Genomic DNA, 52,187 nt, shown 5'->3' on the forward strand with positions numbered 1-52,187 from the left:
CCGCTACCAGCGCGGCGACCTGGACCGCGAGGAGGAGCACCGGCGGCTGGAGGACCTGGAGGTGGCCCTGGACCAGTGCTGGGACCTGCTGCGGCGGCGCCGCGCCCGGATCGACGCGGGCGCGGACCCCGGCGACGCGGACGCCCATGTCCGCCCGCCGGACGAGGTCGAAGGCTACCTGCAGTGACGCTGCCTCTGACCCCGCCCACCGGGCGGCGGCCCCGCGGACCCGGGGGCCCGCCCGCCGAGGCCGCACGGTCCCGGCGGCCGCTGCGGTTCGGCCTCGCGCTGGCGCCCGACGCGTCCGCACCGCTGGTCCGCACCGCGCAGGACGCGGACCGGTACGGCCTCGACCTGCTCGGCGTCCGCGACCGCCCGTACCTGCGCGACACCGCCGACGCGCTCACGCTGATGGCGACCGCGCTGGCCGTCACGTCCCGGATCCGGGTCCTGCCCGCCGTGGCGTGCCTGCCGCTGCGGCCGCCCGCCCTGCTGGCCAAGGCGCTCGCCACGATGGACGCCCTGAGCGGCGGCCGCGTCGAGCTCGGCCTCGGCGCGGGCACGTCCTGGGACGGCGTCGAGGCCTACGGCGGCGCACGGCTCGGCACCGCCGCCGCGCGCCGCGCCCTGGAAGAGGCGGTGCAGATCATCCGGCTGCACTGGAGCGACCAGAACGGGCTGCGCTTCCAGGGCGAGCACCACCGGTTCGCCGCCGCGCAGGCGGGCCCGGCGCCCGCCCACCAGATCGGGGTCTGGCTCGGCGTGACCGGGCCGCGCGCCCTCGACCTCGCGGGACGCGTCGCCGACGGCTGGATCGCGCCGTCCTCGCTCGTCCCGCCCAAGCGGCTCGCCGACGGGCAGCGCCGCCTGGACGACGCCGCCGCCCGGGCCGGCCGCGCCCCATCCGAGCTGCGCCGCGTCTACCTGCTCGAAGGGTCCGTCGACGGGCGCGACTCGCGCGGCTTCCTGCACGGCCCGCCGCAGCAGTGGGTCTACGAGCTGACCGAGCTGGCCGTGGGCCACGGCGTCGACACGTTCCTGTTCGCCGGCGACCCGGAGCAGCTCCCGGTCTTCGCGCTGGAGGTCGTCCCCGCCGTCCGCGAGCAGGTGGCCCGCGAACGCAAGAACCTGACCCCGCCCTTCCGAGCCCCGACCCCAACAGCCTGAGCCGAGCCCACTCCCGTGGTCTGAACCTCAGCCCCAGGTCGCGGGCCTGCCAGCCTGTCGGTCGTGACGGGGGTTCCAGGGGGTCGCCCCCTGGGCTGACACCTCTACATGCGTTCCGGAGTCGGGACGCCGAGGAGGGCGAGGCCGGTGGTCAGCGTGCGGAGGGTGACGGCGCAGAGCGCGAGCCGCGACGCCTTCGTGGCCTCGTCCGGGGCCTTCAGGACCGGGCAGTTCTCGTGGAAGGTCGTGTAGGCGTCGGCGACCGAGTAGACGTAGCCGGCCAGCTTGTGCGGCTCGGCGGTCTCGCCGGCCTGCTCGATGGCGGCGCCGAACCCGAGCAGCTGCAGCGCCAGCGCGCGCTCGGCCGGGTCGGTGAGCGTGATCGGGCCGGTCGCCTCGTCCGGGGTGAGGCCGCCCTTGCGGAAGATCGACCGGATCCGGGCCGCCGCGTACTGCAGGTACGGGCCGGTCTTGCCGTTGAAGGAGATCATCCGGTCGAAGTCGAAGACGTACTCGCTGTCGCGCGCCACCGACAGGTCGGCGTACTTGATCGCGCCGATGCCGACGTCCTGGACGATCGCGGCGCGGGTGGCCTCGTCGAACGAGTCGTCGTGCTGGACCTCGTCGTAGACGGCGCCGGCCCGCTCGACGGCCTCGTCGACCAGTTCGGCCAGCTTGACGGTGCTGCCCGCGCGGGTCCGCAGGATCTTGCCGTCGGTGCCGAGGACGTTGCCGATCTGCGCGTGCTCGGCCTGGACGCCCTCGGTCAGCCAGCCGGCCGTCCGGGCGACGGCGAACACCATCTGGAAGTGCAGCGACTGCGGCGCGCCCACCACGTAGATCATCCGGTCGACGTGCTCGGTGTCCATCCGGTACCGGATGGTCGCGAGGTCGGTGGTGGAGTAGTTGTAGCCGCCGTCGCTCTTGCGGATGATCACCGGGAGCGGCTCGCCCTCGCGGCCGGTGAAGCCGGGCGGGAACGCGCACAGCGCCCCGTCGCTGATCACCGCGATGCCCTTGTCCTCCAGCTCCTGGACGGTCGGGGCGAGCAGGTCGTTGTAGAAGCTCTCGCCCTTGATGTCGTCGTCGGTGAGGGTGACGCCGAGCCGCTGGTAGACGGTGTTGAAGTAGTTCTTGGACACGTCCACGAGGACGTTCCAGAGCCGCAGCGTCTCCGGGTCGCCCGCCTGGAGCGCGACGACCCGGCTGCGGGACCGGTCGGCGAACTCCTCGTCGCCGTCGAACTTCGCCCGGGCCGCCTGGTAGAAGGCGGTGAGGTCGCGGACGGACGAGTCGCCCCGCGCGGCGGCGTCCTCGCCGAGGTCGAGCAGGTGCTCGATGAGCATGCCGAACGGGGTGCCCCAGTCGCCGACGTGGTTGTCGCGGACGACGCGGTGGCCGAGGAAGTCCAGGATGCGGGCGATCGCGTCGCCGACGATCGTGGTCCGCAGGTGCCCGACGTGCATCTCCTTCGCCACGTTCGGCGAGGAGTACTCGACCACGACCTTCTGCGGGTGCTCCGTGGCGGGGACGCCGAGCCGGTCGTCCTGCAGGGCCCGCTGCGCCTCGCCGGCGATCCACGTGTCGCTGAGCGTCAGGTTGATGAAGCCCGGCCCGCTGACCTGCACGTCCGCCACGACGCCGGCGGTGTCGAGGTTCTTGACGATCTCGTCTGCCACGTCTCGCGGCTTGCGGCCCAGCTTCTTGGCCAGCGGCAGCGCCACGTTGGCCTGAAGGTCGGCGAACTGCGACGGCCGGATGACCGGGTCGGCGTCCGCGTACGACGGTCCGAAGGCGGCGCTCAGCGCGTCCTGGACCCGGGCGGCGAGTACGAGTTGCGGATCGGGCATGTTCCAAGGTTATCGGCGCGGACGCACCGCCCGGCACCGCTTTTCGCCGCGCCGGGCTAGCCGGCGGCGGGCGGTTCGGTCCGGTCCGGCGGGGCGTGTTCGGCGGCGGGCGCCGGGATCTCGCGCGGCGGTTCCGGCGACTTCGGCGCCTCGCCCGGCCGCTCGGCGGGCCTGGAGTTCCTGTCCTTGTCCTGCGCGTCGCGTTCGCCGTGCGTCCAGCGGCCGAACCGGGACGTCCGCGTCGCCGCGACCTGCTCGCGGATCCGCTCCACGATCCGCCCGGACGCCAGCCGGTGCGCCAGCTCGCACGCCGAGGCGATCGCGCGGGCGTGCGAGGCGCCGTGCGCGATGACGACCGTCCCGTTCAGGCCGAGCAGGACGCCGCCGCCGTAGGTGTCGGGGTCGAGGCGGTCGCGCAGCTCCTGGAGCCTTCGGCGCTGGAGGAGCGCGCCGAACCGGGCGGGGGTGCTGGCGGTCATCGCGGTCCGGATCTCCGCGAACGCGGTCCGGACCGTGCCCTCCATCGTCTTGAGCGCGACGTTGCCGGTGAACCCGTCGGTCACCACCACGTTCACCACACCTCGCAGCAGGTCGTGGCCCTCGACGTTCCCGGCGAACTCGATGCCGTGGCTGCCGCCGGACAGCAGCTCGTGCGCCCGCTTGGTGACCTTGTTGCCCTTGCCGGGCTCGGACCCGATCGTCAGCAGCCCCACGGTCGGCCGCTCCACGCCCAGCAGGATCTGCGCGTACGCGGTGCCGAGCGCGGCGAACTGGACGAGCCCCTCCGGCTTGACGTCCACGCTGGCGCCCGCGTCCAGCAGGATCGTCGGGCGCGGCGTGGTCGGCAGCGCCACCGCGATCGCGGGTCGCATCACGCCCTGCTGGCCCTTCAGCCGCAGCCGGGACGTCGCGACGACCCCGGCGGTGCTGCCCGCCGACACCAGCGCCGACGCCCGGCCCTGCTTGATCAGGTGGCAGGCGATCGCGATCGACGACTTCGGCTTGCGCCAGCTCGCGAGCGCGCCCTCGCCCATGTCGAGGGCCTCCTCGGCGTGCACGATCGGGATCTTGCCGGCGAACCCGTGCCGGTCCAGCTCGCGCTGGATCCGCGGCGCCTGCCCGACCAGCACCACCCGGACGCCGTGCTCGCGGACCGCGTCCACCGCGCCCTCGATGATCTCGCCGGGCGCGTGGTCGCCGCCCATCGTGTCGACCGCGATCGGCAGCGGCCGCACCACCGCCGGCCGGCGGGCCGCCGGGCGCGACGGCTCGCCTTGACCGGTCATGGGGTCGCTCCAGGAGGGTGAGGGAGACGCGGCACGTCGGGAGATGCGCAGCTCATCGCATGGTAAGTCCTCGGTTCGGCTGCCTTGGCGGTGCCGGCCGGGAGGTGGCGAGCCTCACGTGCCCGCCGGCCGGGCGCGGCGGGGGCCGGACGCCCCGCGCGGCCGGGCAACGGATGCGCATGATCAGGGAAAAGTCCGACACTCCGTGCATGTGATCCCGTACGCACGGTGATGTATCAGCCGTGGAAATGGTGATGAATCGCAAGAAGGCCCTGATCCTGGGATCCGCCGTGCTCCTCGTCCTGCTGGTCGCGGGCGGCGCCGCGTGGCTGATGGTGACGTCCGGCGGCGAGCTGCAGTACAAGACGCAGGCCGCCCTGCGCAAGGCGCTGCCGACGAAGGCCGCCGACGAGCTGACCACGCGCGGGCTGAAGCTGCAGTCGCCGCTGAAGTGCGCGAACCTGCCCGGCTGGACCAAGAGGAGCATGCGCGTGTCCTGCACCGGCGCCACCGCCGACAACAAGCAGGTCAAGGTGCTCGGCAGCGGCGAGCAGGCGTCCAAGAGGAACTACTTCACGATCCTCGTGGACGGGCGCCCGGTCGTGGAGAACGCGCAGTGCCTCGGCGCCGCCTGCCACAAGGGCAACGGCTAGGCCGGGACGAAGGACAACGGCCAGACCGGGACGCCCGGTCGTCAGGAGCAGCCGAGGCCGAGGCAGCCCTGGTCCAGGACCTGCCGCCCGGCCACGGTGACGGTGTACTCCTCGATCGGGTGGGCGCTGTCGGCGTCGCGGGCGACGCCGGTCACCACGACCGGCTGCCCCGCCTTCGTCCGCGCCGTGCACGAGACCCGCACGGTGTCGCCCGTCTTCGGCGTCTTGCAGGACGGACGCGCCTTCAGCGGGATGTCGCGCTTCTTCAGCTCGGCGACGACCCCGTCGGTGACGGCGTTGCGGTAGGAGCCCTCGGAGATCCGCTGCATCACCTTGCAGCCGGACAACGTCGCGGCCAGCACCGCCGCGAGAAGGACCGCCTGGACGCGCCTCACACCGTCTCCTCGGCCCGCAGCACTTCGGCGACCGCGTCGGCGACGGCGTCCGGACGGTCGAGCTGGACCATGTGCAGGCAGTCCGGCAGATCGACCTGGCTCCCGTACGGCGTCATGCTCGCCAGCCGCGCGTGCCCCTGCGACCATTCCCGCTTCTTGGTGTCGCCCTTGACGTCCCCGAGCGCCGTCAGCACGACCAGCGGGACGGCCGGGAACGGGCGGCGCTCGCGCAGCCGCGCCAGGTCGACGGCCTGCTCCCGGTAGGCCAGGTCCTCCGCCACGACGGTGCCGAGGACCGTCCCGCGCCCGTACACCGAGCGGACGACCGCGTCCGGCACGGGCTCGTCGCGCCGGCTGGTGCACTTCAGGACCGTCCGCCGCCCGAACGGTCCGACGATCTTCGCGAGCCGCGTCGCGCCGAGCACCGCGCCGGCCGCCGTCGCCAGCGGTATCGCCACCGCCGCGAACCGGACGAACGCGTGCGGATCGGGTTCGTAGCTGGGGTCCACGAGGACCAGGCCGCGCACGAGCTCGGGACGGAGGCGGGCGAGCGCCTCGGCGTGGAACCCGGCCATCGAGTGCGCGACCACGATCACCGGCCGTCCGGCCCGCTCCGCGAGCGCCGCGAGAATGTCGGCCTCGCGGCGCAGCGTCGGGGCCGCGACCGCGGCCGGGCTGAGGCCCAGCCCGGGACGGTCGAAGGCGATCAGCCGGTTCCGGTCGCGCAGCAGGTCGGAACTCGGCCGCCAGTCGAACCAGGCGCCGCCGAGGCCGGAGCTGAGCAGCAGCGGCGGCCCGTCCGCCGGCCCCTCCTCGACCACGTGGACCTGTTCCCGCCCGACGTTGACGATCTCGTTCACGGCGCCGGCGGTGCCGTCCACCCGGTCGGTGTTCTCGGTCATAGGGCTGTCTTCTCCCGTAGCGGCGGCGGGGCGGCGTGGGCGCGCCGGGCGTTCCGGTAGTCGGCGTACAGCGCCCAGGCGATCAGCAGCAGCCCGGCGCACAGCACGGTGATCTGCACGCGCTGGATGATGCCGAGCCAGCGGCCCAGGTACATCGCCAGCAGCGTGCTCAGCGCGAACACGGTCTCGGCCGCCGCGACCACCCAGCCCCAGCGGGCCAGCACGGGCCACCACCCGTACCGGCGGGCGGCCATCGACAGCAGGAACAGCGCGATCACCCCGCAGGTGATCACGACGGTGCTGGTGACGGAGTGGAACTCGTGCGAGAACGACACGTGCTCCGAGCGCTCCCGCAGCGCGCACCACGTCTCCAGGTTGGGGGCGCAGTCCAGCGGGAACGAGGCGTCCCCGATCGCCCAGATCCCGAACAGGCCGAGGAACGCCCAGCCGGCGGTGGCCAGCGGGCGCCGCCGCAGCCGGCGCAGCGTGCCGATCGCCACGAGGATCGACAGGACGCCGGTGACGAAGTCGCCGCCGCTGTAGACCAGGTGGAACGGCTGGTCGAGGGCCGACAGCTCGCTGACGTAGCCGTTGACGACGTCGAGGGCGGGGCTCAGCACGTTCTCCAGGAAGAAGGACGCGTAGCAGATCGCCGCGAGGAAGGCCAGGACGATCACGTACCGCGGGGCCACGCCGGGGCCGTCCGCGCTGTGGTCCGGCTCGGTGTCGGGGTGCTCCGGCTCGGTGTCGGGGTCCGGCCCGGCGGTGCCGGGGGCGTCGGCCGGCCCGGCCGCGCCGTCTGCGTCGTGGGAGTGCACACCAGCCCCTTCGCCCGTCCTCGGTGCCGCCCACGCCAGTATTTCCGAACATCCTGTCAGCGTGTGACCTGGGGCGCGGTTTCCGGAGTATCCGCTGGCCGAAGCGTGGCCGCCGGCTGACGGAGAGGTTGACGTCCCGTAGTCGTTGAACAAGGGGCGGAGCGTCCACGATGATGCAGGGGCGATTTGTCGGGATCGGCGTTGACCAGCTTTTTCCCTACCCTGTAGGGGGTATCAATTCGGTATGAACCGGTCCCAAACGGTTGAATGGGGGTGTCCAGCGCCCTTCTGATCACCGTCCGTGACGACGTGCCCGGGGTGCGCTTCCCCGCTGACATCAAGGAGTACCAACACGTGACACTGGTGAACGACGCGGCTCCCGCAGTGCGATCCACCGGTCGCAAGTTCCGCGCCTTCACGGCGAAGCACCTGGACGAGCTCACCGCTCGCGCCGGTCTGTCGCCCGAGCAGCGGCTCGCGACCCGGGCGGTCGCGACGGTCCTGCCCTTCCGGACCAACGCCTACGTCATTGAGGAGCTCATCGACTGGTCGGCCGCTCCGGACGACCCGATCTACCGGCTGGTGTTCCCGCAGCCCGACATGCTCCCCGCCGGCGACGTCGCGCACCTGTCGGACCTGCTGCGCCGCGAGGCCCCCAAGGCCGAGGTCGAGGCCGCCGCGCACGCGGTGCGGATGAGCCTGAACCCGCACCCCGCCGGGCAGATGGAGCTCAACATCCCGAGCTTCGGGGACGGCAAGATCCCCGGGATGCAGCACAAGTACGACGAGACGGTGCTGTACTTCCCCAAGCAGGGACAGACCTGCCACGCGTACTGCACCTACTGCTTCCGCTGGGCCCAGTTCATCGGCGAGCCCGATCTGAAGATGGCCGGCGACGAGCCCGCCGCCCTGCGCGACTACCTGATCGCCCACCCCGAGGTGACCAGCGTGCTGTTCACCGGCGGCGACGCCATGATCATGGGCGAGCCGGTGCTGCGCCGCTACGTGGAGCCGCTGCTGGAGCTGGAGCAGCTGGAGTCCATCCGGATCGGCACCAAGTCGCTGGCCTACTGGCCGCAGAAGTTCGTCACCGACCCCGACGCCGACGCCATGCTCCGGCTGTTCGAGCAGGTCGTGGAATCCGGCAAGAACCTCGCCTTCATGGCGCACTTCTCGCACCCGCGCGAGCTCGAACCGCTCATGGTCACCGAGGCGTGCCGCCGCATCCGCGACACCGGTGCGATCATCCGCACCCAGGCGCCCCTCATCCGGACGATCAACGACGACGCCGCCACCTGGGAGACCATGTGGCGCGTCCAGACGCGGATGGGGCTCGTCCCGTACTACATGTTCGTCGAGCGCGACACCGGCCCCCAGGACTACTTCGCCGTCCCGCTGGCCCGCGCCTACGAGATCTTCCGGGACGCCTACAAGAACGTCTCCGGGCTCTCCCGCACCGTCCGGGGCCCGTCCATGTCCGCCACCCCCGGCAAGGTCTGCGTGGACGGCGTCCTCGACCTGTTCGGCGAGAAGGTGTTCGCCCTGCACTTCATCCAGTGCCGCGACGCGGACCTGGTGGGCAAGCCCTTCTTCGCCCACTACGACCCCGACGCCGCCTGGCTGGACGACCTCAAGCCCGCCTTCGCGGACCGCTTCCCCTGGGAGAAGTAAGCACATTCCAGGCGCCGCCTGAGTGCCGATGCTCAGGCGGCGCCACAGAACCGCCGCAAGGCTGACGGCATGTCCGGCGGGCGTTGGCGTCCTCCAAACCTGCCTCCTATGGCCCGGCCCCCGCCCCCGCCCCCGCACCCCCTCCCCGTAGACGCCGAACCAGCACCAAACAGGCCAGCAGCGACGCCGCGCCGCACAACGCAATGACGTACGCCGGCGCGAGCAACCCGCCGAGTGCGCCCGCGCCGGCCATGGCGGCGGCCTGCCCCGTCACGACCCCCATGGTGGCCAAGCCGACCGCCTGCCCCTGGACACGCCCCGGCACCACATCCGCCACACGGGCCTGGATGCTCAGGTCGTAGCCCATCCCGAACGCCCCCGCCGCCATCAGCGCGCATGCCGCCGCGAGGCCCGGCTCGAACGCGAAGGCCAGCAGTGGCGCACCGGTCAGCAGGGCCAGCGGGAACGTCAGCCGCTCTCGGACGGCCGGCCGGACCCATCGTCCGAGCACGAGGTTCCCGGAGAACATCCCGGTCGCGCTCGAGGCCAGCAGCAGCCCTGCCGCGCCGGGCAGGCCGAGCCCGCTCCCGTAGGGGACCGCCATGGCCTCGCTGCCGACCGCCAGTGACACGGGCAGCCACCACGCCATCAGCAGCCCGCGCACCCTCCGGTCCGTGAGCAGCCTGCGGTTGACCCGCCACGTCTCCCGCAGCGTGCCCGAGGCCCGCGACGAGCCCCCGTCCGCGTGCGGTTTCGGTGCAGGGAGGCCGCGCCAGGCGAGCGCGGCCGCCGTTCCGCCGCTCACCGCCGCGAGCAGCAGCGTCCCGGACGGTGCCAGCGCCGCCAGCAGCAGCCCGCCCACCGCCTGCCCGGCGACCTGCGCGACCGCCATCGTCATCGTGAACACCGACCGGCCCAGCACGTACCGGTCTCCGGACAGCAGCGCCGGCAGCCGTCCTCCCAGGCTGGCGCCGCCGACCGGCGCGAACACCCCGATCCCGGCGACCAGCGCCAGCATTCCCGGCACCGGCAGGCCGCCCAGGGCCAGGACGCCGTCGACCGCGCAGCGCGCAAGGAAGTAGCCGGTGAGGAGGCGGCGCGGCGGCACCCGGTCGGCGAGCGACAGCAGGAACATGCCCCCCACCACGTAGGGCAGCATGCCCGCGGAGAAGGCCAGGGCCGCGAACAGGGTGGAGCCCGTCCGCTCGAACACCAGCACCGACAGCGCGATCATCCGGATCGACTCCCCGGTCACCAGCAGCGTCTGCACGCAGAAAAGAGTCCGGAACTCGGAGACGCCGAAGACGTCGCGGTAGCGCGCTGGCGGCGCTGCGAGGGCGGCCGAAGGGGTCATGGCGCCACTTTCGGGCGGCGCGGGGCGGGCGGATAATGTTTCGGGGAGGGGCGAAACTTGCATCGGATCGTGGTGGGGCCCGGGGACCTGGCGGCCAGCCGGTTCGGGATCGCGCCGCTGTACGAGACGCTCCACGTGATCGGGCTCGCCTCCGGGCGGCTGCCCGCCGGTCCGGTGAGTCCGTGGCTGGAGCGCGTCCGGCCCGCCTACCGGGAGATCGCGGGCGACCCGGCGGTGCGGACGCTGGCGTTCCTCGTGGGGCACACCAGTTACGTCGCGGACTTCATCTCGCCGCCGCCCGCCCGTCCGAACCTGACGGTCGCCGAGCAGTTGGCCGTCGCCCGTGCGACGCCGCTGGAGCAGGCCCGGGAGGAGATCGCCCGCAACGTCGAGGGCCTCCCGGAGCCCGAGCCGGACGTCCGCGACGTCCTGGAGAGCACCGAGGTCGTGCGGCGGCTCACCGATGGTGTGGAGGCGGCGTGGACGGCCCTCATCGAACCCGACTGGCCCATCGTGCGCTCGATCCTCGAACAGGACATCGTGCACCGCGCAGGACGGCTCGCCGCCTACGGCTGGGCGCAGGCGCTGGACGGCCTGTCGCGCAAGGTCCGCTGGCGCGACGGCGTCATCGAGCTCGACATGCGGAGCAAGGGAACCAGCCGCCTCGACGGCAGCGGGCTGATGTTCGTCCCGACCGCGTTCTCCGACGTCGGTGTCGCGCTCGAACGGAACTGGCCGTACACGCTGATGTACCGGGCCAGGGGAGTGGCGGCGCTGTGGGAGGGGCGGGAGCCGCGGGAGGGTGACGCGCTGGCGCGGTTGGTGGGGCGCACTCGCGCCGATCTGCTGCGTGCGCTGGCCGAGCCCGCGACGACGACGTGGCTCAGCGCCCGGTTGCGGGTGAGTCTCGGCGGGGTGAGCGATCACCTGGCGGTGTTGCGCGCGTCCGGTCTGGTCACCCGCGAGCGCAGCGGCCGTTCGGTCCTGTACCGGCGGACGGCCGTGGGGGACGTGCTGGTCGGCGCCTCGTGAGGCCGTCCCGGCGCATGGCCTCAGCGTAGGTGGCGTACCAGCACCAGGCATGACAGCAGTGATGCGGCGCCGCAGAGGGCGATGGCCTGCGGCGGCACCAGCAGGTCGCCGAGTGCGCCCGCCGCGGCCATTCCGGCGGCCTGGCCGGTCATCATCCCGGTGTTGGCGACGCCCAGGGCCTGGCCGTGGATCCGCTCCGGCGTCGCGTCCACGAGCCGGCGCAGGAGCGGCAGGTCGTAGCCGAGGCCGAGCGTGCCCGTCAGCATCAGCGCGCAGGCGACCGGCAGCGGCGGGTGGAACGCGAACAGCAGGAGCGGCGCGCCGGTCAGCATCGCCAGCAGCAGCGTCAGCCGGTCGCGCAGGTCGGGGCGGATCAAGCGGCCGATCAGCAGGTTGCCCGCGAACATCCCCGCCGCGCCCGATGACAGCAGCAGGCCCGCCTCGCCCGCCCGGCCGAGCCCGCTCGCGTAGGGGACCATCAGGCCCTCCGCGCCGACCGACAGTGACAGCGGCACCCAGAAGGCCAGCAGCAGGCCCCGCGTCTTGCGGTCGCCGAACAGCAGCCGGTTGACCCGCCACGTCTCCCGCGCCACGCCGGACGATCCGCTGCCCGGCGCCGGCACGTCCGGCAGGCCGAACCGGGCGAGCGCGGCGGCCACAGCGGCGCTCCCGGCGGCCAGCCAGAGCGTTCCGGACGGGGTCAGCGCCGCCAACAGCAATCCGCCGACCGCCTGCCCGGCGATCTGCGCGCCGGCGGACGTCATCGTGAACAGCGACCGGCCGAGCACGAACCCGTCGCCGGGGAGCAGCGCGGGCAACCGGCCCTGCACGGTCGCGCCGTTGACGGGCCCGAACAGCCCGAGCACCAGGATCAGCGCGATCATCCCCGGGAGCGGGACGACGTCGAACGCGAGGACGACCGTGACCACCAGGGACAGCAGATGGAATCCGGTGAGCAGCCGCCGCATCGGGACCCGGTCGGCCAGCGAGAGCAGGAACGCGCCGCCCACCACGTAGGGGAGCATCTCCGCGCAGAACACCAGGGCCGCGGTGAGCGAGGACCCGGTCCGCTCGAACGTCTGCACCGACAGCGCGATCATCCGGATCGAGTCGCCGGCCACCCGCAGCGTCTGAAGGACGAAGAGGGTGCGGAACTCGGGGACGCCGAAGACGTCGCGGTAGCGCGCGGACGCCGCCGGCGCGGTGGTCGTGGTCATGGCGACCACCCTCGGGGGCCGCGCCGCGCGAGGATAATGTTTCGGGGAGGAGCGAAACATGTACCGGATCAAGGTGGGGCCCGGCGACCTCGCGGCGAGCCGGTTCGGCATCGCGCCGCTGTTCGAGACGGTCATCGCGGTCGGGATCGTCACGGAGCGGATCCCCGTCGGCCCGGTGCGGCCGTGGCTGGAGCGGGTCCGGCCCGCCTTCCGGACGATCGCCGATGACCCGGCCGTGCGCGCGCTGGCCTTCCTGATGCACGAGCGCGGCTACGTCGCCGACTTCTTCTCGCCGCCGCCCACCCGCCCGAACCAGACGGTCGCCGAGCAGTTCGCCGTCACCCGCGCCACGCCGCTGGAGCAGGCGCGCGCCGAGATCGCCCGCACCCTCGAGACCCTTCCGGAACCCGAACCGGACGTCCGGGACGTGCTGGAGAGCCCCGACATGGTGCGGCGGTTCGCCGACTGCATGGAGCGCGCGTGGGCGGTGCTGATCGAACCGGAGTGGCCGGTGCTGCGCTCGATCCTCGAACAGGACATCCTGTACCGCGCGGGACGGCTCGCCGCCTACGGCTGGGCGCAGGCGCTGGACGGCCTGTCGCGCAAGGTCCGCTGGCGCGACGGCGTGATCGAGGCCGACCTGCGGGACGACGCGGTGGTGGAGCTCGACGGCGCCGGGCTGATGTTCGTCCCGACGATCTTCTCCGAGATCACCGTCACCCTGGAGCGGAACTGGCCGTACACGCTGATGTACCCGGCCAGGGGAGTGGCGGCGCTGTGGGAGGGGCGCGAGCCGCGGGAGGGCGACGCGCTCGCCCGGCTGCTCGGCCGCACCCGCGCCGACCTGCTGCGCGCGCTCGCCGAGCCCGCCACGACGACCTGGCTCGGCGCCCGGCTGCGGGTGAGCCTCGGCGGCGTCGGCGACCACCTCGCGGTACTGCGCGCGTCCGGCCTCGTCACCCGTGAGCGCAGCGGCCGTTCGGTCCTGTACCGGCGGACGGCCGTGGGGGATGTGCTGGTCGGCGCCTCGTGAGGCCGTCCCGGGGATGGGACGGCCTCAGCGAGGTGTCAGACGCCGTACTCGGGGATGATCGTGGCGCGGGCCAGGGTGTGGGCGGTGATGTTGAAGCCCACGACGGCCGGTGAGGTGTCGGAGTCCAGGCCGAGCGACTCGACGTCCAGGGCGTGCACGGTGAACACGTAGCGGTGCGGGTCGCCGGGAGGCGGGGCCGCGCCGCCGAACTCCTTGGTGCCGTAGTCGTTGCGGGCGTGGACGCCGATCTTGGAGTCGGCGGTGCCCGCGCCGGTGGGCAGCTCGGTGACGTCCGCGGGGATGTCGAACAGCGACCAGTGCCAGAAGCCGCTGCCGGTCGGGGCGTCCGGGTCGTAGCAGGTCACGGCGAAGCTCTTCGTCTCCGCCGGGAATCCGGACCAGCGCAGGTGGGGCGACTTGTTGCCGCCGCTGAACCCCCAGTCGTCGAAGACGTGCGCGTCGTCGAGCCGCTCGCCTTCGGTGACGTCGTCGCTGGTCACGGTGAACGACCCGACCTGCGGCAGGTGCTCGTGCGGAAGCGGTGGCCGGCCGGCCATGGCGACCTCCTCGTCAAGGGATCGGTTGTCACCCCCATCTCTATCAGTGCGGGATCAGGTTTTGACGGCGCCCATCGTGAACCCGGTGACGAACCTGTCCAGGAACAGGTTGAACAGGAACGCGATCGGGACGGCGGTGACCACCGTGGCGGCCTGCAGCGACTGCCAGAAGAACACGTCCCCGCGCACGAGCTGGGTCGGCACGCCGGTGCTGACCACCATCTGCGGGCTCGCCGACACGAACGCCAGCGCGTACACGAACTCGCTGGCGGTGAGCGTGAAGCTGAACACCACCACCGCGACGATCCCGGGGAACACCAGCGGCAGGACGGCCCGGGCGAACGCGCCGAGCCGGCTGTAGCCGTCCACCATCGCCTGCTCCTCGACGTCCTTCGGGACGGCCCGCAGGAACCCGATCAGCAGCCACACCGACACCGGGACGGTGATCGTCGGATAGACGACGATCATCGACCAGAGGGTGTCCTCCAGGTGCAGCCTGACCACGACGCGGGTCAGCGACAGGAACAGCAGCGACGGCGGCACCAGGTACACCATGAAGATCGCGATGCCCATCGGGGTGCCCCACGGGCGGTCCAGCCGCGCCAGCGAGTACGCGGCGGGCAGCGCGAGCAGCAGCGTGATCGCCACGACCGCGGCGCCGACGATCAGGGTGTTCGCCACGAACGTCAGGAAGGGCGTGTCGTCGAACAGGAACGTCACGTGGTCGGGCGTCGCGGGCTTGTTGAAGAAGAACGGGTTGCTCTCGGGGTTGTACAGGTCCTGGTTCTGCTTGAACGCGCTGACCAGGCTCCACAGGAACGGCAGCGCGCACACCAGCGCCGCCAGGACGGCCGATCCGTACACGCCGCCCCGCGCCGCGACGTGCCGGAGCGCGTACCGCCGCCGCAGCCTCTCGTCCTCCTCGGCCTGGCCGGTCATCCCGCCTCCAACCGGCGGACGGCGCGCAGGATCGCGATCGCGCCGGCGAGCAGCAGCGGGAACAGGAACAGCGCGATCGCCGCGCCCTGCCCGACGTCGCCGCCCTCGATCCCCCGGAAGTACGCCCACGACGCCAGCACGTCCGTGGCGTGCGTCGGGCCGCCGCGCGTCAGCACGTACGGGACGGTCATGTCGGTGAACGTCATGATCGCCCCGAACAGCCCGGCGACCGCGATGACCGGCAGCGTCAGCGGGATCGTCACCTCGAACATGCGCCGCCAGAACCCGGCGCCGTCGACCCGGGCCGCCTCGTCGATGTCGCGCGGGATCGCCACCAGCCCCGCCATCATGATCACCGCGGCCAGCGGGGTCAGCCGCCACGTCTGCACCGCGATCACCGAGCCCATCGCCGTCCACGGGCGGCCGAGCCACACCACGTTCCCGCTGATCAGCCCCACATGCCGGAGCACCCAGTCGACCGGCGAGTAGATCGAGTCGAGGAACCACAGCCACGAGATCGTGGACAGCGCGACCGGCGTCGTCCACGGCAGCAGCACCAGCAGCCGGACGAACCACTTGCCGTGGAAGTCGGCGACCAGGATGTTCGCCAGGATCTTCCCGAAGACCACGATCAGCGCCATGCTGATCCCGGTGAACACCAGCGTGTTCACCAGCGCCCGCCAGAACACCCCGTCGTGGAAGACCTCGGTGAAGTTGCGGAACCCGACGAAGTCGAAGGACGGGTCGCCGGTCGTCACGTCGGAGAACGCGAACGCGATGGCCAGCACGAACGGCAGGCCGACCAGCGCGATGATGTAGATCACCGAGGGCAGCAGCATCGCCCACGCCAGGAAGCCCTCCCGGTCGGCGAGGCCCGCCTTTCGCCGCGCCCGCACGGCGGACGCGGCGGTCACCGCGCGCCTCCGATCGTCATCGGCTCCGCCCGCGCGCCCTCCGCCGCGTCGAAGAACCGCAACCGCTCCGGCTCCACCGCGAAGTCGTGCGTCTCGCCCGCCGCGATCGGCGTCATCACCGTGGCGGGCAGCCGGGCGATCACCCGGGTGTCCTCGCCGATGCCCGTCACCGTCCCGTACACGTGCCGGTCGCCGGACAGGTACTCCATCCGCTCGACCTGCAGCGGCATCGGCACCCGCCGGTCCGCCGGGACGACCTCCGCCGGCAGCAGGTGCTCCGGCCGGAACCCCACCAGCCGGTCGCCGCGCTTCACCAGGTTCATCGGCGGCGACCCGATGAACGTCGCCACGAACGTGTCGGACGGGTCGTCGTACACCTCCTGCGGCGTCCCGACCTGCCGCACCCGGCCGTGCTCCAGCACCGCGATCCGGTCCCCGAGCCCCATCGCCTCGGCCTGGTCGTGCGTCACGTAGATCGTCGTCGTGCCGACCCGCTGCTGGAACCGCTTCAGCTCGTCGCGCGCCGTCGCCCGCATCTTCGCGTCCAGGTTCGACAGCGGCTCGTCCAGCAGGAACACCGCCGGGTCCCGGACCAGCGCGCGCGCCAGCGCCACCCGCTGCCGCTCACCGCCCGACAGCTGCCGCGGCTTGCGGCGCAGCAGCGGCTCGATCTCCAGCAGCTCCGCCGCCCACAGGGCCTTCTTCTCCCGCTCCGCCTTGCCCATCCGCTCCGCCCGCAACGGGAAGACGATGTTGTCCCGGACCGTCTTGTGCGGATACAGGGCGTACGACTGGAACACCATCGCGATCTGCCGGACCCGCGGCGGCAGCCCGTTCACCGGGTGCCCGCCGATCAGCACCTCGCCCTCCGTCGGCTGCTCCAGCCCGGCGATGGTGCGCAGCAGCGTCGTCTTCCCGCACCCCGACGGCCCGAGCAGCACCAGGTACTCGCCCGGCTCCGCGGCCAGGTCCACCCCGTCCAGCGCGCGCACCACGTCCCCGCGCCCGCGCCGCCGCGCCCGCACCCGCCCGTCGAACGTCTTGACGAGCCCCTTGACCTCGACCGTGTTCATAGGCCGTCAGCCGCCCACGAGGCCGCGGGCGCGCCAGTTCTTGAAGATCGCGTTGATCTGGCGTTCGGCGTCCGCGACGGCCTGGCGCGCGGACGTCTGGCCGCGGGCGGCGCGGCCGAACATCGTCGGCAGCAGGTTGGTGTTGAAGATCTCGCCGATCGCCGGGTTCGACGGGCCGGGGTACCCGATGTTCGCGCTCCACGACGTGGCGTTCTTCAGCAGGCTCAGCTTGTTCGCCGGCTTCGCGCCGTACGGGTCGTTGTCGAGCCAGCCGTGCAGCTGCGGGACCAGCGACGGCCAGCCCGGCAGGTCGTACAGCTCCGACTGGTACGTCACCGACGGGAAGTTCGCCGTGTAGTGCAGCAGGAACTCCTTGGCCGCCGCCGCGTTCGGCGAGTACTTCGGGACGATCCACTGCTGGATGACGTGCTGCGCCGCCAGCGCCGCCTTCGGGCCGCGCAGCGCCGGGGTGAAGAAGATGTCGTCGCCGATCGTCCGGTTGGTGCCCATCGCGGTGCGCCACGCGGAGATCGAGTTCAGGATGTAGGACGACCTGCCGGCGATCAGCGCCTGGTTGTTGGACGCGGGCACCCACGAGAACACCTCGCTGGTCTCCGCCTCCTTGAACAGCCGGGTCATGTACTCGACGGCCGCCACCGTGGCGTCGGAGTTGATCGCCACCCGCTCGTTCTCGTCCTGGACGGACCCGCCGAACGACCACAGCAGCGCCCGCGCCGCCATGTTCGAGTCGGTCTCGGGGGACAGCCCCAGCCCGCACGGCACCCCGGTCGTCTTCTTGATCTCGGCGGCGCCGCGGAGCAGGTCGTCCCAGCTCGTCGGGCCGTTCGGGAGGCCGGCCTTCTGCCACATCGACTTGCGGTAGTCGCCGGGGTCGGGCGACCAGCCCGGGCAGTAGGCGTAGAAGTGCCGGGTGTTGGGGTTGTAGCTGGACTTGCGGCACAGCTCCAGCTGCTGGCCCCAGCGCCGGTTGGCCTCCTGCACCACGTCCGCCATGTCCAGCACGGACGGCTCGTACTGCGAGAACGGCGCGATGTGCTGGATCAGGTCGTGGCCCTTGCCCGCCTGGATCTCCGACGCGGCGCGGCGCGGCACGTCCACGGTGTTGATGTGGTCGACGCGGACGTCGACGCCGACCTTCTTGCCCCAGTCCGCGAGGAACTTGCCGAACCACTTGTCGTGGCGCGGGATGAAGTGGCTCCACATCAGGATGCTGAGGGAGCCGCTCAGCTTGGACGCGGGGGAGGTGAACACCTCCTTCGGCGCCTTGCCCGGGGTCTTCGCCTCCGGCCCGCTGCTCTCGCTGGCGCACGCCGCGAGGACGCCGTAGGCGCCCGCCGCGAGGGCCGTGGAGGACAGGAAGCCGCGTCTGCTGAGCCCGTGCCCGTTGAGTCCGGGCCCGCTGAGTTCCTGTCCGTCGAGTCCGTGTCGGCTGGGTTCGGGGGTGTCGCGCCGGTCGGCCATCGGGGGTCTCCCTCGCCGCTGGAGGTCTCCCCTTGACGGTAGATCGGCGAGGCCGTCTCATCCAGAGACGATCCGGTAACTCCCTGTAACTCTGACCGCGCCCGTCACAACCGCCCCCGCTGTGACGGGCATCACTTCCCGGCGGCCTCGGAGTAGGCGTCGATGACCTCTTCGGGGTCGCCGTCCATCCGCATCCGGCCCTCGTCGATCCAGATGACGCGGTCGCACATCTCCTTGACCGTGTCCAGCTGGTGCGCCACGAGGAAGACCGCGCCGGCCTCCTTGCGGAGCTCCTCGATGCGCTTCTTGCTCTTGCGCTTGAACTTGGCGTCGCCGGTGGCGAGCGCCTCGTCGATCAGCAGCACGTCGTGGGTCTTCGCCGCGGCGATCGCGAACCGGAGCCGAGCCCCCATGCCGGACGAGTACGTCCGCATCGGGTACTGGATGAAGCCCTCCTTGAGCCCCGCGAAGTCGACGATCTTCTGGTACTGGGCCTTCGTCTCCGCCGGGGTCATGCCCATCGCCAGGCAGCCGAGGACGATGTTGCGCTCGCCGGTCAGGTCCTTCATCAGCGCCGCGTTCACGCCGAGCAGGGACGGCTGGCCGTCGGTGTAGACCGCGCCGCTGTGCGGCGGCAGCAGCCCCGCGATCGCCTTCAGCAGCGTCGACTTGCCGGAGCCGTTGGTGCCGATGATCCCGACGGCCTCGCCGCGGTAGGCGACGAACGACAGCCCCTTGATCGCGTGCACCTCCTTCATCGAAGGACGGGCCTCGCGGCGCAGGACCCGGGCGAACGCGCTGGCGGCGTTGCCCTTGCCGCCCGCGCCGTACACCCGGTAGATGATGTGCAGGTCGTCCACGACGACGATCGGCTCGCGCGTGGGGTCGACGTCGATGGCCGTCCCGCCGCGCACCTCGGTGTCAACCACGGCCGTACCGCTCCTCGGCGCTGAAGAAGAACAGGAACCCGCCGACCAGTGCGACGGCGGACCAGCACAGTGCGTAGATCCACAATTGGGCGGTGGAGTGCAGGTGCAGGGTGTTGTGCACATAGCCGCGGTACTCGCCGAGCATGGTGTGCCGGCTCAGCTCCACGTAGACGTAGCCCGGGTTCGCCTTCAGCACCTCGCCGATCCACGGGGCGCTCTTGATGCTCGCGCTGCGGTGCACCAGCTGCGGCATGCTGAAGATGACGCCGGACAGGTAGAGCCAGGTCCGCATGATGAACGGCAGCAGCTGGGTGATGTCCCGGTTGAACGCGCCCAGCCGGGCCATGATCAGGCTCATCCCGATGTTGAACATCAGCTGCAGCAGCAGCACGGGGACGAACAGGAGCATGTGGACGCTGATCGGCTCGCCGAAGCCGAACACGATGGCGATCAGCACCACCAGCGACAGCAGCAGCTGCTGCAGCTCGACGACCGCGATGGCCAGCGGCAGCGTCGCGCGCGGGAAGTGCAGTGCCCTGATCAGCGACAGGTTGTCACCGACCGACTTCGATCCCGACGTGATCGAGCGCTGGGTGAACCCGAACATGAACACGCCCGTCACAAGGAAGGGAATGAAGTCGGGAACGCCGCGCTTGGTGCCGAGGAGGACGCCGAAGATCAGGTAGTAGACCGAGACGTTCAGGATCGGAGTCAGCAGCTGCCAGACCTGACCCAGCCGAGACTCGGTGTACATCGAGATGTTCTTGGCCGAGGCGAATGCCCAGATGAAGTTGCGCCTGGACCACACACTCTGGATGTACTTGCGCAGCGGGGGGCGCGCCGCGCTCTGCCTCAGTCCGTACCGTGCGGCGTAGGCGGCCAGCGTCTCGTTCACGTGAGGAGACTCCGCGATCGTGCCGACCGACTCGCCACCCGGAGAACCGAGCCGTTGCGGGTGACTCATGCCGGGAAGCCTATTGCAGTCGATGATGTGTAGGTGACGTTCGCCCGCATGTGACCCCCGAACTGAGATCATTACGGAATCTTGTCGACGCCCCTGGGGATACCCGGGGCATGCGGTCCAACCATTCTCGGTCATCGGCGATGCTGCGCTCGCCCCGGTCCCCGCGTCCCGCCGCCCCCCTCCGGGGCCCGCACCGGCGCCTGCTGAACCGGCTCGGCCGGGCCGACCGGTGGGCGTTCGACCGGGTCGCGGCGGCCCGGCTGCCCGGCCTGGAGTACGTCCTGCCCCGGCTGTCGCGGTCGGCCGACCACGGCGTCCTGTGGTTCGGCACGGCGGCGGCGCTCGGCCTCACCCGGCGGCCCCGGCTGCGGCGCGCCGCGCTGCGCGGCTCGATCGCGATCGCGGTGGCGAGCCCGGTCGTCAACATCCTCGGCAAGCAGGCGTTCCGCCGGGCGCGTCCCGTCGTGGACCTGGTGCCGCCGATCCGGATCCGGTGGAAGCTGCCGACCTCGCACGCCTTCCCGTCCGGGCACTCCGCGTCGGCCGGCGCGTTCGCGGCCGGCGTGGCGCTGGAGGCCCCCGCAGCGGTGGCGGCGCCGGTCGTCGCGACCGCCACCGCCGTCGCGTTCGCCCGCGTCTACACGGGTGCCCACTATCCCGGGGACGTGCTCGCCGGCCTCGGCATCGGCGCGCTGGCCGGGCTCGGCACGCGGCTGGTGTGGCCCGCGCGCCCTCCGGTGGCCCGCGTGACCCGGGCCGAGGGCGAGGACGTCCAGGTCACCGATGACGGGCGCGGTGTCGTCGCGGTCGTCAACCCCGGCTCGGGCGGTGGCGGCGAGGCCACCCGCGGCATCATGCCGAGCGGCGCCGAGACGGCGGCCGGGCTGCTGCGGCGCGAGCTTCCGGCGGCGGAGGTCATCGTGCTGGAGGAGGGCCAGGACCTGGAGAAGGTGCTCGCGGAGGCCGCCGCGCGGGCGGACGCGCTGGCCGTCGTCGGCGGCGACGGCACCGTCAACGCCGCCGCGCGCGCCGCGCTGGACCACGACGTGCCGCTGCTGGTCGTGCCCGGAGGCACGTTCGACCACTTCGCCCGCGCGCTCGGCATCGAGTCGCCCGCTCAGGCGATCACCGCCTACCGGGCCGGACGGCTCGGCCGCGTGGACGTCGCCTACGCCGTGCCCGCGTCGGCCGGCACGGGCTCGCGCGACGAGCGGCTGTTCCTGAACACCGCGAGCTTCGGCGCCTACACCGAGCTGGTCGACCGGCGCGTGCGGCTGGAGAAGCGGCTCGGCAAGTGGCCCGCGCTCGCGGTCGCGGCCGTCCGCACGCTGCGGCACTCCGAGCCCGTCGAGGCCGTGGTGGACGGGCATCGGCGGCACGTGTGGCTGGCGTTCGTCGGCAACGGCGTGTTCGGCTCGCACGGCGCCGCGCCCACCTGGCGGGAGCGCCTCGACGACGGGCGCCTCGACGTCCGCATGATCGCCACCGGACGGCGCATTCCCCGGATCCGCGCGGTCGCCGCCGTCCTGGTCGGGCACCTGCACATCACGCCCGGCTACCGGGCCTGGCGCGCCGGCGGGCTGGAGGTGCTGGCCTACTGCGGCGAGCTGCGGCTCGCGCGCGACGGCGACGTGACGGGGGTGCCGCCGTCCCTCCGGTTCGGCAAGCACGCCAAGGCCCTCGCCGTCTTCCGCCCGGAGACGTGACCGGCGTCGGGTGTTCGGTGAAGATTCAGGACGCCGTAACCTGCGCCGGGCGCCGCCGGCCGGGTTCGGTGCCCGGTTCGTGCCGGTTTCAGGCGAAGGCGAGCCCGAGGCTGCGGAGCCCGACGACCACGGGTGAGCCGTTGTAGACCGGCTCGTCCGCGACCGTGATGGCCGCGTACCGGGCGCGGAGCTCTTCCAGGACGAGCCGCATCTCCATCCGCGCGAGGGCGGCGCCGAGGCAGAAGTGCGGGCCGTACCCGAACGCCAGTCCGGGTACGGCGGGCCGTCTCATGATGTCGAAACGGTCGGCATCGGGGCCGAATGCCTCCGGATCGCGGTTCGCGGCGCCGTACAGGAGCATGATGTGGTCACCGGCCGCCACCTCTCGGCCCGCCAGGACGGCCGGGCGTGTCGCGGTCCGCAGGAAGTAGACGACCGGGGTCGTCCAGCGGAGGATCTCCTCGATCGCCGCGGGCATCGGCTCCGGCCGCTTCATCGCCTCCCACTGGTCCGGGTTCTCCGCGAACGCCAGCAGCCCGCCCGAGATCGCGTGCCGCGTCGTCTCGTTGCCCGCGACGAGCAGCTGGATCAGGAACATCACCATCTCGATGTCGGTGAGCCGGTCGCCGTCGACCTCGGCCTGCGCGAGCTGCGAGATCACGTCGTCGCGCGGCGCGGCCCGCCGCTCGTTGGAGACCTCGACCAGGTAGGTGCCGGCCTCCATCCGCAGCGCCGTCCGCTCCTCGTCGGACAGCTCCGGCGCCGCGCCCGGGATGATCGACTCCGACCAGCGGAAGAACCGCGGCCAGTCGTCCTCCGGGATGCCGAGGAGCAGGCAGATCACCTGCAGCGGCAGCGGGACGGCCAGCTCGGCGACCGCGTCGAACGGGCGGCCCGCCTCGACCGGCTCCAGCAGCGCCCGGATCCGCTCCCGGACCGCGCCCTCCAGCCGCCGCATCGCCGACGGCCGGAACGCGGGCGCGACCAGCCCCCGGTACCGGCCGTGGTCGGGCGGGTCGGTGTGCATGATCGTCGGCGGGGTGTCGAAGGGCACGCCGATCTCGTCGATCAGGATGCCGTCGCCCGACCGGTACGCCGCCGGGTCGCTCGCGACCGCGTGCACCGCCGCGTGCGACCCGGCGACCCACAGCGGCAGCGCCGGATGCCGGACGAGCCCGCCCTCCGCCCGGACCGCGTCGTACAGCCCGTACGGATGGCCTTGCGCGTAGAACCCGTCCGGGAAGCCAGCCGGGATCACGAGAGGATGCCCTGCGGTCTCGCTATCCCCGCGTCGTCGCACATCGCGTAGTAGGCGTTGAGCGTGGACTCCCCGTCGGTGACCCCGGTGATGTTGCCCTCGGCGTCGTACTCGATGAAGGCGCCTTCGAGGATGAACAGGATGTCGCTGTCCTCCTCGATGGTGAGCGTGTGGATGGAGCCGGGCGGCTCGTGGATGAACGTCCCGGCGTGGTAGTCGATGCCGTACTCCTTGTACCGCCACCGTCCGGAGAAGGTGTAGGCGTGCACGCCGCCGGTGTGCTTGTGCGTGGGCAGCTGGAAGCCCGCCTCGAAGCGGTTGCGCACCACCCACGTGTCCGGGGAGACCCTCAGGACCTGGAGGCCCACGGGGCCGATGGTGACCCAGGGGATGTCGTCGGAATGGACGTGACCGACCAGGGGACCGTTCGACTCAGCCATGAAGCAAACGCTAGGTAGGTAACCCGGGGCGCGCAAGGCCCGGATTCGCCGCCCGGTGACCGGGTAGGGGACCGGACGCCCGCGAACCACTGGAGGAGGTACCGCATGGCGATGGGAGTCAGCCCCGCCGAGCTCACCGACGACGACCTGCTCCGTGAGCTGGGGCACCTGTACGAGACCCGGATGGAGGCGCTCCGGCACGCCCCCGACCAGGCCTACGCCGAGCACACCCAGCGGATGGCCCAGATGGAGGCCGAGTACCTGCGAAGGCGCCCGGCCCGCGAGATCGACCCGCTGCGCCTGCGCGAGGGTGCCCGCGCCCGTTCGTAAAGGGAAGCCGCCCCGTCAGGGGCGCCGTCGCCCGGCCGTTCCGCGCCATCGGCCGGGCGTCCGGCATGCCCGCCGCCGGGCTCAGCGTCGTCCTTCGGGCTCGTGTTCGTGTTCTTCCGGCAAAGGCGGGGGTGTCGCCCGTGAGAGGGGAGGAGGGTGCGGTGCCAGGATCCTGACGGGCGAGGAAGCCCGGGATCCTCGGGGGGTGTGATCTGTGGGGCGGACTCGGCGTGGGCGGTGGTACGGACGGGCCCGCGCGGCCGAGCCGGGGCTGGGGGAGTGCGTCCGGCGCTGGTGGCCGTTCGCGGTCGGCGCGCTGGCCGCGACAGGGCTGCTCCTCGGCGCGTACCTGTGGGCTCCCCGCAAGTCGGGCGCATCGGTCGCCGCCCCTGGGGCGGTTCCCCGCGATGCCGCGCGGCCGGACGCCGGCGTCCCGTTCGCACGTCCGATGGCGTCCTACACGACCCGGTTCCAGCCGGGGCAGCCGCGCGTCCGCAACATCGAGCTGGCCGCGCAGGCCCTCGACGGGCAGGTGGTGCGGCCGGGCGCGACGTTCTCCTTCAACAAGGTCGTCGGGCCGCGGACGCGGCGCCTCGGCTACGTCCCGGCGCCCGCGATCATGGGGTCGCGGCTGGTGAAGGACGTGGGCGGCGGCATCTGCCAGGTCTCCACGACCCTGTTCAACGCGGTGTTCCGCGCGGGGCTCGATATCCGGAAGTCGCGCGCGCACACCATGTGGATGCCGGAGTACCCGGAAGGGCGCGAGGCGGCGGTGGCGTATCCGAACCTCGACTTCACCTGGAAGAACGACACGCGGGCACCGGTGCGCATCCAGGTCGGCTACACGGGGGACTCGCTGACGGTGAGCCTGTGGGGGCACCGCAGGTACGAGGTCCGGTCGCGGACGTCGAAGCGGTACGGGTTCTCGTCGTACGAGACGGGCGTGGGGCGCGGGCACCGGTGCGTCCCGATGGCGGGCCGGAAGGGCTTCAAGATCGACGTGTGGCGGACGCTGCTCGCCGCCGGCCGCCAGGTGCGCCAGGAGAAGTTCCACACCGAGTACCGCCCGCAGCCCGAGGTGACCTGCCTGTAGCCCCTCGGCGGGTTCGGACGGCGCCCACGTGGCAGTGTGAAGGTATGACCGTTCGAGAGGGAACCTACGAACTGGGCCCCGGTGACGGGCGGCTGCTGCTCCGGACGAGCCGCAGCGGCCTCGGCCGGCGCGCCGGCCACGACCTGACCATCGAGGCGACCCGCTGGACGGCGGAGGCGACGGTCCGCGAGCCGCTGGAGGAGTCGTCCGCCAAGGTGGTCGTCGTGGTCGACGGCCTGGAGGTGCGGGAGGGCACCGGCGGCGTGAAGCCGCTGTCGGACCGGGACCGCCAGGACATCGCGGAGAACCTCTGCAAGGTCCTGGACGCCCGCCGCCATCCGGAGATCACCTTCACCTCGACCGGGATCTCCGCGTCCGCCGGGGAGGTCGAGGGCGACCTGACCATCATGGGCACGACGAAGCCGATCCGGGTCCGCGCCGAGCTCGAGGACGACCGGGTGCGCGGCGGCGCCACCGTGCAGCAGACCCGATGGGGGGTCAAACCGTACACGGCGTTCTTCGGCGCGCTCCGCCTCGCCGACGAGGTCGAGATCGAGTTCGACCTCCGCCTGCGCGACGCCGGCTGAAGCTCCGGTCAGCGCGCCCGGGCGGGGGCCCGGGCGCGGGTGGCGCGGGTGTACTGGTCGTCAAGGGTGCGAGGGAACGGCAGGATCCGGTGCCGGTCCTGCCAGGGCGCGAACTGCCGGACGGCGTTGAACCCGCCGGCGGTGACGACCCGCTCGACGCCCGGCCCGGGCGGGCAGGCGGGGTAGGCGTCCAGGTGGGCGACGCCGGGCGGCAGGCCGTCCGGGCGGCGGGGCGAGATGAGCGTCAGCGGAGGGCTCGCGCCCTCCATGGCCGCCATGTCCCGCGCGTAGGCGAGGAGTTCGAGCGTCTCGGCGTCCGGGCCGCTGTGGACGATCACCCAGCCGTGGACGTCCAGCGGCTCGCACGGCGGGTCGGCCAGCGTCAGGGTCGCGACCTCGTCGGAGACGGCGCGGAGGTGGGCCTCGTGGGCGGGGTCGAGGGGTTCGAGGAGGAACGTCCGGTCGAAGCGGGGCGCGTCGCCGGGGAGGAGCAGCCGGTAGGCGTCCCAGCGCAGCAGCCGTGCCAGATGCGTGACGCGGATACCGGACGGTATTCGGGTGAGCTCGCCCTTGAGGCCGGCGGGGAAGGCGTCCACGACCAGCTCGTCCGGCGCGAGCGCGGCCAGGTCGGCGGACGCGGGCCGCACCGTCCAGCCGGACGAGACGCGCGGGTCGGCGGCGAACGGCGAGTCCGACAGGACGACGACCTCGTCGTCCACCGCCAGGGTGTGCAGGAACGAGCGGAGCCGGGTCAGGTGCCCGAGCCCGCCGCCGCGCGCGTAGCAGGCGATCAACGCACCTCGCCGAGGACGGCGAGGTACCCGGCGGTCTCGGCGGCCGGGGTGAAGTCGCGGGCGATCCGCTCGGCGCCCGCCGCGCCCAGCGCCGCCAGCTCCTTGTCGCCCGCCCGCGCCGCCCGGTCGATCGCGGTGCGGCACGCGTGCGCGTCGCCGGCCGGGAAGGCGAAGCCGATCGCGTCGTCCGCGACGTCCGCGAGGCCGCCCGCGTCCGAGCAGATCAGCGGGACGCCGAGCGCCGCCGCCTCCAGCGCCACGTTCGGCATCCCGTCGTAGAACGACGGCAGCGCGGCCAGGTCGCAGCTCGCGTACACGGCGGGCAGGTCGTAGCGCTCCAGGAACGGCAGGAACGAGTGGGGAACGGAGTCCTTGCGCTCGGCGAGCCAGGCCGTCACGGTCTCCTCGACCTCGCCGACGAGCACCAGGTGGAACCGGTCGGCATGCCCGGAGGCGACGAGCGCGTCCAGGAAGAACCCGACGCCCTTCTTGTTCTTCAGCTGGCCGATGATCCCGATCGTCCGGCGTCCCGGCTCCACGTTCCCCGCCCGCCAGGCGCGCCCGCGCTCGCGTTCGGACGGCAGGATCCGCCACTGCGCGGTGTCGACGCTGTTCGCCACGAACGTCACCGCGGCGTCCGGGGCCAGCGCCCGCACCAGCGGCGTGTGGTTGCGCGCGACCACGCAGACCCGCGCCGACGCGCGCAGCGCGTCCGCCAGGACGCCGCGCCGCCGCATCGAGAAGACGCCGACGTCGATGTCGTTGCCGCGCAGCAGCGTGATCAGCGGCGCGTCCACCAGCCGGGCGAGGACGGGCGCGGCGAGCATCGAGTACGTGCCGCCGAACGCGACGACGTGCGTGTACGCGCCGGTGAGGTCCTCGGCGGTCAGCGTCGTCCACAGCCGGCGCAGCGCGTGCTCGGGGTCGTCGCCGAGCGGCGCGGTCAGCAGCCGCCCGCCGTGCTCGCGCGTCACCGCCCAGGGCCGCTCGCGCCGGGTCAGGTGCGCGACGTCCACCTCGGCCCCGGCGCCGCGCAGCCCCCGGACGATCCGGTCGCACGAGTTGGCCATCCCGCCCTGGCTCGGCGGATAGTGCTCCGTCACCCACAGGACACGCGCCATCAGCTGTCCACGAACCCGGTGTCGCCGTCCGGCCCGAAGTCGCCTTCCCCGTACGAGTAGTCGTCGCCGGGGTTGAAGGCGCCGCGGTCGTAGGAGTCGAACGACGAGTACCACTGGTTGTCGTAGTACGTCTGCGAGCTGCTCTCGTAGTACCTGCGCCGGTAGCCGCTCGCGAAGGACGGGTCGTACGGGTCGGGCGGCCCGCCGGCCTGCGCGACGCAGCTCGGGCAGTACCCGCCCTGCACCGCGTGCTCGGCGCAGACGGGACGCCCGCATCCCGGGCACGCCGCCACGGCGGCCCGCCCGCAGCGGCCGAGCAGGAAGAACCCGGTGGTCACGGTGCAGCGCGTCACTGCGCCCTCCTCACAGGCGTTCCGGGCGGGGTCCAGCGGAACGGCTCCGTCGACACGTGCAGGATCCGCTCGCGCAGCTCGTCGTCCTGCAGCGGCCCGCGCAGCTTGGCGTTCGCGCGGATGGTGACCCGGTTCCCCTGCTTCACCTGCACCCGGACCCACCGCGGCGGCGGGGTGCCGGGCCGCTGCGGGACCGCCTGCTTGCCGAGCCGCCGCGTCACGCTGACCAGCTGCACCGTCTTCGTCTTGTGCTTGTGCTTGATCTTGCCGCGCGGGTTGCGCTTGCGGAACTTGCGGTGTCGTATCCGGTCGGTCACCGACAGCTCCACGACGCTGCCGTCCCGCAGCTCGGCGCGCATCCGCAGCCAGGGATCGAAGACGAACCACTCCGTCATCGACAGGATCGGCCGCCTCACCTGCACCTGCCGCGGCGTCCCCATCTTCTCCGGGGTCTCGCCCCGCATGTCCAGCGCGACCGACAGCAGGCCCTCCGGCGGCATGTCCGCCGCTAGGACGCGTAGCATCGGCACCAGGACCTGCGACGTGCGCGGGGTGAGCCGCCACCTGCGCCGCTTCACCACGTCCGCGTGCCGCGCGAGGCTCTGGATGACCGGCTCCCACTGGTCGCGCGGCAGCGAAACCGAGAAGCCATGCTCCAGGACCAGCGCCCTGTGCAGCGGGTGGAACCCCTCGATGGCCGCGCGTTGCTTGCGCCAGAACATGACGACACCCCACCTATCGGTCTGACGGCGCGATCGTACGGTAGACCTCGGCCAGCCGGGCGCGTGACCGCGTCCAGGTGAGGGCCTCCGCCACCCTGGCCCGGGCCCGCGCGCCCATCGCGGCCGCCTCGCCCGGGTACTCCAGCATGATCCGGACGGCCCGCGCCAGCTCCGCCGGACGGTCCGCCGGGACCAGCCGCCCGTGCTCCCCGTCCGCCATCAGCTCGCGGACCGCAGGCAGGTCCGAGGCGACGACCGGCACCCCGGCCGCCATCGACTCGATCACCTTCAGCGGCGCGCACCCCTGGTCGAGGTTGCGGGCGCAGCCGGTCAGCGGCGCCACCGACACCTCGGCGTGCGCCAGCCACGCGGCGACCTCGGGGTGCGGCAGCGCGAACCGCCAGTCGAGCCGGTCCGCCACACCGAGGCGTTCCGCCAGCCGCCGCACCGGCTTCGCCCGCCGCTCCGGGACGGACGAGCAGATCACCAGCCGCAGGTCATCGAGGTCGCCGAGCCGCGCGAACGCGCGGAGCAGCACGTCGAGGCCCTGCCACGGCTGGAGCGCCCCGACGTAGACGATGTACCGGGCGGGTGCGCCGGCCGGCCGCGCCGTCTCGCCCGGAAGGTCGGCGCCGTTCGGAACCAGGTGCACCTTCCCCTCCGGCGCCCCGAGCCTCCGGACGGCCTCGCCGATCACGCGCGACGGCACCACGACCGCCTCGCTGCGCTCCAGGCAGAAGCGCTCCAGTTCGCGGATCTTGCCGAGCGTCGCCGGCGACGCCCACGGCCAGGTATGGCTCATCTCGATGGACGGCAGCCCGTTCACCTCGAAGACCACCGGGTATCTCCGGCCGTCCAGGGTGAGCGCGGGCAGCGCGCTCCACGGATCGCGGACGTGCACGATCTCCAGGCCGTCCGCGTGCTCCTTCAGGACCGCCGCCGCCCACGCCGAGAACGCCTCGGCGCGGTCGATGAGGTTCGGGATCTGCTCCCCGAACCTGACGATCTCGCGGTTCCCCTCCTGCTGGCGACCGGGCAGGTCGCCGCCGCCGATGGCGCCGAGCAGGCCGCCGCCGAACCGCTCGAAGAGCTCGTCCGCCATCTGCGCGATGTGCACCGCCGACCCCTTGCCGGACGGGAAGCGGTCGAACGCGAAATAGGCCGCGCGGTGCCTCATCCGACGGCCACCTCCGCCGTCCGGACGCGCTGCGCCCGGTGCCAGGCGATCTGGTCGGCGAGGCCGTCCGCCAGCCCCGTCCGGGCCGTCCAGCCGAGCAGCCGTCCCGCGCGCTCGCAGTCCGCCCAGGTCAGCGCCGCGTCGCCCGCCACCGGCGCCTCCCGCCGGATCTCCGGGCGGACGTCCAGCACGTCCGCCAGCACCCCGATCGCCGCCCGCACCGCCACCGGTTCGCGATGGCCGACATTGATGGCGACGCCCGGCGGCAGATCCTCGACGGCCGCCGCCAGCGTCGCCGCCACCACGTCCCGCACGTGCGTGAACGACCGCGATGCACGGCCGTCCCCGAAGACCGGCAGCGGACGCCCGTCCAGCGCCGCCTCCACGAAACGGTGGAACGCCATGTCGGGCCGCTGCCGGGGGCCGTAGACCGAGAAGTATCTGAGTACCACCGTGCGGAGGCCGTTCTCCGCCGCAAGGCCCGCGAGCCGCTCGACCTCCACCTTGCTGGCCGCGTAGGGGCTCGCCGGGGCGAGCGGATCGTCCTCCCGGTTCGGCCGGTGCCCCGCCGACCCGTACACCGACGAGCTCGACGCGACCACCACCCGCGGGCGCAGCCGCGCCGGGCGCCGCGCGCACGCCTCCAGCAGCCGCGCCGTCGCCAGCACGTTGTCGCGCTCCGCCGCCGCGCGCCCGCCGCCCCACGAACTGCGCACGCCCGGCCGCCCCGCGAGATGGACGACGACGTCGGCCGCGGCGACCGCGTCGAGATCGTCCACCGCCAGGTCCCTTTCCAGCGCCGTGACGCCCGGCCGCGCCGCCACCTCGTCCCACGCGCGCCGCGTCGGCTCCGGTGTCGGCGACCTCCCGGGCGCGTCGACGGCGAGGACCTCGTGCCCGGCGCCCGACAGCGCGTCGGCCACATGGCTCCCGATGAATCCCGCCGCCCCCGTCACCACCACCCGCACGCGGGCACCCTATCCATCCCGCCGCGTTCTTGGACAGATCCCCAGGAGTGCACTGACCAGCCAAGATCGATCAAGGTGTAGGCGAAGCGGCCCTGCCGGACATCTCTGAGCGACACCGACCCGAGAGAAGGGAGCCGGCGTGCCGGATCCAGACGGGGGATTCACCCGGTTGTGGGACTCGCACTACGACGATGTGCTCAGGTACGCGGCGCGTCGGATCGACCACGAGACGGCCCGGGACATCGCCGCCGAAACGTTCTTGGTCGCCTGGCGGCGGCGCGGCGACATCCCGCCCGACCGCCCGTTCCCATGGCTGCTGAACGTCGCCCGCAACGTGCTCGCCAACGAGATGCGGAGCCGCCGCCGGCGCACCCGGCTGTGGGACCGGCTGCGCGGCGACGGCCCGCGCGCCCCCGCCCCCGACGCAGCGTCCGGCCTCGCCGAAGGCGGCCGCATAGCCGCCGCGCTGCGCCGCCTGTCCGAACGCGACCGCGAGGTCCTCCGGCTCGTCGGCTGGGACGGCCTCGACGCCCGGGACGCGGCGACCGCGGCGGGCTGCTCGGTCAAGACGTTCTCCGTGCGCCTGCACCGCGCCCGGCGCCGCCTGACCGCCGCCCTCGCCGAGATCGACGCCCGCACCGAGATCGACGCCGACCGCCCCGCGCCCGCCGCCCCGCTGCAAAGGAGCCCCCAGGTATGAACGACGTCCAGGAAGTCCGCCGCATCATGTCCCCGGCCGACCCGTGCCCGCCCGGCGCCTTCGACGGCGCCGCTCACGACCCGGCCGGACGCGCCGGCTACGAGCGGATCACGGCGTCCGCGGCCCGCCGTCCGGGGCCGTCCCGCCGGACGGCCTTCCGCCTCGTCGCCGCCGGCGGCGTCGCCGGGACGCTCGCCCTGGGCGCGGTCGTCGCCACCGGCGGCGGAGACGGGCACCGTCCGGCGCCGTCCGCCGCCCCGATGACCGAGACGCAGCGGGTGCTCAACGTCGCCGCGACGTCCGCGCTGAAGCAGCCGTTCACCGCGCCGCGCCCCGGCCAGTGGGTCTACACCGAGACCCGTTACTGGCGCAGTGACGTCTTCGGGAAGGGGACGGTCGTCAAGGCGGGTTCGCCGCTCAAGAAGACGGTCGACCGCGACTGGACCCGCGCGGACGGCAGACTCGGGGCGGAGTACCGGAACGGCCGGCTGATCACGGTGCCCACGGGCGGGGCGCTGCCGCCGACCGACTACGCCACCGTCTCCAAGCTGCCCGCCGACCCGGACGCCCTGCTGGCCTGGGCCCGCAGGAGCACCCGGCCCGGCGCCCGCGAGGGCGGTGTCTTCGACCTCCTCGGGTCGCTGCTGCTGGGCAACGGCGCCATCCCGCCCGCGCAGACCGCCGCGGCCTACCGCGCCATGGCGAAGATCCCCGGAGTCACGGTGGACAGGTCCGCCAAGGACGGCCTGGGCCACCGGGCGCTGTCGGTCGCGCTGGTCGAGGAGGGCTGGATCAGGAAGGAGGTCCTCCTCGACCCGGTCGGTTACGCCTACCGGGGCCACCGGGCGATCGTCGTGAAGGACAAGACGATGCCGGACGGCGGGCGCTTCCTGAAGGGCGCCGTCGAGAGCTACTCCGTCCGGATGGCCGCAGGCGTCGTGGACCGTCCCGGTCAGCGTCCCTGACCCTCCGCCAATGGGGCCGAGGTCGCCCGGTCAGCGCGGCCGGGCGACCCTCGCCTCGTTCCAGACCGGCTCCGGGGCCTCGTAGACCGAACCGTCCGCGCCGAACACCAGGAAGCGGTCGAAGGAACGGGCGAACCAGCGGTCGTGGGTCACCGCGAGGACGGTCCCCTCGTACGACTCCAGGCCCTCCTGCAACGCCTCCGCGCTGGCCAGGTCGAGGTTGTCGGTCGGCTCGTCCAGCAGCAGGAGCGTCGCGCCGCCGAGCTCCAGCAGCAGGATCTGCAACCGCGCCTGCTGCCCGCCCGACAGTGTCCCGAACGGCTGCTCGGCGCAGAACTGGAGCTCGTACCGCGCGAGCGCGTTCATCGCGTCGTTGCGCAGCCGCGCGTGCTCGGTCATGACGATCTCGCACGGCGTGCGCCCCGCCAGGTCGGGACGCGCGTGCGTCTGCGCGAACAGCCCCGGCACCACTCGCGCGCCGAGCCGGGCGACCCCGGTGTGCTCCACCGGACGCGCCGGGGTCGCGCCCCGCGGCAGCACCTCCGCCACCGCGGCGAGCAGCCGCAGGAAGTGCGACTTCCCCGAGCCGTTCGAGCCGAGCACCGCGACGCGCTCGCCGAACCAGACCTCCGCGTCGAACGGCCGCATCAACCCGGTCAGCTCCAGGCCTTCACAGATCACCGACCGCTTCCCGGTGCGGCCGCCGCGCAGGCGCATCTTCAGGCTCTGGTCGCGGGGCGGCGCCTCCGGCGGCCCCGCCTCCTCGAACTTGCGCAGCCGGGTCTGCGCCGCCCGGTACCGCGACGCGAAACCGTCGTTGACCGTGGCCTTCACCTTCAGGGTGTTGACGAGCTCCTTGAGCTTCGCGTGCTCCTCGTCCCAGCGCCGCCGCAGCTCCTCCAGCCGCTCGTTGCGGTCCCGGCGGGCCGCCGCGTACGTCGAGAACCGGCCGCCGTGGATCCACACCCGGCCCGCCTCGACGGTCACGATCCGGTCGGCGCAGCGGTCGAGCAGCTCGCGGTCGTGCGAGACCACCAGCACGGTCTTGGCCGTCTCCCGCAGCCGCTCCTCGAGCCACTGCTTGCCCGGCACGTCCAGGTAGTTGTCCGGCTCGTCCAGCAGCAGGACCTCGTCGGGGCCGCGCAGCAGCGCTTCGAGGGCGAGGCGTTTCTGCTCGCCGCCCGACAGCGTCCGCGTCTCCCGCCACCGGCACCCGTCGTAGGGGATGCCGAGGGCCGCAACGCAGCAGGCGTCCCAGAGCACCTCGATCTCGTAGCCGCCCGCGTCGCCCCAGCCCGCGAGAGCGGTCGCGTATCTCAGCTGGGTCGGCTCGTCGTCGCGCTCCATCATGGCCAGCTCGGCGGCCTCCACCGCCGCGGCCGCCTCCCGCACCCGCGGCGGCGCCACCGACAGCAGCAGGTCGTGCACGGACGACTCGTCCCGCACGTTGCCGATGAACTGCCGCATCACGCCGAGCCCGCCGCTGTGCGCGACCGTCCCGTCCTGCGGCGTCAGGTCCCCGGCGACCAGCCGGAGCAGTGTCGTCTTCCCGGCCCCGTTCGGCCCGACGAGCGCCGCCGTGACCCCGTCGCCGACCCGGAACGACACGTCGTCCAGCAGCACCCGCCCGTCGGGCAGCGCATGGCTGACATGCCCGACCTCCACGTGACCCACAGTGACCCCTCGCCCTTGAGAACCCCCGCCGAGTCTCCGGAAGGCGCGGCGCCCCCGTCAAACCGATTTCCGGGCCGCTCGGCCCTAGCGGAGCTCTTCGGCCAGGGCGATGATGACGCCCTCGGGGCCGCGGACGTAGCAGAGCCGGTAGGCGTCCTCGTACTGCACCACCTCGTGCACGAGTTCGGCGCCGTGGCCGCGCAGCCGGGCGATGACGTCGTCGATGTCCTCGACGGCGAACATGATGCTGCGGAATCCCAGCGTGTTCGGCGGCGGGACCGCCGGCTCGGCGCTCAACGCGGCCGGCGCGTGGAACTTCGTCAGCTCGATCTTGCCGTGCCCGTCCGGGGTCCGCATCATGGCGATCCGGGTGCGGACGCCGTCGATCCCGTTGAGCCGGTCGACCGCGGGCCCCTCGAGCGGCGCCTCGCCCTCCAGCTCCATGCCGAGCTCGACGAAGAACGCCTTCGCGGCCTCGATGTCGTCGACGACGAGGCTCACGTGGTCCATCCGCTTGATCGTCATGCCCCGAGCATAGGGAGCGGACGCCCGGCCGCACCGGAGAACCGCGACGTCAGGCGGTGCCCAGGAGCGTCCGGACGTGCGCGGCGGCCGCGTCCAGCGGGACCTTCTCAGTGTCGCCGGTGGCCCGGACGGTCACCTCCGCCACGCCCTCGGCGAGCCCGCGGCGGCCGACCGTGACGCGGTACGGGATGCCGGTCAGCTCCACGTCGCGGAACTTCACCCCGGCGCGCTCGGCCCGGTCGTCGATCACGGCGTCCACGCCGGAGTCCCGGAGGGCGGTGTAGATCGCCTCGGCCGCCGCCGCCACGTCCGCGTCGTCGGACTGGGCGATCACCACGGCGACCTGGAACGGCGCCACGGCGACCGGCCAGACGATCCCGCGCTCGTCGTGGTGGGTCTCCACGATCGCGGCCATGGCCCGCTCGATGCCGATGCCGTAGCTGCCCATCACGACCGGCACCCGCTTGCCGCCGGGGTCGAGGACCTCGGCGCCGAGGGCGCGGGCGTAGCGGTCGCCGAGCTTGAAGATGTGCCCGATCTCGATCGCCCGGACGATCTCCAGCGGCTCGCCGCAGCGCGGGCACGGCTCGCCGGCGGCGACCTCGCGCAGGTCCGCCCAGGTGCCGACGGTGATGTCGCGGGCGACGTCGACACCGCGCAGGTGCATGTCGTCGATGTTCGCGCCGGTGAACATGTCCCGGCGGCCGCGCAGCGCCTCGTCCGCGATCACCGGGAGCGCCACGCCGACCGCGCCGAGGCTGCCGGGCAGGGCGCCGAGGGCCGCCTGGATCTCCGCCGGCTCGGCGGCGCGGATCTCGGCGGCGCCGGTCGCGTCCACGAGCTTCTGCTCGTTGAGCGCATGGTCGCCGCGCAGCAGCACGAGCGTGAGCGTGCCGTCCAGGATGTAGACGAGCGTCTTGATCTGCCGGTCGCCGGGCGCGTCGTAGGCGCGGAGGTCGTCGATGGTGCGGACGCCGGGCGTGGCGAAGCGCTCGGGCGCGGGCAGGCCGGGGCCGTCGGACGCGGGCGGCAGCGCGGACGTGGCGCGCTCGATGTTCGCCGCGTACCCGCAGGCGGGGGAGTGGGCCACCAGATCCTCGCCGACGTCGGCGGGGCACATGAACTCGGTGGACCCGGCGCCGCCCATGGTGCCGCTGGACGCCTCGCACGCCAGCGCCGGCAGCCCCAGCCGCGCGAAGATCCGCGTGTAGGCGCCGTGGTAGGCGTCGAACGAGGCGTCCAGGCCGGCGCGGTCGATGTCGAAGCTGTAGGCGTCCTTCATGGTGAACTCGCGCGTGCGCATGAGGCCGCCCTTGGGACGCGGCTCGTCCCGGAACTTCGTCTGGAACTGGTACCACTGCTGCGGCAGCTGCTTGTAGGAGTTCAGCTCGCGGGCGACGGTCGCGAAGATCTCCTCGTGGGTCATCCCGAGCGCGTGGTCGGCGCCGCGGCGGTCCTTCAGCCGGAACATCTCCTGGCCCATCAGCTCCCACCGGCCCGACCGCCGCCACGGTTCCGCCGGGTGCAGCGCGGGCAGCAGCATCTCCTGCGCGCCGATCGCGTCCATCTCCTGCCGGACGATCTCGATGATCTTCGCCCGGACGCGGACGGCGAGCGGCAGCAGGCTGTAGTGGCCGGCCGTCAGCTGCCGGACATAACCGGCGCGCAGCAGCAGCCGGTGGCTCGGCGCGTCCGCCTCGGCGGGGTCGTCGCGGAGCGTGGGCGCGAACATCTGGGACCAGCGCATTCACGCGAGGGTAGCGAAGCGGCCCTAGCCCATGCCGCCTGTCAGTACCCTTGTTCGCTGTGAGTCGAGAAGGTGTGACGCCGCAGAGCGAGGATTTCTCCGCCTGGTACAACGAGCTGGTCGTGCAGGCCCAGCTCGTGGACCGCGGGCCCGTTCGCGGCACGATGGTCATCCGCCCGTACGGTTACCGGGTGTGGGAGCTGCTCCAGGCCGACCTGGACCGGCGCATCAAGGACGCGGGGCACGACAACGCCTGCTTCCCGATGCTGATCCCGGAGTCCTACTTCAAGCGCGAGGCCGAGCACGTCGAGGGCTTCTCCCCGGAGCTGGCGGTCGTGACGATCGCGGGTGGCAAGGAGCTGGAGGAGCCGCTGGTCATGCGGCCGACCTCCGAGACCGTCATCGGCGAGTACATGGCCAAGTGGATCGACTCGCACCGCGACCTGCCGCTGCTGCTGAACCAGTGGGCGAACGTGGTCCGCTGGGAGATGCGCCCGCGGATGTTCCTGCGCACCACCGAGTTCCTCTGGCAGGAGGGCCACACCGCGCACATCGACGAGGGCGACGCGATGCGCGAGACGATGTGGGCGCTGGACACCTACGCCGCCGTGGCGCGCGAGCTCGCGGCGATCCCGGTGATCGCGGGGGAGAAGACGCCCGGCGAGCGGTTCGCCGGCGCCGTCCGCACCTACACGATCGAGGGCATGATGCGCGACGGCCGGGCCCTGCAGGCCGGCACGTCGCACTACCTCGGCACGAACTTCGCCAAGGCGTTCGAGATCCAGTACCAGGACGAGGCGGGCAAGCTGACCCTGGCGCACACCACGTCCTGGGGCATGAGCACCCGCATGATCGGCGGCATGATCATGACGCACGGGGACGACAAGGGCCTCGTGCTGCCGCCGCGCCTCGCCCCCTACCAGGTGGTGATCGTCCCGATCGGGCGCAAGGAGCAGGGCGAGCAGGCCGCCGCCGAGGCGCGCCGGCTCGGCCAGGCGATCAAGTCGATGGGCATCCGCGTGCACGTCGACGACAACCGCCCGCAGCTGTCGCCCGGGTTCAAGTTCAACGAGTGGGAGATGCGCGGCGTCCCGGTCCGCATCGAGCTCGGCAAGCGCGACATCGAGGGCGGCGTCGCGACCGTCGTCCGGCGCCTCCCGGTCGTCGAGGGCCAGGGCAAGGAGCAGATCCCGCTGGAGAAGGTGCCGGAGGTGCTGCCCGGGATCCTCGCCGAGTTCCAGTCGTTCCTGCTGGCCCGGGCCGAGACGTTCCGCGAGGACCGCACCGCCGACGTGGACGGCTGGGACGCGTTCACCGCGCAGGTCGCCTCCGGCTGGGCCCGCGCCTTCCACTGCGGCCGCACCGCCTGCGAGGACGAGATCAAGGCCGAGACCGCGGCGACGCCCCGCGTCATCCCGGCCGAGGCGCCCGAGGAGAGCGGCACGTGCGTCAAGTGCGGGCAGCCGTCCGCCTACGGCAAGCGCGTGATCTTCGGCAAGGCGTACTGACCCCTTCCGGGCGGCCGCGCGGTCAGGACTCCCCGTCCTCCTCCGCGCGGCCGTTCGCCGCCAGCCGGGTCAGGTAGGGCTGCACGAACCACGCCCACCCGCACAGCGCCAGGACGGCCACCGCCGTGCCGACCGCCGCCGTGTCCACCGCGAGCGTCTGCACGATCAGCGTGGTGGACGCGGTGATCGACACCGCCAGCGCGAACGCGCCGAGGATCCCGAACCGGTTCGCGCGGCGGATCAGCAGCGGCTTCTTGTTGAGCTGGAACAGGATCCGGTGCTGGAACACCGGCGCGATGAAGCAGACCGAGGCGAGCGCCGCCCCGAACAGCGCCACGTAGAACAGCGCCTTCCCGGCCTCGTCCACCTGCGGCCATCCCCTGGAGAACGGGACGGTCAGCAGGAAGGCGAACAGCACCTGCACGCCCGTGGTGGCCACCCGGAAGCCCTGGAGCAGTTCCATCAGCTGCCGGTCGAGCCGCTCGTGCTCGGTCTCGTTGCGCGGTTTGGACGAGGGGTCGACGCTCATGAACGCCTCTTACCCGGCAAAACGCCCATCACCACCGGGAACGGGGGCCGGACCACCCGGCCTCAGTCGAGGGTGGCGGCCTCCACCCGGAGCGCGAGCATCGACACGTCGTCGCGCAGGTCCCCGTCGCAGAACTCCAGCAGCGCCTGCTCCACCGCGCCGAGCATGTCCTCCGCACTGCCGCCCGCGCGCCCCGCCAGCGCCTCCAGCAGCCGCTCCTGCCCGAACTCCTGGCGCGAGTGGTCGCACGCCTCCAGCACCCCGTCCGAGTGCAGGATCAGCGTGTCGCCCACACCGAGGTCGATGGTGTCCGCGCCGGCCTCGAAGTCCTCGAACAGGCCGAGCGGCACGCCGCCGCGCGACGCCGACCGGATCACCCCGTCCGCGCGGACGACGATCGCCGGCGGATGGCCGGCCGTGCCCAGTGACACCGTGACCCGGTCGGGGGCCATCTCCAGCCCCGCCATGATCGCGGTGACGAACCGGTCCTCGTCCAGCAGCGCGTCGTTCGCCATGCCGAGGATCTCGCCCGGCCGCGCCTTCCACCGCGCCGCCAGCCGCATGCAGTGCCGCGCCGTCGCCGTCACGGCCGCCGCGTCCTCGCCCTTGCCGCACACGTCGCCGAGGACCAGGCCCCAGCCGTCCCCCACCCGGAACACGTCGTAGAAGTCGCCGCCGACCTCCGCGCCGTGCGTCGCCGTCAGGTAGCGCGCCGCCACCGTCGCCCCCGGGATGGCGGGCAGCGCCCGCGGCAACAGGCTCGCCTGCAGCGAGTCGGCGACCTCGGCGCGGCGGCGGTAGAGCCGCGCCGCCCGGATCACCAGCGCCAGGTAGCGGCCGAGCCGCTGCACGACCCCGAGGTCCATCAGGTCGAACGGCCCGTACTCGCCGCCGGAGGCGAGCGTGATCGCCCCGAGGCACCGCTCGCCGTCCTCCACCGGGACGCTCAGCAGCGACGTCGCGCCGATCTTGGCGCAGATCGGGACGCCGTCGCCGGCCTTCCCCAGCTCCTCCAGGTTCTCCACGTGCGGCCGCAGCGCGCTCTGCCGGGTGGCGAACACGTCGTACGGGAGCGTTCCGGCGGCCGGGTGCAACTCCTGGAGCGTCCGCGCCGCCTCGACGGAGCGCTCATCGTCCGGCCCCATCACGACCTGGCGGTTCAGGACGGGCGCCGCCCCCGCCGCGCCGCCGCCCGGCCCGGAGGGACCGCCGTTCGCGGCGGTCAGGTCGATGAACGCCCAGTCGGCCAGCTCCGCGGCCAGCAGCCGCGCGCACCGCCGGACCGCGACCGTCTCGTTGAAGACCGGCTCGTCCAGCAGCAGCTCGCTGGCGGTGGCCAGCACGTCCATCCGGTGCACGATCGTGGCCACGGCCTCGTCGTCGATGCGGGCCTGCGGCTGCGCCTGCCCGGCCGCCTGCCCGGCCTGTTGCGCCCCGGCCTGCGGCGGCGCCGCCGGCTCGGGCACGCGGGGCGTCCCCTCGTCCGGCCGCCGCGCGGCCCGCTTGCCGCCGTCCTGCTTCGCCGCCGCGGCCCGTCCCGTCCCGCTCGCATCACGCGTGCCCGGGCCGGCCTTGCCCGGCCCGGCCGCGCCCGCGCCGTCGGAGGACGGCCCGGCTGCCGGGGGCTTGGCGGCGCCGGCCGCGACCACCACCATCGGGTCCGGCTCCCCGCGGATCCACACCCGGGCCAGCGTCACGACCGCGTCCACCGGACGCTCCCGGCCCAGGAACCGCACGGGCACCCGCCGCCGCCGTCCCGTCCGCACCACCGCGGCCAGCTGCGAGCGGACGGCCGCGCGGGTCGCCAGGTCGCAGAACGCGGTGAACTGCTTGCCCGAGACGTATCCGGCCGAGGTGCCGAGCAGCTCCGCCGCCTGGCGGTTCGCCCGCCGGACGCTGGTGTTGCGATCCAGCAGGAACAGCGGCACGGGCGCGTCCTGGAAGACCGTCCGCAGCACCCGCCGCTCGTTCTCGGCCGCGTTCGACCCGACCTGCTCGGAGCCCTGCTCGGCGCCGAGGGTGCGCAGCGCCGTCAGCGCCAGCTCCAGTTCCTCCAGGGCCGCGTCCAGGGTGGCGCGCAGGTCCGCCTCGGGCATGCCCGCCGCCTGGCGCAGCGCACCGATGCGCCCCTCGAGGTCCGAGATCTCCCGCACCAGGGACTCGGGTTCGAGCTGATCGGGCTGATCGTGCAACGGGTCTCCCTCTGTGTCCGCGAGGCACGGGTTGAAGATGATCGGCTTCGTGGCTCTGCTCGTTACTGCCGCGGTCTCGGCGACCGCATCTCGCAGCCTATGCCGGTCACCTCCGTGCGACTAGCGCGGGATCTAGGGAAGCCCCTGGTCACCGACGATTCGCTGCGCCAGTGCGGTCAGTTTCACATGCCGGGTCTGGGAGATGCGGCGCATCTCCGCGAACGCCTCGTCCGCGCCGCAGCCGAGGGCGTGCATCAGGATGCCCTTCGCCTGGTCGACGACGGCGCGCGCCTCCACCGCCTCCCGCAGCTGGACGGCGGTCCGGTGCACGTCGTCGTACTGCTGCGCGTTCGACATCGTCGCGGTCCCCTGCGCCATCAGCAGCGAGACCAGCGCGAGCCGGCCGTGCCCCAGCGCCTTGGGCGTCACCCCGTACAGCGTCAGCGTGACCAGCACCGGCGGGTTCAGGTGGGGGGAGGTCGTGAAGCACCGCACACCGCGGCGCAGCATGTCCGACACCGCCTCCGGCCAGCGGGTCTCGACCAGGACGTCGTCGCTCTTCAGCGCGCGGCGGTCCATGACCACGTCGAAGATCGGGCCGTGGCCCCGCGACAGCTGCCGGTCGGTGACCTCGGCGATGTCGGGATGGCTGGCCGCGGCGGCCAGCGGCTCGGGCCGCTCCGCGTCCGGCGACGGGAGCTCGTCCGGCACCGCGTCGCCGGGCTCGTCCGGGTCGGGGGCGTCGGCGAGACGGCGGGAGGTGCCCTGCTGCCTCGGGACGTGCGGGACGTTCAGGGTCCGCGACCCAGGGTCCGGCGCCGCGCCGAGCGCCGCGACCGAGTCGGCCAGGGTCGCCGGCGGCAGCGCCCAGCGGACGCACGCGGCGCCCGCGCAGCCGGGCACGGCGCGCGAAGCCAGCTCGGTCACCCGGTGCAGGGTGCCGACGTCCGACGACTCACCGACGATCCCCAGCCGGGCGATCTCCACGGCGAGCTGGTCGGTGAGCACCGTTTCGGTTGGAGCCACGCTTATGACGTTATCCTGCGCCACGTCATGCCGGGCACCGCCCGGCGCAAGGCCCGTCCGTCCGCCCCGGCCATGTCACTTGTTCCGCGAGGCCTTGTCAGTTGTTCGGCGGGGCCTTGCTGATCTCGGGGAGCGGACTGTCCTTCTGCCCGTTCGCGACCGCGAGGTCGCCGATCGACACGATGCCCACCGGCCGCCGACCGCCGTCCACCACCGGAAGCCGCCGGATGGCCCGTTCGACCATCAGCCGCGCCACCGTCTCGGTGTCGTCCTCCGGGTGCACCGTGCAGAGTTCGGCGGTGCAGACGTCGCCGAGCGGCGTCAGCGACGTGTCGCGGCTCTCCGCGACCGCCCGCACCACGATGTCGCGATCGGTGACCATTCCGCACAGCTGACCGGCGTAGGTGACCAGGACGTCGCCGATCCCCTCGTCCCGCATCACCCGGGCCGCCTCGTACAGCGTCGCGTCCAGCGGCAACACCTGTGGGGCCGGGGTCATGATGTCGCTGACCCTTCGTGGCATCGCGCGCACATCCTCTCGAATAACCGGCGGCTCGCGTGGCCCGTGTGCGCGCCCTACCCACGGTCGGCGCGCCTATGCGGACGGTCTTGATGACCTGGTGCGGCGTCCGCCGGAACGCGAACGGCGCACGCGAACCGTGCACGCGAAGGGCGCACGTCAGAACGCGAAAACGGTGCCGGTGCGGGAGTGCATCACGCAGTCGTTGGCGAAATGGGCATGGAACGAGACCGGGTTGCCGTGCCAGCGGCCTTCCGCCGCCGCGACCACCGGCGCGTAGAGCTGGGTGCACATCCGCCCGTCCGGGACGTGCGCGAACTTCCCGCCCGACCCCTCCAGTTCGGAGCAGGCGCGGGCCGGGTCGGGATGCCGCCCGCCGGGCGGATCGCAGGACAGCGTCACCCCGTGCGTTCCCGACGCGTTGCGGCCCGGGTGCGTCAGCGTCAGCCGGAGGGACGTCTCGCCGTTCTCGTCGTGCGCGTGGACGGTGGGCGAGAGCGCGATCACAGCGCCCGCGATGACGGCGGTGATGTTCGACATGGCTACTCCCGACGGCGGACGGACCGTCGCTCAATGTATCCATGTGACTACGAAACGTGCAGGCGAACGGCCGATCCCGCGGTCACGGGGTAACCGCGGGATCGGGTCCGGGGGGCGTGGGGCGTGGAGCCGGCCGGGGATCAGGCCGCGAGGATGTGGGCGACCCGCTTGTGGTTCGCGAGGGCCTCGCGGAGCTGCTTGCGGCCGCGGTGCAGGCGGGACATCACCGTGCCGATGGGGGTCCCCATCATGTCGGCGATCTCCTTGTAGGCGTAGCCCTCGACGTCGGCGAGGTAGACCGCGTCCCGGAAGTCCTTCGGCAGCGCGCGCAGGGCGTCGACCACCTCCGAGTCGGGGATGCGGTCGAGCGCCTCGGACTCGGCGGACCGGAACCCGGACGAAGACGCCTCGGTCTGCGCGAGCTGCCACTCCTCCAGCTCCTCCGAGCCGGCGCGCTGGGGCTCGCGCTGCTTCTTGCGGTAGGTGTTGATGAAGTTGTTGGTGAGGATCCGGTGCAGCCACGCCTTGAGGTTCGTGCCCTCCTGGAACTGGTGGAAGTTCACGTAGGCCTTGGCCAGGGTCTCCTGGACGAGGTCCTCGGCGTCGGCGCTGTTGCGCGTCATCCGCACGGCGCTGGCGTACAGCGGGTCGGCCAGCGGCAGGACGTCGCGCTCGTAACGCTCGGTCTTCCCCGCCTGCACGTGGCCGTCGATGCGGAGGTCGTTGTCATGGGTGATGCGCGCGGTGTCGTTCACGCGCGTGGTCGCGGCGGTGTTGCGGACGGGCATGGTGACAGCGGTCATCATCGCTCCCCGTGGTCGTGACCCCGTGAAGGGCCGGTTGCTTGCGCGTGCTCGGCGGCACGCGCGTACCGGGCGGAATGACCGCCCCCCGTTCAGGTGGTACGCGCCACCTCTCCCGACGGGTTCGGGCCGGTGTTGGCACGGTCCAGCGAGGCGATCCTCGCAGGTTCGCGCTGGTCTCCCGGGGGGAGATCGTCCGGCGTGGTCGGGGGCCCGGCACCGCGTCGGCGCGGACCGGGAGGCGGGTGCGCGGACCGGCTGTGCCAGGGCGACCCCGGTGTCCGGGACGTCGCGGGTCGTGTTCGGTCAGGCGCATCCACGCTCTGGTGGCTTCCCGATAGGTAAGACGCCTGAAGGGGGGCGAAAGGTTGCGTGGCGTCCGTCACATACGGTGGCGTGTCGGCCGAACCGCGCCTGATGGGGCGCTATAAGGCCCGATTCGGCGGGCCTTTCGCCTTGCGCGGCGGTGGCCGTGGCAGGCCGGGGTCAGGACGGCAGATGCCCCGCCAGCACCGTCCGGACGAGCTGGGCCGCGAACTCCTCGGGGTCGGCGGGGAGCCGGGCGCCGGCCGCGACCGTCTCCGGACCCGCGAGCCGGATCAGGAACGCGTGCTGCTGGCAGCCACCGAGCAGCGCGGCGGCGATGGACGGCAGGGGCGCCCCCTCCGGCAGCCGCCCGGCCCGCTGCTCCGCCTCCAGATAGCCGATCAGCGCGGCGTGGCCGAGGACCGGTCCGGCCGCCGGACCGCCGGGAGGCCCGGACGGCGGCCCGCCGGGGGAGCCGGGCGGGAGGGCCGGATCGATGCCGCGGCCGGTTGTGGTCGCGGCCCGCCGCTGCGCCCGGACGGGCCCGTCCGCGCGCAGCCAGGCGATCAGGTCGGGGTCGGCCAGCACCGGGCCGATCATCGGCAGCAGTTCGCCGTAGAAGCGCACCATGGCGGCGCCCAGCCGGGTGAGGTTGCCCTCGACCGTTCCCTCGCCGGCGGACCCCGCGAGGGCCGCCATCGCGGTCCGCGCGGAGGCGGTGACCTCGCCCAGCGCCGCCGCGAACAGGGCGGTCTTGTTGGCGAAATGGTTGTAGAGGCTGCCCTCGGAGACGCCCGCGCCGCGCGCGATCTCCTTGGTCGTCGCGGCGGTGATCCCGCGCTCCCGGATCACCTCGACCGCCGCCGCGAGGATCCGCTCCCGCATCGGCTCGCCGGCCGACGCCCTGCCCGTCGCCCTGCCCGCCGTCCTGCCTGCAGCCCTGCCCGCCGCCACCGGCGCCTCCTTACCGTCCCGTCGCTGGACAGTAGCACTTCCAGCGTACTGAGTGAGTGCTCACCCGTGCCGAGTTCGCGAGAACAACCGGTGAATGTCCCTCACCCGAGGTAACGTCCCCTTCACCGCGGGTTGCCGGATGCAACGCAGCATCTTCGTCCAGGGGAGGGATCCGCGTGACCACCGCCGGAGAACAGCGCGCCGGAGAACAACACGCCGGAGAACGGCCGCCGCCGGGCACGGCCCTCGCCGCCCCGGCCGACCACCGCGCCGGGGCCAGGCCGCCCCGGTTCCTCGACCAGCCCCTGCTGGGCGTCGTCAGCATGGCCGCCTTCACCCTCAACGAGCACGGCCGCATCAACCACTGGAACCACGCCGCCACCGAGCTGTTCGGCGCCGGCCCGCTCCAGGCCGCCGGCCGTTCCCCCGCCTCGCTCCTGCAGATCCCGCAGGAGCACCGCGGCGCCTTCGAACCGGAGGCGTTCGGGCACGTCTGGTGCGGCGCCTGCATGGTGCCGCGCGCCGACGACGGCGAGCCCGCCGAGGTCGGCTGGTGGGTGTACCCCATCGAGCCGGACGGCATCGGGCCGGACGGCGACCAGGGCGCCGTCCGCGTCCTCGCGCTCGCCGCCGACCTGCGCCGGCTGCGCGAGCACGGCCCCGGTCTGGCGATGGACGACGTCCTCGTCGCCGCGCCCGACGGCTCCGCCCGGCGCGCCGCCGGAGCCCGGATGCTGCGCGTCGAACCCGTCCTCGGCCCGCCGGGGGACGACGGCCTCGGCACGGACGGCTCGGGCTCGGGCGCGTCCGGCTCGGGCGAGGCGGATGGCTCCGGGCATGGCGACGGGCCGCTCGTCCGCCGCCTCGCCGAGCTGCTGCCCGCCGCCGGAACGGCCGCCGCCGACGCGATCGCGTCCCGCGTCCTCGCCCTCGGCCGGCCCGCCGTCTCGCTCAGCATGACCCTGCGGCTGCCCGTCGTCCCGCACATCGGCGACATGCCCCGGGCCCTGCGCATCCGCCCCCGCGCCGCCACCGAGGGAGGCGCCGACGGCGCGCACGCCGACGGGGAGGGCGGCGCGCCGGGCACCGAGGAGAACGAGACGCTGACCTTCCTCAGCGAGGCCGGGCAGCAGATCGGCGGCTCCCTCGACCACCTGCAGGCCGCTCGCACCCTCGCCGAGGTCCTCGTCCCGCGGGTCGCCGACCTCGCCGCCGTCGAACTGCTCGAAAGCGTCGTCGCGGACTCCGCCCAGCCCGCCGTCGACCTCGACGAGACCGCCCAGATGCGGCGCGTCGCCGTCGCCCACAACGACGAGCCCGGAAGCTGGGAGCGGGTCCTCCCGGAGAACGAGACGCTGCGGCTCGCCGCCGGCACCCCGTTCGTCCAGGCCATGAGCACCGGCCGCCCGGTGCACATCGCGCGGATGGACGCCGCGCACGCGGCCCGGCTGTCCGACGCGCTCGGCGGCCGCGACCTGCGCCCCCTGTTCACCGGCCGCGACCTGCTGGTCGTCCCGCTGATCGCGCGCGGCCGGGTGCTCGGCACGTTCAAGCTGCTGCGCAAGCCCGACCGCCCCGGCTTCGGCGAGCTCGACCTCGCCATGGTCGACGAGCTCGCCCGCCGCGCCGCGCTGTGCGTCGACAACGGGCGGCTCTACCGGCGCGAGGTCCAGGTCGCGCAGGAGCTGCAGCGCAGCATGCTGCCCGCCGACCCGCCCGAGGTGCCCGGCGCCCGCGTCCACTACCGCTACCGGCCCGCCGGGCAGGCCGCCCAGGTCGGCGGCGACTGGTTCGACGCGTTCCCGCTGCCCGGCCGCCGGCTCGGCATCGTCGTCGGCGACGTGATGGGGCACGGCCTCACCTCCGCCGCGATCATGGGCCAGATGCGCACCGCCGTGCGCACCCTCGCCGTCGAGGACATGCGCCCCGACCTGCTGCTCCGCCAGCTCGACGCGCTCGCCCGCCGGCTCGGCGAGGGCTACGTCGCCACCTGCCTGTACGCGGTGTACGACCCCGTCGCCCGGCGCTGCCGCTTCGCCAACGCCGGGCACGTCCCGCCCGTCCTCGTGTCCGAGAGCGGCGACAGCCGCCTGCTGCCCGTCCCCGCCGGTCTGCCGATCGGCGTCGGCGGCGAGCCGTTCGAGACGATCGAGGTCCCGGTCGAGGACGGCTCCCGGCTCGTCCTGTGCACCGACGGGCTGCTGGAACGCCGCGACCGCGACATCGACGAGGGCCTGGAGGAGCTGCGCGGCCGGCTCGCCGGCCCCGCCCACCCGCTCGAGGACACCTGCGACGACCTGCTGGACGCGCTCGCCACCACCGCCCCCGCCGACGACATCGCCATCGTCGCCGTCGGCCTCGACGGCATCCCCAAGGAGGACGTCGCCGTCTGGGAGCTGGAACCCGAGCCGAGCATGGTCCCGCAGATCCGCGCCCAGGTCGCCTTCAAGCTCGCCGAATGGCGCCTCGACGCCGTCGGCGACACCGTCCAGCTGCTGGTCAGCGAGCTGGTCACCAACGCCCTGCTGCACGGCGCCGGGTCCATCGTGCTGCGGCTCATCCGCGGCGACGCGCTGCTCTGCGAGGTCTACGACGACGGCCAGGACATGCCGCACCTCTGCCACGCCGACGCCACCGCCGAGTCCGGACGCGGGCTCCAGCTCGTCAGCCACCTCGCCGCCCGCTGGGGCACCCACCGCACCGACGGAGGAAAGGTGGTGTGGTTCGAGCACCGGCTGCCGCGGTGAACTCCGAGGTCGTCGGCCCGCCTCTCGCGGGTGGGAGGTAACTGTCCCCTCGGCGACAGATAGTTTCCAACGTCCCCGTCCGCTCACCTGGATAGTGTCGAAGCGCATCAACGGCCCATCGGGGGACGATGTGGGCGAGAACCTGACACTGCCGGTCCCGGAGACCCTCTACGCCACCTACGCCGTCGCGCTGGGCGCGCCGATCGCCGACCCCGGCCGGCTCGCGCACGACGAGATCGCGGCGCGGACGCGGCCGCCGCTGCGCGACCTCGCGCTCGGCATGCTCGACAGCCCCATGGTCACCCTCGACCAGCGGCCCGCCGACGAGTTCCCGCCGCTGCCCGCCGACCTGCTCGCCGCCTACGGCGCCTCGCCCGCCGACCTCACCGCCCTCGACACCGCCACGCACATCCTCGCCGTCCGCGCCGCCTACCGCCCCGGCCACCCGCCCGCGCACGAATGGGCCGCCCGCGCCATCGCCGGAGCCGTCGCCGCCGCCCGCACCGCCCCCGTCATCGACGTCTTCACCCCGCAGATCCTCGCCCACGACCAGCTCACCCGGTCCCTGCCCGGACCCGACGGCACCGTCCGGCTCACCGACTGGATGCTCCTGCCGCACACCTCCGGGCCGCACGGCTTCTGGTTCACCACCCGCGGCCTCGCCCGGTTCGGACTCCCCGAACTGCGGACCGAGAACGTCCCGCCCGCCCTCGTCGTCCCCTGGGGCCGCCTCCTCAACGGCCTCGCCCGCCGCGTCCTCGACCTCTGGCACGAACGGCTGCCCGCCGGCGAGCAGCCCCTCGTCGTCGACCTCCCCGAGACCGTCTCCGTCGGCCTCCAGGACATCGCCGCCGCCCAGGGCACCGACGAGCCGATGCGCCGGGAGGTCACCGTCCGGCTCCGCCTCGACGCGCCCGACGACCCCGTCCTCACCGTCCTGCCCGCCGACGACGGCCCCGACCGCCTCGAATCCCTCTGCGCCGCCCTCTTCGGCGCCCAGGACGGCCGCCGTTGACCTCCGTCCCGCTTGCCGACCCCCGCGTCCAGAGCGCAGGATCGACACCGTGAGATTCGGCCCACGCGACCGTCCCGGCTCCGAGGACCCCGACGCCCCCGCGCCCCCGCCCCACCCGGGTGACGTCCATGTCGCCGGCAGGAGCAGATCCCGCCCCGAAGAGCCCGCCGACTGGGTCCCCGTCCCGCCCCCCGCCGCCGAAGCGCCCGACCCCCCTGGCACACCGCCGCCGGACCCCGGAACCCCCGACCCGTCGCCCCCCGAGTGGACCCCCCACCCCACCGAGACGCGCCCCAAGCAGGCCCCGTGGACGCCCCACCCGCCGCGTCCCGCGGAACCGGTCGAGCCGATGAACCCGCCGGAGACCACCCCCGCGCCATGGAGCCTCCGCGACCAGCCGCAGCCGCCGAACCCGCCCTCCGGCGAGGGGACGGACCCGACGGCCTACTGGGCGCCGCACTCTCCAGAGGCGTCCCTGGGGCCACCCGCCCCCGAGACGCAGCCCCCGGAAGCCACCCCCGCCCCGTGGACCCCCCACGCCCAGGCACAACCTCCGAATCCGGCGCCTGCGGACGAACCGGTAGACCCCCCAGTCACGCCCTCCGCGCAGTGGGCGTCCCGCGAGGCCAGCCCGCAGCCGTCCACCGATCCAGGGCAGACGCCCGCCCCGTGGACGCCCCACGACCAGGCGCAGCCGCCCGCTCCAGAGGCGGCGGCGGGCGCCGGCGAGCCGGCGGATGCGCCGCCTTCGCAGTGGACGCCCCGCGATCGGGCAGTCCCTCCGCAGCCGTCGGCGCCCTCGTCACCGGAGGGTGAGCCCGCACCGTGGACGTCGCGTGACCCGGTGGCGGGCTCGGGGGAGTCCTACTCGCCGTACAGGGCGGCGGAGGTGCCTTCCTCGGAAGGGACGCCCCAGTGGTCGCCGCACGTCCCGGCGTCCCGGCCGCCGGAGGAACCGCAGTGGGCACCTCACGGGACCGGCGTGCCGGTGCCCGAGGAGGCCTCCGGAGCGCCGCCGGAGGACGAGCCGGAGCGATGGGTCGTCCGGAAGCCGGGTGGCCTACAGCCGGGAGAGGCCGGGGAACCGCAGAGCACCGGGCGGCACAAACGGCCCGGTAGCGAGGCGGACGAGCCCTTCCTGCCGGGGAAAGGACTGACCGCCGAACCACCCCCCTCACTGACAAAGCCGGACGCGACACGTCCCGAACCCGCGCGACCGCGGGGCGGGGGACTCGCCGCACGTCCGGCCCCCGCCGCGCCGGGGCCCATGGACGACCCCGGACGGCGCCGGGCGCTGGCCGACGCGTTCATGATCGAGTTCATGGGCAGCACGACCTGGCGCGCGATGATCGCCGTCCTGGAGGGGGCGTTCCCCGGACTGGGCATGGCGGCGACGCTCTCGCGGCGCACCGACGAGTTCCGCGGCATGGTGGACGGCCTGGACCGCACCGCCTCGTCCAAGCTCGGCCTGCCCACCTGGCTCGACGACGCCGGCATGGTCTTCGACCTCAGTGCGCACCTGAACGCCCGGAACCCCGTGCGGGCGCGGCCCGGACGGGCGCGGGCGTCGAGGCCGTACGCGGGGGCCTTCGTCATCGACACCCTCGACCCGCTGCGCTACCACCGCGCGGTGGGCGGGCCCCGGGAACCCCGCGACCTGCCGGACGACACCCTGCCTGCGGCGTCCGGCGAGGACGACGACAGCGGCGTCGTCATCGTCGCGAACCTGACCTCGGCGGGCGTCCGCGTCCTGGATTCCCTGGCGCTCTGGCGGTACGCGGCACGCGTGGTCACCGGCACCCTGCACGAGCCGTCGCGCCCGCGGACACGGGCCCGCGCCCGGCGGGCGCTGCGCGCGCTGCGGCGCGCCGTGGTCATCGACCCCGATCTGGGCGTCGGCCTGTGCCTGCAGATCGACACGGGGCACGCGCCCCGCTGCCTGCTGGCGTTCGCCGTCGACCGGACGGACGGGGCCGCGCCCCGCTTCGTCCGGCCCTGATCACTCCTCCGGACGGAGCCAGGACAGGTCCGCCCGCCGGTCGTCCGGCAGCTCGCGGAGGCGCGCCGCGAGCTGCCAGGGCTCGGCGGGCGCGTCGTCCTGCAGGACGCCGCACAGCAGCGCGCTCGACGTGCGCACCACGGTGAACGCGCCGAACCGCGCGATCCCGCCGCCTCGCAGATGCGCCAGCTCGCTGAGCAGCGCGCTCAACGGCCCCGGGTCCTGCGCGTCGATCAGGCTTCCGACCTGCGTCAGCAGGTCCTCGGCCAGCGCGTCGGGACGCCGTCCGGACAGGTAGTAGACCGTTCCCAGATAGGAGCCGTCGGCCGCCTGCGGGGACCGCTGGTCGCGGACGCGCACCCGCATCCCGCACTCGGTGGCGCACCTCTCGTAAGCGTCGGCGAGCAGCGCCTCCGCCTCTCCCTCCTCGCTGAGCAGGACGCCGGGGACGATGCCCTCCTCGTGGTCGACGCGTTCGAGCATGTCCCGGTGCAGCTCCCGCACGTCCTGCTCCACCGTGTCGAGCGAGCGGGCCAGTGCGTGCTGGGCCTCCCGGTCGAGGCCGAGTCCGGCCAGTTCCCCGGCGAGATCGGCGGTCTCCTTCTCCAGCCGGTCGACCCGTCCGGAGAACGCGTCCAGCCGGTCGATGACCTCGGTGGACGCGCCGTCGGCGGCCGGCCGCGGGATCGGGATCCCGGACCGCTCGGCCGCGGCGTCGACCTTGGACTTGAGCGCGTCGTGCCGCTCGGCGAGCTCGGCCAACTGCGTGCGCAGGTCGCGCACGTCCGCCTGTGCTTGCGGGAGCCGCTTGTCGGAGGCCAGGTAGAGCTCGCGTCCGGCGATCGCAAGGCAGAGCAGGACCAGGATCACGGTGGTCATGTGACTCCTCGGGAGGCGGGCTGCCCTTTCGACCCTAACCATCCGGGACGCCGTTGGCCGAGACCGCGCCAGATCTCGTCCGAATCACCCGCCATATCCCCCGCCCCAGTTCCCCACAACCGCCCCCGGCACCCCAACACCACCCAAACCCGCCCACCACCCGGGGACGCGGCGCCTCCTCCCAGCCCAACGGCAGCCAGAACACCAACTGCACGCGGCCAGCCTCCCCGAGAGGCGCCGAACCATCTGTCGCCCGATGGCAGTCAGGACACCGGCGACGCGTCGCAACCCCTCTGGGACGCGCGTGGCCCATCTATCCGGCCTGACAGCGACCAGGCCACCGGCCGCACGCAGCCGGAACGCTCTGGCATGCAGCGCCCGTCAGCAGTCAGCGCACCGACGGCACGTTGCCACCGCACTGGGATGCGGTGCCCCGTCTCTCTCGCCTGACGGCGGCCAGGAGACCGGCCGCATGCGGCGGACCCCGCGGGGACGCGCCGCACCATCTCCCGCCCGACCGCAGCAGGACACCGGCCGCACGCGGCCGGGCCGCCCTCGGACGCGGCGCACCGTCTCTCGCGCCCGACCGCAGCAGGACACTGCCGAACGCGCGCCGTCCCCTCGTGACTGCCGGTGGTGCTCGCCACAGCGTCGGCGCCGCCGCAGAAGGGGCCGCCGTCCGAAATGGTCGGGCCGGGGACTGTCCGAAAGATCGTGTGGGTGGGGTGGTGATCCGGAAGGCTGGGGCCGATGCCTCGGCCGGGAAGGATCAT

At 73.2% G+C, this 52,187-nt stretch carries 49 protein-coding genes (1 of these 49 only partly in view); 16 read left to right on the forward strand and 33 right to left on the reverse strand.

Translation table 11 applies throughout. From position 1 onward, the window contains the following. A protein-coding gene (locus ABD296_RS12390) for a DUF2630 family protein (RefSeq protein ID WP_344265222.1) crosses the window boundary here: on the forward strand, positions 1-187 show its 3' portion. It extends 65 nt beyond the left edge of the window; the window shows 187 of its 252 coding nt (coding positions 66-252); the start codon falls outside the window, past its left edge; its stop codon occupies positions 185-187. Continuing rightward, positions 184-1,167 (forward strand): LLM class flavin-dependent oxidoreductase, encoded by a 984-nt coding sequence (locus tag ABD296_RS12395; protein ID WP_344265225.1) that lies wholly within the window; start codon positions 184-186, stop codon positions 1,165-1,167. Before ABD296_RS12390 ends, ABD296_RS12395 begins: the two co-directional genes overlap by 4 nt. A gap of 104 nt (positions 1,168-1,271) precedes the next feature. Here the strand turns inward: ABD296_RS12395 and argS are convergent, their stop codons facing one another. Then, positions 1,272-3,017 carry an arginine--tRNA ligase gene (argS, locus tag ABD296_RS12400; RefSeq protein ID WP_344265228.1) on the reverse strand — a complete coding sequence of 582 codons (1,746 nt, stop codon included), beginning with the start codon at positions 3,015-3,017 and terminating at the stop codon, positions 1,272-1,274. Positions 3,018-3,073: 56 nt separating this feature from the next. Beyond that, positions 3,074-4,303, reverse strand: a complete 1,230-nt coding sequence (plsX, locus tag ABD296_RS12405; protein ID WP_407061469.1) for a phosphate acyltransferase PlsX — start codon at positions 4,301-4,303, stop codon at positions 3,074-3,076. A 254-nt stretch (positions 4,304-4,557) separates the two neighbouring features. Here plsX and ABD296_RS12410 point away from each other — a divergent pair, with 254 nt between their 5' ends. Continuing rightward, positions 4,558-4,956 carry a flagellar basal body-associated FliL family protein gene (locus ABD296_RS12410; protein WP_344265231.1) on the forward strand — a complete coding sequence of 133 codons (399 nt, stop codon included), beginning with the start codon at positions 4,558-4,560 and terminating at the stop codon, positions 4,954-4,956. Between the two features lie 41 nt (positions 4,957-4,997). Here ABD296_RS12410 and ABD296_RS12415 read toward each other — a convergent pair whose 3' ends face one another. The 3 genes from ABD296_RS12415 to ABD296_RS12425 are packed head-to-tail and all read right to left on the reverse strand — an operon-like array spanning position 4,998 to position 7,071. Then, complete coding sequence (locus ABD296_RS12415; RefSeq protein ID WP_344265233.1) at positions 4,998-5,351, reverse strand: hypothetical protein; 354 nt, start codon at positions 5,349-5,351, stop codon at positions 4,998-5,000. Further along, the gene (locus ABD296_RS12420; protein ID WP_344265235.1) at positions 5,348-6,253 is read right to left on the reverse strand and encodes an alpha/beta fold hydrolase; all 906 of its coding nucleotides are present in this window, start codon (positions 6,251-6,253) and stop codon (positions 5,348-5,350) included. Before ABD296_RS12420 ends, ABD296_RS12415 begins: the two co-directional genes overlap by 4 nt. Continuing rightward, a complete protein-coding gene (locus ABD296_RS12425) occupies positions 6,250-7,071 on the reverse strand; it encodes a DUF998 domain-containing protein (RefSeq protein WP_344265238.1) in 822 nt (273 codons plus the stop codon). Before ABD296_RS12425 ends, ABD296_RS12420 begins: the two co-directional genes overlap by 4 nt. Before the next feature lie 354 nt (positions 7,072-7,425). Between ABD296_RS12425 and ABD296_RS12430 the strand changes: the two genes are divergently transcribed. Further along, entirely contained in the window at positions 7,426-8,742 is a 1,317-nt protein-coding gene (locus ABD296_RS12430) for a KamA family radical SAM protein (RefSeq protein WP_344265354.1), read from the forward strand. A gap of 106 nt (positions 8,743-8,848) precedes the next feature. Here ABD296_RS12430 and ABD296_RS12435 read toward each other — a convergent pair whose 3' ends face one another. Further along, positions 8,849-10,096, reverse strand: a complete 1,248-nt coding sequence (locus ABD296_RS12435) for an MFS transporter (RefSeq protein WP_344265241.1) — start codon at positions 10,094-10,096, stop codon at positions 8,849-8,851. 57 nt (positions 10,097-10,153) lie between these two features. Here ABD296_RS12435 and ABD296_RS12440 point away from each other — a divergent pair, with 57 nt between their 5' ends. Further along, complete coding sequence (locus ABD296_RS12440; protein WP_344265244.1) at positions 10,154-11,128, forward strand: ArsR/SmtB family transcription factor; 975 nt, start codon at positions 10,154-10,156, stop codon at positions 11,126-11,128. Between the two features lie 20 nt (positions 11,129-11,148). On the opposite strand, the gene ABD296_RS12445 is transcribed toward ABD296_RS12440, so the two are convergent. After that, on the reverse strand, positions 11,149-12,345 hold the full coding sequence (locus tag ABD296_RS12445) for an MFS transporter (protein ID WP_344265247.1): 1,197 nt from the start codon (positions 12,343-12,345) through the stop codon (positions 11,149-11,151). 58 nt (positions 12,346-12,403) lie between these two features. Here ABD296_RS12445 and ABD296_RS12450 point away from each other — a divergent pair, with 58 nt between their 5' ends. After that, positions 12,404-13,378: an ArsR/SmtB family transcription factor gene (locus ABD296_RS12450; protein WP_344265250.1), complete on the forward strand. Its 975-nt coding sequence runs from the start codon at positions 12,404-12,406 to the stop codon at positions 13,376-13,378. Between the two features lie 35 nt (positions 13,379-13,413). Here ABD296_RS12450 and ABD296_RS12455 read toward each other — a convergent pair whose 3' ends face one another. The 7 genes from ABD296_RS12455 to ABD296_RS12485 all read right to left on the reverse strand — a co-directional run bounded on the left by ABD296_RS12455 (position 13,414) and on the right by ABD296_RS12485 (position 20,167). Further along, a complete protein-coding gene (locus ABD296_RS12455) occupies positions 13,414-13,935 on the reverse strand; it encodes a YbhB/YbcL family Raf kinase inhibitor-like protein (RefSeq protein WP_344265253.1) in 522 nt (173 codons plus the stop codon). A 54-nt stretch (positions 13,936-13,989) separates the two neighbouring features. Beyond that, positions 13,990-14,874, reverse strand: a complete 885-nt coding sequence (locus tag ABD296_RS12460; RefSeq protein ID WP_344265256.1) for a carbohydrate ABC transporter permease — start codon at positions 14,872-14,874, stop codon at positions 13,990-13,992. Further along, entirely contained in the window at positions 14,871-15,788 is a 918-nt protein-coding gene (locus ABD296_RS12465) for a carbohydrate ABC transporter permease (protein ID WP_344265259.1), read from the reverse strand. Before ABD296_RS12465 ends, ABD296_RS12460 begins: the two co-directional genes overlap by 4 nt. After that, complete coding sequence (locus ABD296_RS12470; RefSeq protein WP_344265262.1) at positions 15,785-16,861, reverse strand: ABC transporter ATP-binding protein; 1,077 nt, start codon at positions 16,859-16,861, stop codon at positions 15,785-15,787. The genes ABD296_RS12465 and ABD296_RS12470 overlap by 4 nt, the downstream gene beginning before the upstream one ends. Positions 16,862-16,867: 6 nt before the next feature. Next, a complete protein-coding gene (locus ABD296_RS12475; protein ID WP_344265265.1) occupies positions 16,868-18,343 on the reverse strand; it encodes an ABC transporter substrate-binding protein in 1,476 nt (491 codons plus the stop codon). A gap of 131 nt (positions 18,344-18,474) precedes the next feature. Further along, positions 18,475-19,272, reverse strand: coding sequence for an ABC transporter ATP-binding protein (locus ABD296_RS12480; RefSeq protein WP_344265268.1), 798 nt, complete (start codon positions 19,270-19,272; stop codon positions 18,475-18,477). Next, entirely contained in the window at positions 19,265-20,167 is a 903-nt protein-coding gene (locus ABD296_RS12485; protein ID WP_344265271.1) for an ABC transporter permease, read from the reverse strand. The genes ABD296_RS12480 and ABD296_RS12485 overlap by 8 nt, the downstream gene beginning before the upstream one ends. A 209-nt stretch (positions 20,168-20,376) precedes the next feature. Here ABD296_RS12485 and ABD296_RS12490 point away from each other — a divergent pair, with 209 nt between their 5' ends. Further along, entirely contained in the window at positions 20,377-21,942 is a 1,566-nt protein-coding gene (locus ABD296_RS12490) for a bifunctional phosphatase PAP2/diacylglycerol kinase family protein (protein WP_344265274.1), read from the forward strand. Between the two features lie 88 nt (positions 21,943-22,030). Here ABD296_RS12490 and ABD296_RS12495 read toward each other — a convergent pair whose 3' ends face one another. Next, on the reverse strand, positions 22,031-23,200 hold the full coding sequence (locus ABD296_RS12495) for a cytochrome P450 (RefSeq protein ID WP_344265277.1): 1,170 nt from the start codon (positions 23,198-23,200) through the stop codon (positions 22,031-22,033). Next, positions 23,197-23,640: a 2,4'-dihydroxyacetophenone dioxygenase family protein gene (locus tag ABD296_RS12500; RefSeq protein ID WP_344265280.1), complete on the reverse strand. Its 444-nt coding sequence runs from the start codon at positions 23,638-23,640 to the stop codon at positions 23,197-23,199. The genes ABD296_RS12495 and ABD296_RS12500 overlap by 4 nt, the downstream gene beginning before the upstream one ends. 105 nt (positions 23,641-23,745) lie before the next feature. Between ABD296_RS12500 and ABD296_RS12505 the strand changes: the two genes are divergently transcribed. From ABD296_RS12505 to ABD296_RS12515, 3 genes are all read left to right on the forward strand, one after another. Next, a complete protein-coding gene (locus tag ABD296_RS12505; RefSeq protein ID WP_344265282.1) occupies positions 23,746-23,970 on the forward strand; it encodes a DUF6158 family protein in 225 nt (74 codons plus the stop codon). Between the two features lie 214 nt (positions 23,971-24,184). Beyond that, complete coding sequence (locus ABD296_RS12510; RefSeq protein WP_344265285.1) at positions 24,185-25,063, forward strand: VanW family protein; 879 nt, start codon at positions 24,185-24,187, stop codon at positions 25,061-25,063. Between the two features lie 44 nt (positions 25,064-25,107). Beyond that, entirely contained in the window at positions 25,108-25,650 is a 543-nt protein-coding gene (locus ABD296_RS12515; RefSeq protein WP_344265288.1) for a YceI family protein, read from the forward strand. An 8-nt stretch (positions 25,651-25,658) separates the two neighbouring features. Here ABD296_RS12515 and ABD296_RS12520 read toward each other — a convergent pair whose 3' ends face one another. The 6 genes from ABD296_RS12520 to ABD296_RS12545 are packed head-to-tail and all read right to left on the reverse strand — an operon-like array spanning position 25,659 to position 30,785. Then, positions 25,659-26,444, reverse strand: coding sequence for a hypothetical protein (locus ABD296_RS12520; protein ID WP_344265291.1), 786 nt, complete (start codon positions 26,442-26,444; stop codon positions 25,659-25,661). Next, positions 26,441-27,565 (reverse strand): glycosyltransferase family 4 protein, encoded by a 1,125-nt coding sequence (locus ABD296_RS12525; protein WP_344265294.1) that lies wholly within the window; start codon positions 27,563-27,565, stop codon positions 26,441-26,443. Before ABD296_RS12525 ends, ABD296_RS12520 begins: the two co-directional genes overlap by 4 nt. Further along, positions 27,565-27,918 carry a hypothetical protein gene (locus ABD296_RS12530; RefSeq protein ID WP_344265297.1) on the reverse strand — a complete coding sequence of 118 codons (354 nt, stop codon included), beginning with the start codon at positions 27,916-27,918 and terminating at the stop codon, positions 27,565-27,567. Before ABD296_RS12530 ends, ABD296_RS12525 begins: the two co-directional genes overlap by 1 nt. After that, positions 27,915-28,640: a hypothetical protein gene (locus ABD296_RS12535; protein ID WP_344265300.1), complete on the reverse strand. Its 726-nt coding sequence runs from the start codon at positions 28,638-28,640 to the stop codon at positions 27,915-27,917. Before ABD296_RS12535 ends, ABD296_RS12530 begins: the two co-directional genes overlap by 4 nt. Positions 28,641-28,653: 13 nt before the next feature. Next, a complete protein-coding gene (locus ABD296_RS12540) occupies positions 28,654-29,817 on the reverse strand; it encodes a glycosyltransferase family 4 protein (RefSeq protein ID WP_344265302.1) in 1,164 nt (387 codons plus the stop codon). Beyond that, positions 29,814-30,785 (reverse strand): NAD-dependent epimerase/dehydratase family protein, encoded by a 972-nt coding sequence (locus tag ABD296_RS12545; protein ID WP_344265304.1) that lies wholly within the window; start codon positions 30,783-30,785, stop codon positions 29,814-29,816. The genes ABD296_RS12540 and ABD296_RS12545 overlap by 4 nt, the downstream gene beginning before the upstream one ends. 139 nt (positions 30,786-30,924) lie before the next feature. On the opposite strand from ABD296_RS12545, the gene ABD296_RS12550 reads away from it, so the two are divergent. Both ABD296_RS12550 and ABD296_RS12555 read left to right on the forward strand, forming a co-directional pair. Next, positions 30,925-31,485, forward strand: a complete 561-nt coding sequence (locus ABD296_RS12550) for an RNA polymerase sigma factor (RefSeq protein ID WP_344265306.1) — start codon at positions 30,925-30,927, stop codon at positions 31,483-31,485. Continuing rightward, complete coding sequence (locus ABD296_RS12555; RefSeq protein WP_344265309.1) at positions 31,482-32,450, forward strand: CU044_5270 family protein; 969 nt, start codon at positions 31,482-31,484, stop codon at positions 32,448-32,450. The genes ABD296_RS12550 and ABD296_RS12555 overlap by 4 nt, the downstream gene beginning before the upstream one ends. A gap of 30 nt (positions 32,451-32,480) precedes the next feature. Here the strand turns inward: ABD296_RS12555 and ABD296_RS12560 are convergent, their stop codons facing one another. The 3 genes from ABD296_RS12560 to ABD296_RS12570 all read right to left on the reverse strand — a co-directional run bounded on the left by ABD296_RS12560 (position 32,481) and on the right by ABD296_RS12570 (position 36,396). Further along, positions 32,481-34,124 (reverse strand): ABC-F family ATP-binding cassette domain-containing protein, encoded by a 1,644-nt coding sequence (locus ABD296_RS12560; protein ID WP_344265312.1) that lies wholly within the window; start codon positions 34,122-34,124, stop codon positions 32,481-32,483. An 84-nt stretch (positions 34,125-34,208) separates the two neighbouring features. Then, a complete protein-coding gene (locus ABD296_RS12565; protein ID WP_344265357.1) occupies positions 34,209-34,634 on the reverse strand; it encodes a VOC family protein in 426 nt (141 codons plus the stop codon). A gap of 64 nt (positions 34,635-34,698) precedes the next feature. After that, on the reverse strand, positions 34,699-36,396 hold the full coding sequence (locus ABD296_RS12570) for a proline--tRNA ligase (protein WP_344265315.1): 1,698 nt from the start codon (positions 36,394-36,396) through the stop codon (positions 34,699-34,701). A gap of 59 nt (positions 36,397-36,455) precedes the next feature. Here ABD296_RS12570 and proS point away from each other — a divergent pair, with 59 nt between their 5' ends. Next, entirely contained in the window at positions 36,456-37,904 is a 1,449-nt protein-coding gene (gene proS, locus ABD296_RS12575) for a proline--tRNA ligase (RefSeq protein ID WP_344265318.1), read from the forward strand. Positions 37,905-37,926: 22 nt separating this feature from the next. On the opposite strand, the gene ABD296_RS12580 is transcribed toward proS, so the two are convergent. The 7 genes from ABD296_RS12580 to ABD296_RS12610 all read right to left on the reverse strand — a co-directional run bounded on the left by ABD296_RS12580 (position 37,927) and on the right by ABD296_RS12610 (position 44,774). After that, entirely contained in the window at positions 37,927-38,433 is a 507-nt protein-coding gene (locus tag ABD296_RS12580) for a DUF6328 family protein (protein ID WP_344265321.1), read from the reverse strand. 62 nt (positions 38,434-38,495) lie between these two features. Then, on the reverse strand, positions 38,496-40,625 hold the full coding sequence (locus ABD296_RS12585; RefSeq protein WP_344265324.1) for a SpoIIE family protein phosphatase: 2,130 nt from the start codon (positions 40,623-40,625) through the stop codon (positions 38,496-38,498). Between the two features lie 132 nt (positions 40,626-40,757). Continuing rightward, positions 40,758-41,651 (reverse strand): ANTAR domain-containing protein, encoded by an 894-nt coding sequence (locus ABD296_RS12590; RefSeq protein WP_344265327.1) that lies wholly within the window; start codon positions 41,649-41,651, stop codon positions 40,758-40,760. A 97-nt stretch (positions 41,652-41,748) separates the two neighbouring features. After that, positions 41,749-42,174 carry a CBS domain-containing protein gene (locus ABD296_RS12595; RefSeq protein ID WP_344265329.1) on the reverse strand — a complete coding sequence of 142 codons (426 nt, stop codon included), beginning with the start codon at positions 42,172-42,174 and terminating at the stop codon, positions 41,749-41,751. Positions 42,175-42,330: 156 nt separating this feature from the next. Continuing rightward, positions 42,331-42,711, reverse strand: coding sequence for an SSI family serine proteinase inhibitor (locus ABD296_RS12600; protein ID WP_344265331.1), 381 nt, complete (start codon positions 42,709-42,711; stop codon positions 42,331-42,333). Between the two features lie 140 nt (positions 42,712-42,851). Continuing rightward, positions 42,852-43,514 carry a sigma-70 family RNA polymerase sigma factor gene (locus tag ABD296_RS12605; RefSeq protein ID WP_344265333.1) on the reverse strand — a complete coding sequence of 221 codons (663 nt, stop codon included), beginning with the start codon at positions 43,512-43,514 and terminating at the stop codon, positions 42,852-42,854. A 486-nt stretch (positions 43,515-44,000) separates the two neighbouring features. Continuing rightward, complete coding sequence (locus ABD296_RS12610; RefSeq protein ID WP_344265336.1) at positions 44,001-44,774, reverse strand: TetR/AcrR family transcriptional regulator; 774 nt, start codon at positions 44,772-44,774, stop codon at positions 44,001-44,003. Positions 44,775-44,950: 176 nt separating this feature from the next. Between ABD296_RS12610 and ABD296_RS12615 the strand changes: the two genes are divergently transcribed. From ABD296_RS12615 to ABD296_RS12625, 3 genes are all read left to right on the forward strand, one after another. Continuing rightward, complete coding sequence (locus ABD296_RS12615) at positions 44,951-47,521, forward strand: ATP-binding SpoIIE family protein phosphatase (RefSeq protein ID WP_344265339.1); 2,571 nt, start codon at positions 44,951-44,953, stop codon at positions 47,519-47,521. A gap of 130 nt (positions 47,522-47,651) precedes the next feature. Continuing rightward, entirely contained in the window at positions 47,652-48,536 is an 885-nt protein-coding gene (locus ABD296_RS12620; RefSeq protein ID WP_344265342.1) for a hypothetical protein, read from the forward strand. A gap of 1,267 nt (positions 48,537-49,803) precedes the next feature. Continuing rightward, on the forward strand, positions 49,804-50,535 hold the full coding sequence (locus ABD296_RS12625) for a hypothetical protein (protein ID WP_344265345.1): 732 nt from the start codon (positions 49,804-49,806) through the stop codon (positions 50,533-50,535). Here ABD296_RS12625 and ABD296_RS12630 read toward each other — a convergent pair whose 3' ends face one another. Beyond that, on the reverse strand, positions 50,536-51,414 hold the full coding sequence (locus tag ABD296_RS12630) for a hypothetical protein (RefSeq protein WP_344265347.1): 879 nt from the start codon (positions 51,412-51,414) through the stop codon (positions 50,536-50,538). Positions 51,415-52,187 lie beyond the last annotated feature (773 nt).

The organism is Actinomadura napierensis, from assembly GCF_039529375.1.
In the GTDB taxonomy this organism is placed as follows: Bacteria; Actinomycetota; Actinomycetes; order Streptosporangiales; family Streptosporangiaceae; genus Spirillospora; species Spirillospora napierensis.

Coding starts and splice junctions, on each gene's coding strand:
- ABD296_RS12410 (WP_344265231.1), top strand. CDS start 4,558: ATGAATCGCAAGAAGGCCCTGATCCTGGGATCCGCCGTGCTCCTCGTC.
- ABD296_RS12470 (WP_344265262.1), bottom strand. CDS start 16,861: ATGAACACGGTCGAGGTCAAGGGGCTCGTCAAGACGTTCGACGGGCGG.
- ABD296_RS12555 (WP_344265309.1), top strand. CDS start 31,482: ATGAACGACGTCCAGGAAGTCCGCCGCATCATGTCCCCGGCCGACCCG.
- ABD296_RS12525 (WP_344265294.1), bottom strand. CDS start 27,565: ATGGCGCGTGTCCTGTGGGTGACGGAGCACTATCCGCCGAGCCAGGGC.
- ABD296_RS12490 (WP_344265274.1), top strand. CDS start 20,377: ATGCTGCGCTCGCCCCGGTCCCCGCGTCCCGCCGCCCCCCTCCGGGGC.
- ABD296_RS12450 (WP_344265250.1), top strand. CDS start 12,404: ATGTACCGGATCAAGGTGGGGCCCGGCGACCTCGCGGCGAGCCGGTTC.
- ABD296_RS12625 (WP_344265345.1), top strand. CDS start 49,804: ATGGACGACCCCGGACGGCGCCGGGCGCTGGCCGACGCGTTCATGATC.
- ABD296_RS12595 (WP_344265329.1), bottom strand. CDS start 42,174: ATGCCACGAAGGGTCAGCGACATCATGACCCCGGCCCCACAGGTGTTG.
- ABD296_RS12455 (WP_344265253.1), bottom strand. CDS start 13,935: ATGGCCGGCCGGCCACCGCTTCCGCACGAGCACCTGCCGCAGGTCGGG.
- ABD296_RS12475 (WP_344265265.1), bottom strand. CDS start 18,343: ATGGCCGACCGGCGCGACACCCCCGAACCCAGCCGACACGGACTCGAC.
- ABD296_RS12435 (WP_344265241.1), bottom strand. CDS start 10,096: ATGACCCCTTCGGCCGCCCTCGCAGCGCCGCCAGCGCGCTACCGCGAC.
- ABD296_RS12460 (WP_344265256.1), bottom strand. CDS start 14,874: ATGACCGGCCAGGCCGAGGAGGACGAGAGGCTGCGGCGGCGGTACGCG.
- ABD296_RS12505 (WP_344265282.1), top strand. CDS start 23,746: ATGGCGATGGGAGTCAGCCCCGCCGAGCTCACCGACGACGACCTGCTC.
- argS (WP_344265228.1), bottom strand. CDS start 3,017: ATGCCCGATCCGCAACTCGTACTCGCCGCCCGGGTCCAGGACGCGCTG.
- ABD296_RS12445 (WP_344265247.1), bottom strand. CDS start 12,345: ATGACCACGACCACCGCGCCGGCGGCGTCCGCGCGCTACCGCGACGTC.
- ABD296_RS12565 (WP_344265357.1), bottom strand. CDS start 34,634: ATGGACCACGTGAGCCTCGTCGTCGACGACATCGAGGCCGCGAAGGCG.
- ABD296_RS12605 (WP_344265333.1), bottom strand. CDS start 43,514: ATGACCGCTGTCACCATGCCCGTCCGCAACACCGCCGCGACCACGCGC.
- ABD296_RS12540 (WP_344265302.1), bottom strand. CDS start 29,817: ATGAGGCACCGCGCGGCCTATTTCGCGTTCGACCGCTTCCCGTCCGGC.
- ABD296_RS12580 (WP_344265321.1), bottom strand. CDS start 38,433: ATGAGCGTCGACCCCTCGTCCAAACCGCGCAACGAGACCGAGCACGAG.
- ABD296_RS12600 (WP_344265331.1), bottom strand. CDS start 42,711: ATGTCGAACATCACCGCCGTCATCGCGGGCGCTGTGATCGCGCTCTCG.
- ABD296_RS12570 (WP_344265315.1), bottom strand. CDS start 36,396: ATGCGCTGGTCCCAGATGTTCGCGCCCACGCTCCGCGACGACCCCGCC.
- ABD296_RS12535 (WP_344265300.1), bottom strand. CDS start 28,640: ATGTTCTGGCGCAAGCAACGCGCGGCCATCGAGGGGTTCCACCCGCTG.
- ABD296_RS12500 (WP_344265280.1), bottom strand. CDS start 23,640: ATGGCTGAGTCGAACGGTCCCCTGGTCGGTCACGTCCATTCCGACGAC.
- ABD296_RS12515 (WP_344265288.1), top strand. CDS start 25,108: ATGACCGTTCGAGAGGGAACCTACGAACTGGGCCCCGGTGACGGGCGG.
- ABD296_RS12630 (WP_344265347.1), bottom strand. CDS start 51,414: ATGACCACCGTGATCCTGGTCCTGCTCTGCCTTGCGATCGCCGGACGC.
- ABD296_RS12420 (WP_344265235.1), bottom strand. CDS start 6,253: ATGACCGAGAACACCGACCGGGTGGACGGCACCGCCGGCGCCGTGAAC.
- plsX (WP_407061469.1), bottom strand. CDS start 4,303: ATGACCGGTCAAGGCGAGCCGTCGCGCCCGGCGGCCCGCCGGCCGGCG.